We start from the raw sequence: 57671 nt of genomic DNA on the forward strand, positions 1-57671 counted from the left end.
GCGGCGCCCGACACGCCACTTCGCGAGCTGGCACGCATGCAGGCACAGCGCCACTTCATCGAGCGCGCCTTCGAGAATGCGAAAGGTTGCTGTGGGATGGCCGACTACCAGGTACGCAAGTGGCGGGCTTGGTACAACCACATGGCGCTCGTCTGCGTTGCACTACTCTTTCTCGTCAAGGAGCGGCGGCAACACTCACCCTACGCCGAGTTACTGTCCTGTGCCGATGTCGTCGACATGCTCGTGGCGCAGCTCCCGGTGAAGATTCACGGTCGCGAAGACCTCGTGCGAATCATCGCCGAGCGTCATGCACGGCGACAAAGCGCCCGCGACAGCGCCTACCGAAGGCAGCCGCCAGCACCCAAAAATGCCATTAGAATCTGTTAATGTAGAATTACGAACCGTTGCGCCGTGCAGTCCAGCGTGCCCGAATGCCCACGGTCAACCAATACGTGCTCGGTGCAGGAGACGACTGGTGGGGCATCATGAACCGGCGAGCGCGCAGAGACGGCCAAGCGCGCTGTGCCGTTCGACTGGTCTGGAGTGAGGACGGCGGCCGGGTCACCGCGGAAAGGGCCTGGCGCATCGAGAACGGGGCCTGGAACGGCGAGGAGTCCCTGATCGTCGCGACCAGCGCCGAAACGTTCAAGGACGAAGAGGCGCAGGAGTTCCTCGATCGTCGCCTACCACGAGACTATCTGTATTTTTTTCTTTTCGACGGTGAGCAGATTCAGGAATTGGCGGAGGCCAACCGCGACGTTCAGCAGCGACAGATGGAACGGCTTCTCGGGATTGGCGCGATCGATGCCCTTCGGGCCGCCCTGAATAACGCCATCGGGCGCTGGCAGCACAACGACCTTGAACCCCAGGCACGCGCGGACCTTGAGCGTATGGAGGGCGAGGCTCGGGGCCTTGAAGCCGACCGCACAGCGTTGGACGTCAGTCGTGCGAATCTGGGGCACGAAATCGAGAACGACACGGACGCGCTGCGCCGCATCGTTCGTCGTATCGAGGGGCTGAGTGCCTTCGTTCATCGCCACGATGAGGTCCAACTCCGCGAGACTCGCGCACGAATTCAAGCGCAGCGGGCTGAGGCAATGGACCTTCTGTCGACCCGGCTTCCGCGGGATATCGTTCTGTTGGTCAATCCATCACTGGTAACGCGAGCCATGGAACGGCTGAACAAGGTGCTCGGCAGCGATGCCAATGCCCGCGCCCGGGTTCTGGAGTCGCTGCTGGACATTTTGCCTGCACGCCTGTTCGACCAGCCCGACTTCCCTACTCCGGATATTCGCGACAGTCAGCGGGCATATTATCGCTATAAGCTGGTGAGCGTCCTGGAGCAGGAGGCGGACGCAGCCGGCGAAACCATGGACCCAGCCTTCGGTCCGGATCCCCAGGCAGCCAGTGCTGCTCGCGAACAACTCGCTCCATACACCGAAGCGAACGCGCTACGCTCGGTCCGTGCCGAGGAACTGCGGCGCCTGCAAGGGTTCGCCTCCGAGTTACGCCAACTGGAGGCAGACCTGCTCAACGTGGGGTCGCTATCAGACGAGGAGAGAACACGCTATGAACGTTTCGTCGCGGAGCGCGACGAACTTCAACGGAACCTGGACAGGAAAAAGGCGCAGGACAGGGATCTTGCGAGCCAGTCGGCCGGGCTAAAAGGAAAGCTCGACGAGGCCCGTAAACGCATAGAGCAGACCAGGACCAAGCTCGGTAACAACCGGGTCATAGAGGAAAAAATTGCTATCGCCCGTCGTCTCGGTAACCTCTTTGCCGACCTCAAAAGCAGCCGGAAGCAGGCGCAGCGGAAGCAGTTGGAGGCGGCCATCAACCAGCACTTTCGGATACTGATGACATCCCACCACCTGATCGATCGGGTGGAGGTGAACGAGGACTTCGGATTGCATTACCTGGACGCTGAAGGCGATCATGTCGGCATGGGCACCTTGTCCGCCGGCATGAAACAACTCATGGCCACGGCTCTGCTATGGGCCTTGAGCGAGGTGTCCGGGAAGCAGTTTCCTTTGGTTGTCGACACTCCCCTGGCTCGCATCGACCTGGCTCATCAGGAGGCCATTCTGCGCTACTACTACCCCAATGCCGCAGCTCAGGTCATTGTGCTTCCCACGGATGCTGAGTTGGACGCGCGCAAGCTTCGACTCATCGCCCCGCACGTCTATCGTGCCTATCGCCTGACCAATCCGGACGGCGAGCATACGATCCCTGCGCCGGTGGAAGTGTCGGACCTGATCAGGGAGGGCTGAACCATGGCTGATCTGTACACCGACGCTCGGGATGAGCAGACCATTGAAGATGTCCTGCTACATGGACTCAGTACGCAGCGCGCCCCAAAGCTGCGCGTCCTGCGCATCGCCCTTGCTAGATCGTTGCAGATACCTACGCCACCAGCGGAAGAACTCGATGGTGGCAGCATGGGCGGGAGCGAGTATGCCTTGACCCGAGTTACTGGCGCAGGGCTCCCAGCCGATGATGAAGGTCGCCAGGACTATGACTTGGCGGTACGCGCGATGCTCAGCGTCTACCACGGGGAGGATATGTTCCAGGGCGAAGAGTCGGAGCGACGCTATCGCCGCTACCTGCAACGCCACGTCCGCCGCGGCCTTCAGGAAATACGCACCACCTGGCGCCCCGGTCACGATTTTCACGGTTTTCTCTACCACGAGCTATTTGTCGGCCAAGCACCTCGCCCGGCGCGAGCGGAGTTGGGCCAGGAGATTCTTGCGGGACTGCGCGAGATTGGCGTTTCGGCCCAGATTCGCAGCGTGGAGGACGGGCCGCGCATTAGCCGCTACCGGATTTTCCTGGACGACGTGAATCATTACGACAAGGTCAAACGCGGCCTCGACAAGCTCGGTCTGCACCTGGGTCTGTCGACCCGCCAGGGAATACTGCTTCAAGAAGACGAAGACCGTGAGCGGGAAGCTCGGGTGCTGGCCCTTGACGTTCCTCGCCCGCGGGAAACTTGGCACACGGTACCCGGTGCGCGTCTCCGGGATTGGGCGACACAGGCGAAGGACGTCCCAATACTTACGGTCTGGCCCGGGGTGGACGTGCTGGGGGAACCTGTATATTTCGACTTGGCAGCCTCGCCCCATCTTCTGGTTGGCGGGACTACCGGCAGTGGCAAAAGCGTGTGTCTGCACGCTCTGCTCTTGTCCCTCCTCTGGCGGCTGGAGCCGAAAGACCTTCAACTCACTCTGATCGATCCTAAGCGCGTGGAGCTCGCCCACTACGGTGCCTTCCCCCAAGTGACTAACGGACAGATTATTGAGGACATTGGCGACGCACTGGAGACACTGGACGGACTGGTCGATGAGATGGAATGCCGCACCCTGTTGTTACGGCAGCACGGGGTAGCGAACCTGGCAGAAGGGCGTGAGCAGGGTCGGATCGACCTGCCCTACGTAGTGGTGGTCGTAGAAGAACTGGCGGATCTGCTCTTCCAGTCCCGTGAGGCAGAGGCACCTCTGGTGCGCCTGACGCAGAAGGCGCGGGCCGTGGGAATCCATCTGGTGCTCGCTACCCAGCGACCGGACTCCGACACCTTCAGCGGCCTGCTGCGCAGCAACGTGCCAGGACGCATCGCATTGTCAGTCCGCACCGGGGCGGAATCCAAGATCATTCTCGACGAGACCGGCGCCGAGAAGCTGCTCGGTGCAGGCGACATGCTGCTGCGACCCCAGGCCGGAGTCGCGACTCGCCGCGCCCATGGGGTGAGGGTTAGCAGCGATGATATCCGGCTATGTCTGCAAAACGTCCGCGGGAGAATCCAATGAGTGACATGACCGTGTATGAGTTCCAACCACTCTGGTTGACGCTGGACCAGGTCGGTCCCTTCCAGAGCACGCCCTACGAGATCGACTTCACCGACGAGCAGGACAAACCCTGCAATATTTTCCTCCTGATGTCGGAAAATGGGCGTGGCAAGACCACAGTGCTGGAGTGCATGGCTCTGCTGATGCGTCAACTCGGAGAGGAGGAGCCGCAGCGCTTCGGACAGGAGGATCTGGATCATGGTCGGGGCAGGGTCCAGCTTGATGTGCTGACCCGAATTTTCTGGCAGGGGCGTGATCACCGTATCGTGTTGTCCCTATTGGCGGGTGCCATCGGCGATAAGACCTTCCTCAAAGTCTGGGACGACTCGAATCTCAGGCGTTATGGGGCAGAAGAGTGGCACCGGACCGGATTCCGCCAGCAGGCGCGCGGACGCTTGGTTGAGATCGACCGCTACAACGAGTTCGTTCAGGATCTTCGCCACACGTTGATCGACTCAAGCCGAATGGCTCCCGAGAGCTTCGCCAACTCCACCCTAAGCCTGCCCACGGCATTGCTCTTTCCGGCCTACCGGGACATCCCTCCTGTCCTTGATCTTGGCGAGCGTCCGATCATCCAGCCCGAACATTGGGCTTACCGCACGGCGCACGAGTTTGCTTCTCACGGAACCCACTGGACGGCGTCACTGGACAACCTTCTCGTCTGGCTGATGTGGTTGAACAATGGCAGCTACGAGAGTGCGGTGAAGACGGTGAACAACACGGTGTTCGGAAAGCCCTCGGACAAGTTCCTGGCGGCCGAGATTCGCCGCGTTCCGCCCGAGGCGGTCGTCCATAGCGGCGGACAAACCCACCGCCTGGATCGACTATCGAGTGGAGAAAAAAACCTCACGCAGCTCTTTCTCCGCATTGGTGCCACCAGTACCCGTAACACCTGGGTATTGGTGGACGAACTGGATGTCCACCTGCATGTTCGCTGGCAACACAAGGTGCTGAATCTGATGAAGATCCAGGTGCGCGAGCAGCCGGGTACCACGGTCATCGCCACAACGCATTCGATCGAGATTCTCGAGGCATTCCCCATCGACATTTGCGAGGAAGGCCTGGTCAAGGGCGGCTGGATCATCGAGCAGGACCTACGCTAGGCAGTTAAAGGAGGAACATGAGCGGATTCAAGAAGCTGAAGCAGACCGATAAACTCCGTCTCAAGCAGCGTGGCGGGGTTGTTGTCTTCCTGGAGTCGGGAGAAGACTTCGAGATCGTGCATAAGCGCTGGTTCTTCGATGAAGGGCAAGATATCTGGTTCCAACCGGCCGATGGTTATGAACCGGGAACTGGCGGGGGCGGTTGCAAGGCCGTCATTGGCTTGGTGGCCGAGGCCAGGGCCGACGGGATCAAGGCATTCGGCCTGGTTGATCGGGATGTGCTTCTCAGCGATCAGAATTGGCCCCTATGGTGGCAGGAGCAGGACGACCTTTTCCTGTCCGAGCGCCCATATGGTACCCACATTCGCGTTTTTCTGCGCTGGGAATTGGAGAATTACCTGCTCGATCCGGACGCTATGAGGATCGAGGCGAACGATTCGGCGTTGACATCGAGTCACACCGCCGAATCCGTATTGACCTCCTGTTTTGAGTGCGTCAATGAGTTGAAGGATCGGACTTCAGCAACCATCGCAGCGAAGGAAGCTAATCTCCCATCACCTGAACCAGGCTTCGGATGCAATCCAGTGCGACATGGTTCCGATCTAACGACTGCTTTGCAAGACACTTTAAGCAAAAAAGGACATCCCAATGCTGCCAGGGCTATGAGCACGGCACGCCAGAAGATCGACGAGTTCGACTCACCAGAGGCTCCTCCCCGGAAGCGCTGGGAGCATCTGGTGCGAATGCTGGACGGCAAGGCTGCACTCAAGTACATCAGCCACAAGACCGGAATCAGGTTCGATGAGCGGCGCGCAGGGCTTGCCCGTCAAATGTACCAAAGGGGCACCATCCCCGCCGAGATACGCGGGTACATCGAGGATTTCAAGAGTGTCGCGTAGCGCGGCATGGCGTGATGAACACAGCAGCCTGCCCTGCATGCAGTATTCACTGATCGCCACGAGACGATCTACATTTCCGATCGAAATTTCCGTGCGGCGCTGCCAACGATCCATGTCGGCAATGAACGGACTAAACGCCGACATGGATCGGTTCATCATTTTGGTGCGTCGCTCTATCGTCGCCATGAATCGTCCTACGGCAGGTGTGGAGAGGATAGGAAATCCAACGGCACCATCGACAGTATATGAGCCTTCATCAAAGGGCGTGAATCTCGGATTGGGTCCCAGGAACCCATGAAATCGGCATCATGCCGCAGATCGTCACTCGTCCGCCGGACGCCGCTATGCCGCGGGTTCCCGGTTCGCTGGCCGCACACTACGCGCCGACGACACCGCTGCGCCTGCTGCCATCCGCGCGCCTTGTTGAGGTCATCGACCGTCTGCAGAGCACGGGTCGGCGCTGCGCCGTACTCTGTCACAGTCGGTTGCCCGCCACGCCGGCAGCACACGCCTGGCGCTGCTTGCCGGCCAACCCCCGCGCTTACGCCAGTGCGCTCTACGCCGCCTTGCGTGAACTGGATCAGGCCGACGCCGAGCTGATCATCGTCGAGGAGATTCCGGAAACGCCGGCCTGGGCGGCGGTCGCCGACCGGCTGCAGCGCGCGGCAGCCGGTGCCGGCCTGAGCACGGCTGCCGATACGCTCGGCTGACCAGCCGCCGCCGTCGGTACAGCCCTGCGGTCTGACCGTTCATTTGCAGAAGGTCATGCTTGCGCAGGTTTCGTGAGCGGCCGGCTGGACTCTTTCTCGATGAGGACTCTTTGCCATGGTCACAATGCCGTCATCCACACACGGGATGATCACAGCCGTCGGCTGCAAGCCGACCTCGCCCGTTGCTCTTACGCCAAGCCAGGGGAGTACGCCAGCGTGCGTCCCCAAGACCCAGGAGGATAGTTGATATGATGATCAGAAAGCGCTCTCTCGCCATCGCCCTGGTGATGGTCGGCCAGGTCCACGCTGCCGACCTCACCCTGTTCGACAACTTTACGCCCTTGACCGGCAACCCGGCCGCCGGCAGCCTGCCGGAAACCGCGCCGTTCAGGCTGTCATCGCCAGACTTCAGCCAGGTCGTCCTGGCCAACCGCACCAACCAGAACCGCTTGCTGCCGGGTTCGAACTCCGGTAGCTGGGACATGATTACGGCCAACGAGACCGGCGCCAACGCCGGCCGCTATCTGTTCATGCCCTTCGAGACCGGGTCCGCCGGTGTACAGCGGGTCGACCTGCGGGACAGCAATTACGACACCCGCACGGTGACCATCGTCGCTCCCGGGACGCAGGGCTTTGCCTCTGGCGATGCTTCCCGGTGGACCCCCTGGGGCAGCTATCTGACGGCTGAGGAATCCTGGGGCTCCGGCAGCACCAAGGGCCGTCTGTTCGAAGTGACCAACCCGACCACCGCTGGGGTCAATGGCGGCAATCTCGTCCAGCGCCGCATCATTCCACGCGTCTCGCATGAAGGCCTGGCTTTCGACAAGAACAACAACCTGTACTTCATCGACGAGTTGAACGGGGGCTCCCTGTACAAGTACGTTTCCGCCAGGCCCGGTGCCACCAGTGGTGACGACTTCTTCGCCAAAGGCCAGACCTTCGTGCTGAAAGTCGGCGCGGGTGGCCAATCCGAGGGCAACAACGGCCCTGCCATTACTGGCAGTTCACGCTGGGTGGCGATCACCGACGCGAACGGTGCGGCGCTAGCCGGCATCTCCACGGTGCTTGCCGACGGTACCATTGACGGTCGCGCGACTGCCGATCATGCCGATGTCTTGGGCACCGGCTACAACCGACCAGAGGACCTGGAGATTCAGACGGTGTCCAGCGGCAAGCAGATCCTCTACTTCACCACCACCGACTCCGACAACGACGGCAACAGCGCCAATGGGCGCGGTCGCATCTATTCGCTCGATCTGGCCTCGAACGAAGTCAGGCTGGCCGCCGATAGCAGTAGTCGCGACATGGCCACCGGCCTCGCGGTCGGCGCCACCTGGAGCAATCCGGACAATCTCGCCATCGATGCCAACGGCAACATCTACGGCATCGAGGACCAGGACGGAGGCAGAGCTGACATCTGGTTCCTGCAGGACGTCGACAGGGATGGCGTCGCGGAGTCGGTCGGCAAGTGGGCCTCGCTGAGCACCTCCGGCGCCGAGCCGACCGGGCTGTACTTCGACCCCTTCAACGCCAACGTGGCGTACGTGAACGTCCAGCACCCCAGCAGTGGCAACGACGTGCTGGTCCAGATCACTGCCGTTCCGGAGCCGGAGACTTACAGCATGGTGCTGGCGGGGCTGGGCCTGCTGGGTGCCACGGCACGACGCCGCAAGTGTGTCTGATCGACCTGCCGCAAGAAGAAGGACGGCCGCCGGGCGGTGGTCGTCCTCCCGACGGCAGGCACACCAATTTCAACTTGCCGAGCAAAGCCGTTTGCCACTCTCCCTGGCCCTCCCGCGTGTCGCAAGTTGGCGTGCTGGAGACACTCTGGTCAATTCCCACCGCTGCTTGCCCCACCCTCGGTCGACGCGTGTCGATGGTTTGGGGAAGCCGCCCAGGCCAGTGAACGATCAGCATCATTTGCAGGCGCGGCTGGCCAAGGGCTTCGAGGCGGGAGCGCTGGCGCTCGACTTCCTTTCGGCGCAAGGTTTCCGGGTTGTCGCTTCTCAGTCGGGTCATGCCTGGCTCATTGTCCAATAAGAGATTGTCGGAAAACGTACCCTCGCTACAAAATGCAGAGGGTTCCGGTGGAGCAATGCGGCATTTCTGAGTTGCGGCCTGGATTCCATCGTTTTCGTTACGCAAGGTGTGATCAGGTGAGGCCCGGGCATCGCAACGGCTCCTCGGACCGCACCACTTCGATACCCCCCATGCACCGTGAAGGAGCTTGGTCATGGGCTCGGCGCCAGCAACGGCGGGGCTTGGTGGCAGGTCGCGGCAGCGGCTCGACATACCACCGGAGGCCGGTCAGAGGGCAACGACGGCTGGCGCCTGAGCCACATGCGGTGGCCCCGGAGCCGGCGAGGAGGTGGTGGCCCGGCTCGCCGATGCGGCGGCCATCCGCTCGAGCCCCCCGGCACGAGAATTGCTACCGAGGACCGTTGACACTCAAATGGTGGCCGGAGACACTGGCCAAGGAGCCAGTGGATTTCCAGTGCTTCTGTCTGCCGTGCCTGGACGTCGGCGGCAGCCACCGAAACGATTTCGACATTTTTCAAGGAGAAAACCAATGACCTTCAGTTACTCTGCGTTGGCGCCGCCCTGGCGCTCTCTGGCCCGTCGCCTGCTGCTGGCGTTCATTATTGCCATCGGCGTCGCTGCCTTGCCAGTCCTCGCGGCCACGGAGCACGTCTCCGAGGCCAATCTCGTTCTACCCGACCTTGGCGATGTCTCTCTGGTGACTTTCCTCGGTGGGATCTCCGGATGGACCCTGCTCTCCTGGGGACTGCTGGTTTCCCTCGGCGGCCTTGTCTTCGGCGCCGTCATCTACCTGCAGATTCAGCGCCTGCCGGTACATCGTTCGATGGCCGAAGTCAGTGAACTGATCTACGAAACCTGCAAGACCTACATGCTCACGCAGGGCAAGTTCCTGCTGATCCTGGAAGCGTTCACCGCGGTGATCATGATCGGCTACTTCTACTTCGTCCAGGAGCTTCCCGTCCCCGACGTGGCGATGATCCTGGCCTTCTCCCTGGTCGGCATCGCCGGCTCGTTCGGGGTGGCCTGGTTCGGCATCCGCATCAATACCCTGGCCAACAGCCGCACGGCCTTCGCCTCGCTGGCCGCCAAGCCTTATCCGGTCTACGCCATACCGATCAAGTCGGGAATCTCGATCGGCATGCTGTTGATCTCGACCGAACTGCTGATCATGCTCTGCATCATGCTGTTCGTGCCGGCGGCGCTGGCCGGCAAGTGCTTCATCGGCTTTGCCATCGGCGAATCGCTGGGCGCCGCGGCACTGCGCATCGCCGGTGGCATCTTCACGAAGATCGCCGACATCGGTTCCGATCTGATGAAGATCGAATTCGGCATCCAGGAGGACGATGCGCGCAACCCTGGGGTGATCGCCGACTGTGCCGGCGACAACGCCGGCGACTCGGTGGGCCCGACGGCTGACGGCTTCGAGACCTACGGTGTCACCGGCGTGGCGCTGATCAGCTTCATCATGCTGGCGGTACCCGAAGCCGCCGTCCAGGTGCAGTTACTGGTCTGGCTGTTTGTCATGCGGGTGATGATGATCGTCGCCTCGGGCATCTCGTATCTCGGCAATCAGATGGTCGCGCGGCGCCGCTACGGCGACAAGCAGCGCTTCAATTTCGAAGCGCCGCTGACCTCGCTGGTGTGGATCACGTCGGTCGTTTCCCTGGTCATCACCTTCATCGTCTCGTATCTGCTGATGGGGAACTTTGCCCTCGACGGGAAGGCATACGCCAACCTCTGGTGGCAACTTTCGCTGATCATCACCCTCGGCACGCTCGCCGGCGCGATCATTCCCGAGATCGTCAAAGTGTTCACGTCGACCAACTCGCGGCACGTACGCGAAGTGGTCACGGCGTCGGAGGCAGGCGGCGCCAGCCTCAACATCCTATCCGGTATCGTCGCCGGCTACTTCTCCGCGTTCTGGATCGGCGTCATCATCGTCGGGCTGATGTCCGGCGCGTATGTCGTGTCGCAGTTCGACCTGACGGCGGTGATCAATCCGGACGACGCCAAGGCAGCAATGATGGCCGCGGTCTTCTCGTTCGGTCTGGTCGCTTCGGCTTCCTGGGGATGGGTCCGGTAACGATCGCGGTAGACAGCTACGGGCCGGTCACCGACAACGCGCAGTCGGTATACGAACTGTCGATGATCGAACAGATGCCCGGCATCCAGACGGAAGTCAAGAGGGACTTCGGTTTCGATCTCGACTTTCGTTCCGCGAAGTTCCTGCTCGAAGAGAACGACGGCGCCGGCAATACCTTCAAGGCAACCGCCAAGCCGGTGCTGATCGGCACCGCGGTGGTCGGCGCGACGACCATGGTTTTTTCCATCGTCATGCTGCTCACCGCCGGCCTGACCGAGAACCTGGACAAGCTGTCGCTGCTGCACCCGCCCTTCCTGCTCGGACTGATCGCCGGCGGGGCAACCATCTTCTGGTTCTCGGGCGCCAGCACGCAGGCCGTTTCGACGGGCGCCTACCGTGCGGTCGAGTTCATCAGCACACACATCCGCCTCGATGAGGTGGTCAAGGCGTCGCAGAAAGACAGCAAGAAGGTCGTCGAGATCTGCACCATCTACGCGCAGAAAGGCATGTTCAACATCTTCATGGCGGTGTTCTTCGGCACCCTGGCGTGCGCCTTCATCGAACCCTTCTTCTTCATCGGCTACCTGATTTCGCTAGCGATCATCGGTCTTTACCAGGCCGTTTTCATGGCCAACGCCGGTGGCGCATGGGATAATGCGAAGAAGATCGTGGAAACGGAAATGCACGCCAAGGGAACGGATCTGCACAATGCCTCGGTGGTTGGCGATACCGTCGGTGACCCGTTCAAGGACACCGCCTCGGTCGCCATGAACCCGATCATCAAGTTCACGACGCTGTTCGGCTTGCTGGCGGTCGAGATGGCGGTCGGACTGCAGGCGCAGGGCCAGCAGGTAATCGTCTATGCCCTGGCGGCGCTGTTCCTGGCCGTGAACCTGGTCTTCGTGTTCCGCAGCTTTTACGGGATGCGAATCGTCGCCAAGAAGGAGAATGGATAGCGTCAGGCAGGCCGCCGCATCCGCGCGCCGACGGCGCCCAGGGCGTTACAACGCCCTGGGCACGCGCGGCCGCAGCCGCGGCGAACATGACAAATGTCGAACCAAGTCGACTATTTCTAGGGAGATTCAACCATGTCCATGCATCTTTACTTCTCGCTGATTCCCGAAGCACTGATCGCCTCCATGTTGCCGCCGGAGCGGTTCGGGCAATACTACGCGACGGGCCACAAGTTCAAGTCGAAAGGTCAGGCCCTGTTTTTCGAGATCGACCCGTCCTTCCGCCACGAGTACTTCGACATCGACGGGGCTTTTGCGCGTTGTGCGGCGAAGGCCGATGGCACGCCCAAGAACTCCGTTTACATCTCGATGTATCGGGTGATGGAGCACCTGACGATGAATGCCATCGGCCAGCTTTACCTGACCACCGCGATGGGCGCGACGCTGGGTTTGAGCCGCGGCGACACGCTGCCGAAGCCCGAACCCGAACTGCACATGTACCAGGATCTGGCCCCCATCAACAGCCTGGTGGTCAGCATCCTTGACCCGGCAACCTACTACGCCGACGTGACCACCAAGCCATCGAAGTTCTTCCGCTTCCCCGGGATGTGCTTTGTCGAACTCGGACTCGGCCCCCTGGCGCGCGATCCGGCGAACGGCCAGGAGGGTGACCTGCCGTACTCCTTCCTGCAACACCTGCGCGAGGCCTTGCTGGAACTACGGCCCGTGTCGAAGCAGAACAAGCTCGTGCACCGCGTGCACTCGCTCGAATTCCCGTATCGAATGGTCAAGAACGGCTTCTACCTGGGAATCGGCAGCGAACTCGTTTATTACCCGATGCTCTCGCAAGCCGTCTTGCGGAGGGATTACAGCAACTGGTGGCGTTCGGCCAATCTCTAGCCGGGTGCGGCAGCTAGCACCAACCCAGATGCCGTCGTGGAGGGAAAGGCGGGCCGTTCTTTCGGGAACTTCCTGGCGCGCTGCCACGTCTGGATTGACGTGCTCATCGTTCACCAGAAGGGCATCTTCGGGGCACACCACTGCATCAGCCAATCCTTTTCCTGCAGCCGACCTACTTTACTGAGGGGTGAGCCGTGCATGTCTGCTCGCCTGTGCACCTGTATGCCATTTTGGGGGAAGTCCCATGAGCCCAAGCGATCGCGATTCACTCCCGGCACCCTCGCACGTTCCGCACTCCCTCCCGTCCAGCCCGTCGATCGAACGTATCGAGGCGCGCGTCGCCGACCTGGGTGGCGGCATGGTCGTCCGTCGCGCCTTGCCGACTCGGCAGCGCCGCATGGTCGGCGCCTGGTGCTTTCTCGACCATGCCGGCCCGCTCGGCTTTGCCCCTGGGCAGGGGATGCACGTCGGCGCCCACCCGCACACCGGCTTGCAGACCTTCACGTGGATGATCGAGGGCGAGGTTCTGCACCGCGACAGTCTGGGCAACGAGCAGGTCATCCGTCCCGGTCAGGTCAACCTGATGACGGCCGGGCGGGGCATCAGCCATAGCGAGGAGTCGCTGCCCGACGAGCGGCGACTGCATGCCGCGCAACTCTGGATCGCCTTGCCCTCCGGGGTCAGCGACTGCGATCCTGCGTTCGACCACTATCCGGACCTGCCACGCTGGAACGCGGGCGGCTGCGCCTTTACGCTGCTGGCGGGCGCCTATGGCATACATGTGGCCCCTGCGCGACTCCACTCGCGTCTGGTCGGAATGGACGTGTGCAGTGCGCTGGGGGGCGCGGTCGACTTGTCGCTGAATCCGGGATTCGAGTACGGCATCCTGCCTCTCGAAGGCGCGATACGGATCGGCGCCGAGCGCTTCGCAAGCGACGAGTTCGCGTATCTGGGCGACGGCGCGGGCACTGTCAGGCTGGAACTGACGGCAGGCAGCCGCATCCTTCTGCTCGGCGGTGCGCCCTTCGGCGAGCAAATCCTGGTGTGGTGGAACTTCGTCGGCTTCAGCAAGGAGGACATCGCCAGCGCGCAGCGCGACTGGGAGGCCGATGGCCCGCGCTTCGGCCGCGTCGCGGGCCATGCGGGAAGGCGCCTGGCCGCCCCGGCACTGCCCTGGCCCGGTTACTGACGCGGCGGGTCGTTGCGGGTGGCTGCCAGCCAGGCGTCGTAGCCTCCCTGCAGCACCCTTACCGAGAGGTAGCCGTCGTCGAGCAGATGGCGTGCCGCGGCGATGGCTCCCGCGTCTTCCGGACAGGCGCACAGGGTGACGATGGGCCGGCTCCTGGGCCAGTCGCCCACCGCGTCGTCAAGACGGTCGTGCTCGGCCACCTTGGCGCCAGGCACAGCGTCCGTTTCGGCGATCATCGTGGCCCCTCGCAGGTCGAGGATCAGCGGCGGCTGTTGCGAGCGCAAGGCCTCGATCAGTTCGTCGGGGGTGATGTGCGGGACAGTGCTGGATCGTCTGAAGCGATACTTCTGCCACAGTTTCCATCCCAGCCAGGCGCCAATGAGTGGCAACACGACGGCAAGCGCCGTGCCGGTATGCCGGTCGAGCGCGCCGATGGCGGCCTGGACCTCGTCCTTGAGCAGCCAGCCGGCGCCGAGCGCCAGCCCTGCCCACAGGCAGGCGCCCGCGCCGGCGGCCATGAGAAAGCCCGGCAGGTGCATGCGCAGCGCGCCGGCGATGGGGGGCGCGACCGTCGAGAAGCCGGGAACGAACTTCGCGACGACGATCGATGAGAGCCCCCAGCGGATGAAGCGGGCCTCGGTCTGGCTGACGCAGGAAGCGGGGTTGATCGAGAGCTTGCACAGCCCGGCCAGCGCTCGATAGCCGAAGACCCTGCCGGCCCGATACCAGAGCCAGTCGGCGATGACCGAGGCGACGATGGCGGCCGCCAGCACCTGGCCCAGATGCCCCGGGGTTGCCGCCAGGCTACCGGCCAGCAGCAGGGTCGGCACGGCCGGGACCGGCAACCCCAACTGTTGCAGCAGGACATTCACGAAGACGACCGTGACGGCATCCTGCTGAACGGCCTGGATGATCTGGGAGAGTTCCATCGTGATTGGTCAGACGCGGCGTCCGGCCCGGCCGCCAGGTGCGGCGGCGAGTCGCGAACGTCCATCTTCTTCGAGGTCCGGGGCGTGCTTCATGGTTGCATTTTCATCTGGTGGAGCCGGCCCTAGCGCTTGGCCAGCGACTGTACGGGATCGAGGCGCGCCGGCAGGACGCCGAAGACGCTGCCGGTCAGCAGCGCCGTTCCCAGCCCGGCGAGCACCGCCCAGTCGGGGGGAAGGCCGGATACGCCGGATAGAGCTGGCGAAAGTTCGCCGCGCCGGCGTGGCCGAGCGCCTTGCGCAGGCCGATCTCCGCCGTGCGCTGGGCGACCGAGTCGAGGAGGATAGGAAATCCAGCGGTACCATCGAGAGTATATGAGCCTTCATCAAGGGGCGTCAATCTCGACAAATTTCCTGCCCGCGGCTGCCAACCCAGGAGACGACATGAGCCACCGCTTCGAGAACGCCTGTGCGCTGCTGATCGCCGTGGACCAGAACAGGGAAGCCAGCGCCGCCCTGCCGGCCGTGGCCGCCGACGCGCGCGCCCTGCGCGATGTCCTGGTGCATCCGGCGCGCTGCGGCTACGCGCCGGACAAGCTTCGCCTGCTGATCGGCGCCGAGAGCAGCCGGCAAGGGGTGTTCGACGCGCTCGACTGGCTGGCCGACGAACTGGCGGCGATTCCGGGCGGCGACTCGACGGCCATCCTCTACTTCAGCGGCCACGGCCACGTCGAGGGCGACGAACACTATCTGATCCCCTACGACCTCAACCTGCGCCGAATGCGCAGCAGCGCGATCCGCGCGACCGACTTTGCCGACGCCGTCGCGCAACTGACGCCGCGCCGCCTGCTCGTCGTTCTCGATTGCTGTCACGCGGCCGGCATGGCGGTCAAGCAGGCGGCGCCGGCGCCATTCGCCAGCGCGGCGATTCCGCCGGCGCTCTTCCGGACCGAAGCCAAATCGCTGGCTGCCGGTCGCCTCGCCAGTGGCGCCGGGCGTGCCGTGCTCAGTTCGTGCCAGCCCGGCGAAAGCTCCTACCTGCGCGCCGACGGCCGCATGAGCATTTTCACCTTTCACCTGATCGAAGCGCTGACCGGACACGCGCAGCCGTCCGGCGGGGCACCCGAGGTCCTGGTTTCCGACCTGGCGAGCTACCTTCAGCGCTCGGTCCGGCAAAGCGCGCGGGCGCAGCACGGCGCCGAGCAGAACCCCGTCCCGCAGTTGACCGGCAACTTCCCGGTCGCGCTGGTGCTCGGCGGCGACGGGCTCGGCAAGGGGCAGGCGGCGCCCGATCCCCTGGCGCCCCTGCCGCCAGCGGTTTCCTGGCGGGCCAGCGTCAGCGGTTCGGGCGCCATTGCTCAGGCCGGCGGCATCGCCCTCGGCGAAGGTGCGACCCAGGTCGGCGGCGACTGCACCATCGTCAGCGGCACGCAGATCGTCCACAACTACTACCGCGCCGCCGCCGGCAGCGCCCCGAGCAAGGAAGACATCGCCCGGCAGGTCGCCGGCTACCTGCGCTGGCTGCAGGAGCGCACGCAGAGCATCGAGCTGCGCGGCATCGAACGAGCGGGCGGCGCGGCGGTTGTCGTGTTGCCGATCGAGACCGCCTACGTGCCGCTGCGCGCCCGCTCGCTGCCGCGTTTCGGCGACGCACCGCAGCGGATCGGCAAGCCGGGCAAGGCCGGACGCCAGCGCACGGTCGAGCTCGAGGATGGCGCTGCTGCCGACGAGCCTTCCGGCCGCGAAGCCGACATCGCCCTGAACGAGGTCCTCGGCCTCGGCCATCGTCTGGCCATCATCGGCGGACCCGGTTGCGGCAAGACGACGGTCTTGCTGCACATGGCCTGGGCGCTGGCCTCTGCGCTGCTCGAAGGGCAGCCCGAACTGGCGCGCTCGCGCCTCGGCCTGACGATGGCCGCCGACGAACTACCGCTGCCGATCCTCGTTCCGCTGGCCTCGTTCGCGCGCTACCGTCGTCACTTGCCGGCGGCGGCGGAAGCGCGCGAGAAGACCCTGGCGCATTTCATTTCCTGGCATCTGATCAGCAGGGAAGCCCCCTTCGACCTGCCGGCCGACTTCTTCGTGCGCCTGCTCAAAGAAGGACGAAACGTCCTGCTGCTGCTCGATGGACTCGACGAAGTGGCGAACGAGGGCGAGCGCGCCGAGGTCCGCCAGTCGGTGGAGAATCTCGTCGCCGGCCGCGACGCGATGCGCGTCGTCGTCACCTGCCGCACGATCGCCTACCGCAGTGGCAGCACGGCACTCGGGGCCGATTTTCGCGAGATCCGGGTGCAGGCGCTCGAGCACGCGCAGCACATCGCGCCGATGGTCCGTCAGGCCTACGCCTGCATCCACCCGCAGGACCCCGTGCGCCGCCTCGAGCGCGCCGACGACCTGCTGACCGGAATCCGGCGGCTCGAAGCGGATCGCCGCCGGCGCCTGGGCGAGAACGCCGCCGCGCTGGTCGACAGCCCGCTGATGGTGCGCCTGCTGTTGATCGTCCACCTCAACAACCGCGCACTGCCCGAGCAGCGTGCCGACCTCTTCGACAAGGCGATCAACGCGCTGCTGCAGGTCGATTACGGGTACGACGAGAGCGACAAACGCGAACTGTCCGCCGACTGGACGCTGTACCGCGACATGGCGCAGCAGCTCGCTTTCCGGATGCACCAGCAGGGCGCCGACCAGGGGCGCGAGATCGAGGAGCCGGAGCTGCGCGCCATCCTGTGCGCCGAAGCCGAGTTTCGGCCGCGCCTCGACGATTTCGTCCGCCATGCGCGGCAACGCGGCAGCGTGCTCGAAGAGCGCGACGGCGCTTATCGCTTTCTGCATCTCGCCTTGCAGGAGTTCCTCGTCGCCCGCTACCTGAGCGAGGTCATCGGGCGCGACAGCCGCGAAGCGATGCTCTCCTTCCTCGCCGAACGACTCGAGGACCCCTGGTGGCGCGAGCCGATCCTGCTGCTTGCCGGCTATCAGGCAACGCACGCCGCCCGCTCGGCGCGCGAGTTCCTGCGCGCCCTGACCGCAAGCGGCAGCGTCGCCGACGCGCAGTTCTCGGCTGCCGAACTGGCCGCCACGGCGGCGATCGAGTGGCGGGAGAGCGGCGAGCCGCTGCGCGCCGAGTGCGCGGGCCGCATCGTCGGTCTGTTGGGCGACGCCGACGCGTTGGCGACATCGCGACCGACGGTGCGCGCGCGTGCCGGCGACCGGCTGGCGCAGATCGGCGACTCGCGCTTCGACCCGCAGCGTTTCTATCTGCCGGCCGACGAAATGCTGGGTTTTGTGCGCATTGCCGCCGACCCAGCGTTCATGATCGGCACGCGGCGGCAGGACGCGGCGCGCGTAGCCAAGATCATCGGGAGGAAGGTTGACGACGACGAGATCAACGACACGCCAACACCGACCCCTGAGTTCTACATCGCGCGTTACCCGGTCACCGTCGCGCAGTTCCGGGCCTTCATCGAAGCCACAGGATTGGCGATCGGCAATGGTGACGCCCTCGCCGATGTGGACAGCCGACCGGTGCGCCGGGTGAGTTGGCACGAGGCGCTGGCCTGGTGCGACTGGCTCCACGAGATGCTCGAGACTATGCCGGAAGTCGAAGGTAGTCCGATCGCCAAGCTGGTGCGCGAGAACGGTTGGCAAGTTGCCTTGCCAAGCGAACTCGAGTGGGAGAAGGCGGCGCGAGGCAACTTGAGCGGAGCGGTGTTTCCCTGGGGAAACGATGTCGATCCGAATCTGGCGAACTACGCTGATTCTCAGATCCACGATAGCTCAGTCGTCGGCTGCTTCACGGGCAATGCTTTCGGTCTCTTCGACATGGTCGGCAATGTCCGGGAATGGACCCGCAGCCTCTACCTGGACTATCCGTACGATCCTGCCGACCCGAAGCGTGAGAACCTGAACGCCGACGACGGTGCCGAACGGGTCGTGCGGGGCGGCGCGTGGTTCTTTCATCGAGCCGGTGCCCGCTGCACCTCTCGCCACAGGCTTCGCCTTGGCGATCGATTTGTCAATCTCGGTTTTCGGGTGGTGTTGCGTTCCTCCCCTGTTTCTTGACTCCGTCCTCCGTTCCCTTTGGCCTCTGTCACTCCGGGATATCCGACTCTGGAGGGGGTGCGGGGGAAACTTCCCCCGCCGCGCGCAGCGCGGCACGCGATTTTTTTTGCTATCCTTCGCCTGCCGGGTGGTGACACTCGGTCAGGCAGTCTGGAGAGGTCGTGCGGGGCGGCTCGTGGAACAATCATCGAGACAACGCCCGCTGCGCCTACCGCAACAGGAATCACCCGGGCAATCGGAATGACAATAGCGGTTTTCGGGTGGTGTTACGTTCTTCCCACGTTCGTCCGCCCCTTCTTCTGGTTCCGCCGCAGGGCGGGACGGCGCGCCGGCACCCCCGTGCCGGTCGTGCTCCGGAAATGCCGGTCGATTCGCGCGAGCGGCTTGGCCGGCCGAGGCGAAGGAAGAAGAACAGCGCCAGACCGGTCTGGTCCGCGCGCAGGCCGCAAGGCAGGGCGACAGCGGGGCAATCGCCCGCGCCGGGCGCATAGCGAAGCACGGGAACGGCCAGGCCGAAGCGCCCGCCGTTCCCGCCCCGGCTCCCGCCACCGGGATGGCATCGGGTCAGGAGAACTCCTCGGCCTCGCGACCCGAGACACCGGGCCTGCCGGACGCCGTTTGCCGAATCCAGCCGCCGAGCAGCCGTCCGACCTGGGCGACGAGGCGGCTGACGTGCTCGTATTGGCCGCTGCTCAGCCAATCCCATTGCCGGGCCAGCCGCAAGTACAGTCGCAGCTTGTCTTCATTCACGAGCCGAAGCGCCGCAAGATCAGTGCCGCGCCGTTTCGCGACCGCGTCGTCCATCACGCCCTGTGCCAAGTGATCGAGCCGCTGTTCGAGGCGAGCTTCATCGCCGACAGCTACGCCAATCGCCGCGGCAAGGGAACGCACCGGGCGCTGGACCGGCTGCAGCACCATGCGGGACGTTATCGCTACGTGCTGCGCGCCGATGTCGTGCAGCATTTCCCGTCGCTCGACCACGATCTCCTGCGCGGCAAGCTGGCGCGCGTGGTCGACGATTCGGATCTGCTGTGGCTGGCCGGCCTCATCCTCGACAGCGGCGCCGGCGTGCTGACGGACGAGTACCGGCCGGTGTACTTCCCCGGCGACGACCTGCTCGCCGCCTGCCGCCCACGCGGCCTGCCGATCGGCAATCTGACTTCGCAGTTCTGGTCGAACGTCTATCTCAACGACTTCGACTGGTTCGTGCAGCGCCAACTGGGCTGCGGCGCCTACCTGCGCTACGTCGACGACTTCGCGCTGTTCGGCGACGACCGGAAAACGCTGTGGCAATGGAAGGAGGCGCTGATCGCCCGCCTGGCACAGGAGCGGCTGACGATCCACGCCAGCGAGGCGCAGGTGCTGCCGACGCGCTGCGGCATCCCCTGGCTCGGCTTCGTCGTGTACCCGACGCATCGTCTGCTCAAGCGGCGCAACGCGGTCAACTTCACGCGCCGGCTGAGCGGCAATCTCGACGCATATCGCGCGGGGTCGATCTCCTTCGCCGAACTCGACGCCAGCGTGCGCGGCTGGATCAATCACGTCCGCTACGCCGACACCTGGGGCTTGCGCAAGCATCTCTTCGCGGCGCATCCGATCCCGGGACGCCGCGCCAAATAGCCGCCCGGCGCGGCGGGGGAAGTTTCCCCCGCACCCCCTCCAGAGTCGGAGTACCCGGAGTGACAGAGGCCGGAGGGAGCAGAGGACAGAGTCAAGGAACAGGGGGAGAACGCAACACCACCCGAAAACCGCCCGCGGCATCCCGAGTGCCCGGGACAAGCCTGAGACGGAAGGCGCAGCGGGCGCCGTCTCGAGGAAGGTTCCACGAGCCGCCCCGCACGACCCGGAAGACATCGTCCGAGGTATCACGGTCTTCACGTTTCAGATCCCTGGCATCGTAGGGGTAGACGAAAGCGGGCTGCCGCCAATCGGTGCCCCACAGACTGCGCGTCCACTCCCAGACGTTGCCCGCCATGTCCAGGCAGCCGATAGGGCTGCGCCCGGCCTCGAAGCAGCCCGGCGTGCTGGTCGCACCGACGCTCATGTCGGCATTCACCCATTCGGGCTCCCAGTCGTCACCCCAGGGCCAGGCGCGCTGTGGTTGCGGGTTCTTCCGCCGTGCCGGGTCGGCAAGGGCAAGGCCCTGGCCAACCGTGGTGTACTGCGCACTGACGGGAAGCTCGACGCCGCCACGCGCCGCTTTCTCCCACTCGGCTTCCGACGGCAGGGCGACCGACCAGCCGGCCGGCAGCCGCTCGCGCCAGCGCTCGCCTAGCCAGGCACAGAAGGCCAGGGCGTCGTGCCAGCTCACCGTTGCCACCGGCCGGTTTGGCGGATCGCGCAAGGCCTGTGGATCGGGCGCTTCGCCGCCGGTGCTGGCGACGAACTGCGCGAACTGCGCCACCGTGACCGGCGATTCGGCGATCCAGTAGTCGTAGTCCAGCGTTTCGTTGCGGTGCAGCGGCGCTTTGCTGTCTCCTTCGTCGCCCATCCAGAAAGCGCCGCGCGGCACGAAGGCGAAGCGCAGGTGGTCGACGTCGAGCAGTTCGTGCCGCGGGTCGCCGAGTGCGGCGAGCAGGTCGCCGGCCAGCGCGCGTTCGCGCGCCGGCAGACGGCGGCTGCGCAACAGCCGGCGCTGCCAGTCGCGCACGCGCCGGCGCTTGCTTTCGTGGCGCGGCTGCAGGTCGGGGTCGGCGGCCGACAGGCCGGTTTCGTGCAGCGCCTGGCCGGCGAGAAGCGCGCCCCACTGCGTTTCGCTGTCGGGTTCGGGCGCTTCGGGGTCCGAATCGACCCCCTCGCCGCACAGCGCCTCGACCAAATCCCAGATGGCACTCGGGGTGTTCCTGGCGCTCGCCGCGGCGAGCAGAAGAACCTCGCGCCAGCGGTCGGGGTCGGTTGTCGCCAGTCGGCTCAATTCGTCGGGGAACTTGAAGCGCGCCAGGTGGCAGGCGGCCAGATACTCCTGGAAGGAACGGTGCGGGAACTGGTACCAGCCCTCACCGTGCGCACTGAGCAGCCCGGCGCGGTCGCGCAGGTACTCCTCGAGGCGCATGAGCCGGGCGTCCGGCCGGTCGCGCGAGGCGGCACGCAGCGCCGCCGTCAGCGCGTCGGCGTGGATGTCGGCCGTGCCGGTCAGCGAGGGCTGCGCCAGGTGTACCTCGTAGGCCAGGCGGTCGATTTCGCGCCGAATGCTCTCGCGGCTGGCGCCCAGCCACTCGCCGAGGCAGGGTTCGTCCACCCGCTGGCCGCGGCGGTCGAAGCGCGGCTTGTGACGTTCCCACTCGTCGAGCAGCATATCGACCGACTCGGCGTACAGCTTCTCGCGGCTTTCCGGCAGCGCGCCGCCGCCGCGCGTCTGCAGCCGCGCCATCAGGGTCAGCAGCAGCGGGCGGGCAGCGAGTTCGCTCAATTGCTTGCCCATGGTGGCGCGCTTGAGCCTCGCCGCGCCGTCGGCCGCCTGCGACGCGCTCAGGCGCGCCAGGTCGTTCGCCATGTGCGCGTACCAGGAGTCGATGAAGCGCTCGATCTGGCCGCGCGTGAAGGGCAGCAGTTCGCGTGCAGCGAATCCTTCGAGTTTCCAGTCCTGGCGCTGGTAGGCGTAGGTACGGCTAGTGACGAGGAAGCGGCACTTGCCGTACATCCCGGCGAAGGCCTGAACGGCCTGCTTGACCTGGGCGCGCCGGCTTTCGGCGTCGGGAACTTCGTCGAGTCCGTCGAGCAGGACCAGCCCGCCGCGGCCGAGCAGTTCGCGATGCAGGGGGTCGTCGTAGGGCCGCAGTTGCTCGGGCCACTGGCCGACGATGAAGCGCCACAGCGTGCCGGCGTCGACCACGGCGTCGGCCGGCAGGCTGGCGGCGAAATCGCGCAGCACGACGCACACCGGCAACAGGGCGCCGTGCGTCCAGCGTTGCCGCTGCGGCTTGAAGTCGGGTTCACGCGGAATCGGCTGGCGGAGAAGCTTCAGATTGGCGGTGGCCGAATGCTGCAGTTCGCCAGCCAGGCACAAGGCGACGAAGTTGAGGAAGGTCGTCTTGCCGCTCCCCGGTCCGCCCATCAGCACCAGCGAACGCTCGCGGTCGAGCGCTTCGAGCGCCGACAGGCGTTCGCTCTGGCGCGGCTCGCCGTCGCCGGGCTGGCGGGCCGCGCCCGCGGCGGCCGGCAGGAAGCGGCTGTCGTCGCTTGCCGTGGTGAGCAGCGCAGTGTAGACCGCCGGCAGTTGCACCATCTTGTCGTCGCTGACGAAGAGCGGCAGCCGGTTGGCCTGCGTGACCAGCCAGCCCAGATAAGCCTGGCGCAGTTCGGCGGCGGCGGCGTCTGACGGCGCTACTTGGTAGAAATTGTTGTGGATGTCGCCTCGGACGAGTTGGCCACCCTTGCCCACAGCTGTGGCTCCGTTCCCTTGCGCGATGGCGCCGCCTCCGTCGACTGCGGCTTGCGCTCGACGGCGCGGCTTTTTCGCTGGGGGAAGGTGTTCGCTGTTCATCGCCGTGGTGCTCGCCGGATTATCGTTGGAGTAGGATACGAGGATGCCTGTCGGCGCGCGCGGCTGTCAATAGCGTAGGCCGGGGAACGACCGGATGCGGGGAGGAAAAAGATGAGCCGTCGTTTCAAAAATGCCTACGCGCTGCTGATTGCCGTCGACCGGAACCGGGAAGCCGCGGCGGCGCTGCCCGCCGTCGCCGCCGACGCGCGCGCGCTGTACGACGTGCTGGTGCACCCGCAGCGCTGCGCCTACCGGCCCGACAAGGTCCGCCTGCTGACCGGCGCCGAGAGCAGCCGGCAAGGGGTGTTCGACGGGCTCGACTGGCTTGCCGAGTGCGTGGCCGCCGACGACGACGCGACGGCGATCGTCTATTTCAGCGGCCACGGCCACGAGCAGGACGGCGAGTATTTCCTGATTCCTTACGATCTCGACCTGAAACAGGTCGGCCAAAGCGCGGTGGCGGCCACCACCTTCGCGACCAGGATTGCCAAGCTGGCGCCGCGCCGCCTGCTGGTGCTGCTCGATTGTTGCCACGCCGGCGGGATGGCGGTCAAGGACACGCTGGCCGCCACGGCACTGCACAGCGCGGCGATTCCGCCGACGCTCTTCCCGCCCGCCGGGAAGTCGCTCGCGACGCCGCTCGCCCAGGGCGAGGGCCGCGCCGTGCTCAGTTCGTGCCGGCCGGGGCAGCTCTCGTATCTGCGCGCCGATGGCCGCATGAGCATCTTCACCTATCACCTGATCGAGGCGCTGAGTGGGCACGCGCGGCCGGCCGGCGGCGCAACCGAGGTGCTGGTTTCCGACCTGATCAGTCACCTCGAGCGCCGCGTGCCGGCCAGCGCCCGCGCCGACCATGGGGCCGAGCAAACGCCGTGGCCGGAGTTGCGCGGCAATTTTCCGGTGGCGCTGCTGCTCGGCGGAGAGGGACTCGCCACCGGACAGCGGCCGCCCGACCCGCTGGCGCTGCCGGCCTCCGGGTCTGTTTCCTATCGCGCCAAACTGCGCGGCAGCGGCGCCATCGCCCAGGGCGACGGAGCCACCGCGCTCGGCAAGGGCGCCATCCTCACCGGCGGCCAGCCGCGCCGCCGGGGCGACACGGAGACGATGCACCAGGCGCCGGCCACGGTGGACGACCCCGGCCCGGCGCGCGAGCAGTCGTCGTCCAGGAGATTCCGCGCCCTCTTTGCCGAGCGTGGTTTCGCTTTTCTCGACGATGGCGACGGGCGCGATGTCTTTCGACTGCGCGGCGCGACCGGGCGGGCCGGCAAAGGCATCGCCGACGGGTCGCCCGACGAGGCGCCGCGGGAGAAGGCACAGCCGAGCGCGGCGGCCGGCAAGCTGGGTTTCGTCCTAGAAGGTCCGGCGGCCAGGGGCCTGACGCTGCGCGCCGAAGGAATCGCCTTGCTGGTCTTCAAGCAGTTCGCGGCGGACGACGTGGCCGGGGCGATCGTCGAAGGCGAGAAACTCAAGCCGCTGCTGGCCGGCGAACAGACGCTGGCGATCAGCGTGACGCCCGAAGACGGGCTGGCGATCGACGGCCCGCATGCAGGCCAGGCACAGTTCAAGGATGGCCAGCTGCGGCAGGCGCAGCCCTTTGCCCTGCGGGCGCTGGCCGGCTCGGCCGGCGAATACGGCGTGCATGTCGAGTTCCACCACGCCGGCGCGCGGCTCTACGAGTTCCGCCTGCCGATCATCGTGCTGCCGCCCGGCAAGGCCTTGCCGGCGGTGGTTTCGCCGACGATCATCGACCTGGACGGATTGCGGGCGGTGCAGGACTGCGCCGAGGTCGGCAAGCCGCCGCTGCGTCGCTTGCGGCTGAAAGCCTGCTTTGAAAACAACCTCCTGTACCTCGACCTGGAGGACTACGTCGACGGAGAATTCAGCAACTCGGTCGGGGGTTTCACGTCATCGATCGACCGCGCCCGGCTGGACGCGCTGCGCGCGCAACTCGCGACGACCCTGGATGCCAATCTCTACGAGACTTCCTCCGTGTGGTACGCCTTCGACGGCTCGGACACCACGGCGCCAGGCTGCCGGCGCGCGCTGACGAGCGTCGCCAGGCAGTTCGCACAGGCCGGTGGCGTGCTCTATCGGGCCCTGCGCGAGGATGCGACATTTCGCAGCGTCCTCGACTACATCGAACGTCAGGCCGAACCGGGAACGCGGCTGACCATCGTCACCCGCGACGTATCGCTGCCGTGGGAATTGCTGTACCCGCAGCGCTTCGACGCGGACGCGCCCGACGACTGGCCACTGCAGCCGGAGCTGTTCTGGGGCACGCGCTTCGCGCTCGAAACGCAATTCCTCGGCGAAGGCGACTACGCTTCGCTGCTGAAGGCCCGGCGGCAGGCGAAGGCCACAGCCAGCCTCAACCTCAACCCGACGATCACCGTCGACGCCGATCAGCCGCGCCAGGTGCACGACGCCCTGGCCGCCGCGTTGCGGGCGCAGGGCCCGACAGTCGAGGTCAACGCCGATTGCCGGAATATTCGCGATGTCGTTGTCCGGGCAAGAACCGACGCGACGCTGATCTATCTCTTCTGCCACGGCAGCCCGCCGTCCTCACCCGCGGCGCCGCGGCCGGAAACGCTCGAACTCGACCATGGCTGCTCGGTCTCGGTCGATCAGATCGACGAGCAACGCGTCTACCGGAATGCGCCGGTGATTTTTCTCAATGCCTGTAGTGCCGGCGCCTTCTCGCCCTTGTCCTTCACCGGCTTCCTGCGCGCCTTCCGCCGGAAGAAGGCACTCGGCCTGATTGCCCCGAGTTTTCCGGTGCCGACCTGTTTCGCGGCCCGTTTCGGCGCCGATGTCGTCGACGCCTGCTTCCACAGCCCGGGCAGCAGTCTCGCCGCTCTGCTGCAAGGGTTCCGGCAGCAGCACATGCGGCGCGGCAATCCGCTGCCGCTGCTCTATGCCGTGCAGTGTCAGCTCGATCTGTAGGAAGGGAGCCATGCGATGTCGGAAAGACGGCAAACGCTGATCGTCAGCGACCTCCATCTGGGCGGCGGCGCGGCCGATCCGGGCGACGACCACGTCTATCAGAACCGGCAGCTCGAACGCTTCGTCCGCCAGAGCCTGGCTTCGCCGGCCGGCCAGGAGGGGCAGATCGAACTGTTCTTCAACGGCGATTTCCTGGAGTTCGCGCAGGTGAGGCAGGAGGCCTATCGCAGCCCGTCGACCGACTACTGGTGTTCGGAGCCGGAATCGCTGGAAAAGCTCGAGGCCATCCTCGCCGGGCACGACAACAGCTTTGCGGCGCTGCAGGCCTTTCAGGAAGCTGGCAACCGGGTCACCCTGGCGGCCGGCAACCACGACGTCGACCTGTGCTGGCCGGCTGTGCGCAAGCGCCTGCGCGCGCGCATCGGCCCCGGCCTGCGTTTCGAAACCGGCGTCGATTGGGTCGAGCGCCACGACGGCCGGCTGCACATCGGCCACGGCCACCTCGAGGACCCGGCCAACCGCTTCAAACACTGGTCGGCACCGATCCTGCAAGCGCCGGACGGAGCGCGACTCGAAATGTGCCCCGGCACCTTGTTCATGGTCCGCTTCGTCAATGGTCTGGAAGCGCGCTACCCGTTTGCCGACAACCTGCACCCGGTGCAGAACCTGGCGACGGTGCTGCTGCGCGAGGATACCGGCGGCTTCGCCAGCGCCGGCTGGATGCTGCTGAAGTTCATCGCCCGCCATGCCAAGACGCTAGGCGCGTCAGAGGCTTCCGATGTCGGCCGGCGGCTGTTGGCGCGCCTGCGCGAGGACGACGATTTCGCGCAGCGTCTGGCGGCGGCGTGCCGGCTCCTGGGCGCAGAGCGAAGCCCGGAAAGCGTGCGCCGCGACGTGTCGGACGAGGATAGCCTGGCCGAATTGATGCGCCAACTGTTCGCCGTCGTGCCCCCGGACGACTGGCAGGCGCTGTTCGCGCTGCGGCCGGCGGCGGTGCTCGGCGCGGCGGGTTCGAAGACGCTGGGCACGATCGTCGGGGCACGCCACTTCGGCAGGAAGGCGCTGCGCGATCTGGCGCAGCGCCGATTCGACGCCTGTCCCGCGGCGCAGGTGGTCGTCATGGGCCACACCCATCTGCCGGACGACCAGCCTTTCGACAACGGACGCTACCTGAATCCCGGTAGCTGGACACGCTACCTCGACCTCGAAAAACATCCGCCGCTCAGGCTCGACGACCTGCGCGACGAATCCCGTTTCCCGTACGAGCTGAACTACGTCGTCGTCGAAGCCACGGAGACGGACTCCAGACTGGTCGCCAGACGAGAGTGCTTCGAGAAGAGCGGCTGAACGGAAGCGCTGCGCGGTCTTGCCACCTACACCACCAGACGCAAGTACGCTAGCGCCCGAACCGGTAATTCCAGAGCAGATCCAGTCCGGTCGTGGAACCGGCGTAGCCGACGAAAGAAAAATTCCGGCTCAGGTTGACGGTCAGTTTGACAATGCTGCCAGCCGTGGCAAGCGATTGCTCGTAGCTGATCAGCATGTTCGACGACAAGCGCTTGCCGACGCTGACGATCTGTCCGGTGGTGGTATCGCTGGCGCCAAAGCCGGTGGTACTGGCAATCCGACTGGTCTGCCGCTGTCCCGATCCGTCGAGCTTGCCGCTGCTGATGCCGAACTCGTCGATTCCCAGACCCCGCTGCACGGCCTTCAGCGGCCCGCCATCCTGACCGCCGAGAATGCTTTGCGCGGCGGCCAGCAACACCGACGTGTCCTGCCCGCGCTGTTGATCGGGGGCATGCCCAAGGACCAGCCAGGAAAGTTTTTCGGCATCCGGTACCTCGGGGTCGGAAACCAGCCGCACGACTGGCCGCCTGGCCGTTCCGGTCACCTCGACGCCGGCCTCGACCGGCAGGTTGCTGCGCATGGCGCGGATGTTGAGGCCGGGGTTGTCGATCAGGCCCTGGAAGTTGAGAATGCCGCGCTCGATGTCGAGCTTCTGGCCATAGGCATCGAAACGGCCATCCTCGGTACGGATCGAACCGGTGGCGCGCGGCAATCCGCTGCCCTCGGAGCGGACCTTCAGGGCGCCCACCAGACGGCTTTCAACGCCGGCGCCACGGAAGTGAAAGTGGCGGCCGAGGTCGGCATCGAGGTTCAGCGACAACAGCCGCGCCGGCACCGAAGCCTTCGCCTGGCCGGTACCCGGACGCTTGATCAGCACATCATCCGACAGTTGCGGCGTGCCGCTCCTGGCCTGCTCCCAGTAAGCGGCGTCGATCTGCAAGCGCCCGAGTACGTCGAGCATCCGCTCGCCGAGCTTCAGTTCCGCTTCTCCGGAGACGAGCACCCACTGGTCCGGGCGCTGCAGCACACCCAGACGTTCCGCGCGCAGCTGCAACACTCCATCCGAACGTCCGGTACGCAACTCGCCGCTGGCCTCGATGCGACCGGGTCCGGCGCGCAGGCTGCCGGCATTGATCCGGGAATCGAGCAGCAAGGTGCGCGGCAGCGGTTGCAGCTCACTCTCAAAGGATAGCTCCTTGAGCAGCAGGCGAAGCTCTGTGGCGGCCTCACTGCGCAATTGCAGCAGCAGCTTGCCGCGCTCCAGGCGCATCCCCTGGTCGAGTGCGCGCACGGCCAGGTCGTCGCCGCGCCATTCGCCGTTGAGGTGCGGCTGCGCCGGACTCCCGGTGAGCAGCAGACTGCCCGACAGACGACCACCGAGTTGCCAGCCGTCGCCAATCAGCGGGCCGGCCCAGGTCAGATCCGGGGCATTCAGCCGCAACTCCCCACGCCACGGCGCTTGCCGGTTGAGCAAGGCATCGGGCGAACTGGCGGCGCTGAAGTCGCCGGCAATTTCGCCAAGCCGATTGCCGCGCAGCTTGAGCTTGCCTTCAATACGACCGCCACTGGCCAGCAGGCTCAGCGTGCCCTCTTCGAGACCCAGCGGCAAGTTGCCGATCGTCAGATCGCCACGCTCTCGCCATAGCCGGATGCGCGTCGCCGGCAGGGTCGTTGGTGAGGCCTGTGGCGGGCTGCCGACGACATTGGCAACACCGATCTCCCATTCGCCGTTGAGGCGCAGCGACTCGCCGTTGCCCTGCACGGCCAGCGCCTCGGACCATGCCGGGAACTCGGCCAGCACCGCGCCCACCGGCAAGTTGCGCAGCCTGCCGACGCTCTGCCAGTGCGGCTGCTGGTAATGCAGGCGATCGAGTTGCAAGGACCAGCCTGCGCCGATGAACTCGCCTGGGCCGGCACGGTAGCTGCCCCCGGCCAACTGCAGCGGCAGCGCGGCAGCCAGACGGAGGAAGGGCTTTTGCTTGTCGACCAGAGAAGAAAGCGTCAACTCGTTGAGCGTACCAGTCCAGGTCATGCCGACAGGCGGCGCGGCAAAACCACCGCCCAGCAACAGGCGCAATTCGCGTCGATGGCCTTGCGCCAGCAGGCTGAGCTGTGCGTGCAGGCGGTGCTGGCTGCGCACGCCCTCGGCGTCGATCGTCACGTCGCGCAAGGCGGTTTCCCCGTTCGGCAGGTCCAGTCCCGCCAGGCGCAGCGTGCCCGACAGTTGGCCCTGACTGCCTTCGCCGAGGCGTGCTGCGAGCGTCAGCCCGCGTAGCTGTCCGAAGCCCGGCAGCAGCAGACGCGCCGATTGCAGATCGGCGGACACTACCGGTACCTGGATGTTGCCGCCCAGAACGAAGCGGCCGTTGAGCTCGCCAGCGACGCCCAGCGGGTCGAGCCGGGGTGCAGCCAGCAGCACGCTGAGCTGATCGCCGACGGCGCCGAAAGCGCCTTTCGCCGTCAGTCGGTTACCGGCTGCGGTCAGCTCGATATCGGCCTTGCGCAGGCGTTGCCCGACGAGATCGATTTCACCCTTGCCGGCCAGTACTTCACCGCCGAGACGGCTGTTCTTCAATTGAAAGCGCAGCGCCAGCGCAAGCTGCGGACTGCTGCTGCCCTGCGCAGCGAGCTCGGCATTGAGGCGCGCCGCCGGTAGTCTGGCGAAACGGCTGGGGTCGAAATTCTGCAGCGCGCCCTGCAGGGCAAACTTGCCGCTCCCCAGCAGCGCCAACTTGCCGCTGGCGTCCAGGCGGGCGTCGCCAGCGAGCAGTCGTAGCGTCTCTACGGTGATTTCGTCGGGATGAATCGCCAGTTTGCTGTGGATCGAGAAATGCGCATCTTGCAGCTCGGTTTCGAGTCGCTGGCTGTTCAAAGCCAGCGTGGCGCGCAGCGGGCCGGCGAGCTGCGTGCGGCGCAGGCTGCTGTACAGCGCACTCGCGTCCAGCGAAGTTACCGCCAGGCGCAGCGCGAGTTCGGCAGCACGCAGGCGGCCGCTGCCCTGCAGACGCCCGCCACCCGACAAACGGACGTCGAGATTCGCCAGCTGCAACTCGTCGTTCTGGAGAGCGAGGTCGGTCTGCAGCGAGGCCACCGGCAGGCGCTGCTGGTCTACGGGTCCCGGACGTCGATTGACCACCGTCAGTCGCCCGCCCAGACCGGCCAAGGCATCACCCAGCGGCTGCAGGTCGGCGCGCAGATCGAGCGCGGCCTGCAAAGCACCGTCGCTCCAGGCCGCCGGGTCGACGGCCGAAAGCTGGATCACTGCATCACGCAAGGGCTGTGACGAAAATGGGGTGATCCGGGCGGTGATTTCGCCGGCAAAGTGATCTCCCGCTTTGGCCTCGATTGCTCGCGCGCTGCCTTGCAGGACAAAGTCCTCGAGCCGACCCTCGGCAGCCAGATCGAAAGCGAGTGCTCGCCCGGCCGCATCGCCTTCGATGCCGGCTTTGGCGGTCAGTGCAAACGGTTTCTCGGCAGCCAGAGAGGCTTCGGCGACGACCTTCAGGCCGCCAAGACGCAGCCGCAAGTCGGGCAGGCGGTGCAGTAGGCCATCGCTCGACAGTTGCGCTTCAACCGCTTCCGCAATCGTCGCCGCCTTGCCGTCCGGGTGGGAATACTCGCCGACTTCGATACGCCCGATGCTCAATTGCTCGACTTCAACCGCCAGCGGCAATGTCAGCCTGTCGGGCAGCCGCATGGCTTCGCTGCTGCTGACATTGGCTACCCGCAGGCTTGTCACCTGGAGAAGACCCACCGCCAGGCGGCCGCGCAACAGCTCGGCCGGGTGCCAATCGACCTGCAGGTCCTGCACTTGGATATCCAGCTTCTCATCCCGCCAGCGCAGCGACTGCAGGGAAAGCGTCCCACGCAGCGTGCCTGCCGGTTCGGCCAGAGTGAGCTGGTCAGCGGCAAGCGTTTCGATCAGCCGGCAGAAGATGCGCAAGCCACTCTCGCTGCCGAGCAGCCAGGCGGCACCGGCCAGCAGCGCCAGCCAGGCCGACAGGGCGGCCAGCCAGCGCCAGGAGCGGCGTGACTTCGGCGTCGGCTGTTGCGGCGGCAAAGCCGGCGGCGAAGCGGGCGGTGGGGCAGTCGTTTCCTGGGACATCTGTTCAAAAAGGAATTGCCAGCGAGAAATCCAGCCGCAGCTTGCCCTCGCGCTGGCCATAGGCGAGGTCTATGCCGAGCGGTCCGGCCGGACTTCGCCAGCGCGCACCGACGCCGTAACCGACCGCGAGGTCGATGGCCTGGCGATCGTCGACTGCGTTGCCGGCATCGACAAAGACCGCCGCGCCCCAGGTCGGGTTGATCCAGTGCGTGTATTCGCCACTGATCGTCGCCAGGTAACGTCCGCCGACGGTCGCTTCGCCCTGTTTGACGCCAAGGCTCTGATAGGCGTAGCCACGTACCGAGTTGCTGCCACCGGCACGAAACAGGAAATCCTGCGGGATGCCCTGTGCGGACGGGGCGAAAGTGACCCCCAGCTCACCGCGAAAGAGCAGTGCGTCGCTGGCGCCAAGCGGAATCCCCTGGCTGTAGCGCAGATAGGTCCGGAAAAAGTCCTGATCGGAAAGTAGTGCCTTGCTCCCTCCTCCCAACTGCAACTGCAGGGAGATGCCCTCGGCGGGATCGAGCGGATCCCTGGCATGCCGCCAGATCCAGCCGAGCTGTGCGGTCAGGGCACGCGCGGTAGTGGACGGCGAACCCTGTGGCGACTGTTGTTCCTCCTGCCAGTTGATTCCCAGACGCTGCTCGATGCTGCCGAACTGTTGCAGGCGCGTCGCCCCGATGGCGAAACGGCGGATGCCCAGGTTCTCGATGTCGGAGTGCTCGACTGCCGTGCCGACACCGTCGCGACGCTGTTCGTCATCCGGCGGAAAGAAAACGTCGGCGTAGGCCGTCTGACGCAATTGTTCGAAACGGACACCGGTGTGCAACTCCCAGGCGCGGCCGAAAAGATCGCTGCTCCGGTAAGCGGCTTCGACACGGGCGCCGGTGTTGGTGCTGTAACCAGCACCAAAGCTGAGTTGGTACGGGGAGCGCTCGCGCAGTTGCACACGCACTGGTGCGCTTACCCAGCCATCCGCGGACGCTGCCGTGCTGTTGTCGTCATGTTCGAGCATGACGCTGACCGACGAAAAGTAGGCGGTGCCCTGCAAGGCCACCTGCAAGGCCAGCAGCTTTTCCTCGCGGTAGGGTTCGCCGGGCTTGACGCTGCGATTGAAACGTCCGACCAGATCTTCAGAATAGCGCTTGAGGCCGCTGATCTGCAGCTCGCCGAAGCGGTAGCGCGGACCGCTTGTGGCCACGACCGTCAGGTCGACCCGGCGCGCTTCGGGATCGACTTCGGCGCGGCTCTCCTGCAGGCGCGCAGCTGCGTAATCAACTGCCAGCAGCTCGGCCAGCAAAGCTTGCTTGGCCTCGTCCCAGTCGGCTTGCCGGAAGGGCTGGCCGGCGGGCAGTTTCCAGGCACGCAACAGCGACTCCCGTCGCTCGGGGTCGAGATCGCCGACGATTTCGATGTGTACGCTGCCGATCCGCGAGCGCGGGCCGGGAAGCACCGCCAGCAGCAGTTCGTCGCCGTGCTGGCGCAGCACGACGTGCGGTGAAAAATAGCCTTCGGTCGCCAGCAGCTTTGCGACCTCGCGCTGCATCCGGCGCTCGAACGCCGCCTGAGCCGGGGCGTCGGCAACCTCGCCGAATTCCAGGTAGCGGCTCAACATTTCGCGCACTTCTTCGGGCGCCTGCAACTGTGGCACCGCAGCGGCGGCAGGCAGAGCGAGCAGCAAAGCGGCGAGGACAGGGGATTTGTGCATTCGGTTATCAGATGCCGATCCGGCAAGCGGCGAATTCTGGCTTTCGTCAGCGCGCCGGCAAGAATCGGCGACGCTGGCAGCCGGCCACAAGGACTTGCCGCAGGCAGTATAGGATAAACCCTTAGGAAGCGTCGCGTGCCATCGACCGCGTGAGAATTCCAATATTTGACCACTTGCCAGAAACGCGATACATTCGCATCATCGGGGCGGTTTCGTTTGATTTTTAACTTATCTTTCCCCTCGTTGACTCGATCTGCAAACAAGCATGTCCAACCCTGAGAGAAGGAGTTTTCCCCCATGTCCGTTCATCTTTACCTGTCGCTGATCCCCGAGGCCCTGATTGCCTCGATGCTTCCCCCGGAAGAATTTGGCCAGTATTACGCCACCGGGCACCAATACAAGTCCAAGGGCCAGGCAATGTTCTTTGAGGTCGACCCTAGCTTTCGGCATGAGTTTTTCGACATTGACGGCGCCATCGCTCGTTGCGTTCCGTCCCCCGACGGCAAGCCCAAGAACTCGGTCTACGTGTCTTCCTACCGGGTTCTCGAGCACATCCCGGTGAGTGCCATCGGCAAGCTCTATCTGAGTACTGCCTACGGCCAGACGCTGGGTTTGTCGCGCAAGGAAGCGATTCCTGTCGACCGGGCAGGCTTGCACTTGTATCAGGATCTGGCGCCAGTGAATAGTCTGATCGTCAGCACACTCGATCCTGCCGCCCACTATGCCAGCGTCACCGCCAAGCCCGCCAAGTTCATCCGTTTTCCTGCCTTGTGCTTTGTCGAACTCGCGCTGGGGCAGTTGGCATCTGATCCTGAAAACGGCAGCGTGAACGATCTGCCGTACTCGTTCATCAACCATCTGCGTGAAGCGCTGATTGTTCTGAATCCGCAAACCAAGCAGAGCAAGCTGGTGCATCGGGTACACTCTCTGGAGTTCCCGTACCGCATGGTCAAGAATGGTTTCTATGTCGGTAATGGCCCGGATTTTGCGTATTACGCGATGCCATCGCACGAGGTCATGCGCCAGGAACACAGCACCTGGTGGCGCCTGGCCAACATCTAGGAAGGAAGCCAGTCGAGCAGAGGGCAGACCTGCCGCCTGCCCTCCTCGTCAAACTCGATGGGTGAGTACGCGAAAGCTTGCATCTCGATGCAGATCGCGGAAAATTGCGGAGTCGCCACCGGCAAAGTTCGGCAGGCTTCCCAGCAGTGAGGTGGCAGATCTTGCCTGCAACAAATCCATCCGGCAGTGTCCAGGAACAACCGCTGCCGCTGCCTGAACAGGCTTCCGGCATCCTGACCCAGGCCGCTGAAACGCTGATCAGCGTCATCATTCCGACCTACAACTATGCGCACCTGCTACCGCGCGCGCTCGCTTCGGTGCTCTCGCAGATGGCCGCCGACGTCGAACTGATCGTCGTCGATGATGGATCGACCGACGCGACCGCCGAAGTTCTGGCGGTTTACGCCGCTCGCCATCCGCAGTTGCGGCTGCTCGATCAGGCCAATGCGGGGGCAGCGGCGGCACGTAATCACGGGATTCGCAAGGCACGCGGGCGTTTTGCACTGCTCCTCGACGCGGACGACGAGTTGCTGCCGGGTGCGTTGGCGAATCTGCGCACGCTGCTGACAGAACATCCGGAGGCGGGAATGCTTCTCGGAGCGCAGGTTTCGGTCTACCCGGATGGTCGCGAGCGCCTGCGCCTGCCGACGCCGGTGCCCGGCGCTTCGCCGCGGCAACTGGCGAGTCGCTACCTGCTTGAAAAGCGTGTGTCGATTTCGCATGGCTGTTCGCTGTTCCGCCGTGATCTGCTCCTGCAAAGACCCTATCCCGAGCATCTGCGCGGCGGTGAAGACGTCGCGGTTTTTGCGCACCTGTTGGTCAGCGCCCCGGTCGCCGTCACTCGTGCGCCGCTGGCGCGCATCCACAAACATGCCGACAGCTTGCGGCATAACCGCGACAATGAAGAAGCGCGTGCGCTCGCGATGGTCTGCGAAGTCTTTGCCGGCTTGCCCCCGGAATGTCATTCGCTGCGCCGACGCTACCAGGCGCAACGCTATCTGTCCTTGTTCCGCACCGCCCTGCTGGCTGGCGAATGCTCGACGGCCAGGCACTTTTATCGTTGCGCCTTTCGCTTGAGCCCCTGGCAGGCCTTGCGCGCTCGCCACTTGCGCAAGGCCATTCGCTTGCTGGCATGCTGGTAAGGGATTGGATCGATGCGTTAATGAAGTCGCGTACGCGACTCAGGAATCTCCCTCCCCCTCCGCCGGGGGAGGGGTCGGGGGGGAGGAGGGAAACGGGTCAGTGACTTTCATGAGTGGGGGGCCTGCTATAGCCATGACCGATGGGAGAGTTTTTTGATGGTTGATGTGCTTGCCGCGCTACGGCGGATTTCACCGGTACAGATCGCCTTTCTCGGCAGCTTGCTGCTTTCGCTGATCGCCATCGCCGGCACGTTGACCCTTGCCAAGGACGCTGCACGTTACCTGTACGTCAGCCAGCAGATTGTCGAGCAAGGCCCGCGAGTGGCGTTCGATCTGTTCAGCTGGCCCTGGTTTTCGCTGTTGCTGGCGGCAACACAGCGGCTTTCCGGCCTTCCGCTGGAACTTACGGCCTACCTGTGGTGTGCTTTCCTGATGGCGGGAACCTGCGCCCTGCTGGTCGCGATCACGCAACGCTACGTGATCGACAGCGGTTATTGGGCTTGCCTGGTGGTGCTGTCGATTCCCGCCTTCAACCACCTGCGCTACGACATCATCCGGGAGTTCGGCTTCTGGTTTTTCTGCACCCTGGCGCTGTGGCTGATGCTGCGCTGGCTGGAACGTGCCGGCTGGCTGCGCGCGCTACTGCTGCAACTGGCCATTGCCGCTGCGGTGCTGTTTCGCATCGAGGCGGTTCTCCTGTTTCCGGTGCTGGCGTTGTGCCTGCTGGCCAATCTGAAGACACGCCAGGGCTGGCTGCGGCTGCTGCAGATCAATCTCCTGCCGCTGGCCGGAATCGCCGCCGCGGTGGTCTGGCTGCTTTCCGGGCATGCGCTCTCGCAGGAACGCGTCGACTACGTCCTGTCACTGGTGAATCCGCAGAATTTCCTGGCGCGCTTCAATCTGATGGCCAGCAAGTTTGCCGAAGTCGCGTTGGCGAAGTACTCCGCGGATGATGCCCGACGAATCGTCTTCTTTGGTTTGTTCTGCACCTTGATCAGCAAGTTTGTCGCGCTATGCGGGCCTTTCGCCCTGCCCCTGCTGTATCGTCCCGGCTGGTGTGGCGTCGCTGAGTACTGGCGAAAGTTCAGACCGATGGCCTGGGCCTGGCTGGTGTATTTTTGCCTGTTGCTGATTTTCTTCGTGCAGGAGCGTTTCATCAACTCACGTTACGTCAGCTTCCTGAATTTGCTGGCAGTCCCGTTGTTGACCCTGTTCGTGGTTTCTTTTGCCAGGGACTTTCCAAGGCTTGCGAAAATCCTCGTCACCCTGTCCCTGTTGGTGATGTTGCAGAATGTCGTCTCGTTCAGCCCGAAGAAAACCCATTACCTCGAAGCGGGCGCCTGGTTGGCACAACACACTCGTCCTGCAGACGCAATATTTTATGAGGACTCGCGGCTCGCCTATTACGCTGGCAGGGGTTACCCCTACATGCCGGTCGACCGCGAACAGGCGATGAGTGCCGAGCAGGCGCAGAATTTTCGCTATTTCGTACTCATCGCCAAGCCTGGCGACGCCGCACTGCAGATCTGGATGACGCAGCAACACAAGCAGGTGCTGAGTCGGTTCGCGAATCGCAAGGGCGATACTGTCCTGGTGATTGGCGATTGATGGCTGTCTGGCGGACGACGGTTTCTGAGAGTTTCTGAGAATCCGTCGCCCACTCAGCGCTCACTGAGCGCTGCTTCCTCCTGCTGGGTCGGGTAGTCGATGTAGCCCCGCGCACCGCCCTTGTATATCGTCGACGAGTTCCAGGGTGCCAGCGGTGCGCCGACGCGCAAGCGCTCGACCAGATCAGGATTGGCGATGAAGTGCTTGCCGAAGGCGATCAGGTCGCCGTTGTCGTTGCGCAGCGCGGCTTGCGCGCGCGCGCGGTCAAAGCCACCGCAGAGAATCATGGTGCCGGAATAGCAGGCGCGCAGATGCTGGAGAAGATCGCTTTGCGGATCGTGCATCCAGTTTCCCGACTGATCATAGACGTGCAGGTAGCTGATGCCCAACTGGTCCAGCTGACAGGCCAGATAGCCATAGGTGAACAATGGCGCCGGATCCGGTTGCATTTCATGCGCGGTCCCCAGCGGCGAGATACGTACCCCGACGCGCTCGCTACCGACTGCTTCGGCGACTGCGGCGGCGGTTTCCAGGAGGAAGCGCCAACGCTTGTGGGTTGCGCCGCCATACGCGTCAGCACGATCGTTCAGATAAGGGCAGCGAAACTGATCGAACAGATAGCCGTTCGCGGCATGGATCTCGACGCCGTCGAAGCCCGCTGCCATGGCATTCCGCGCCGCGCCGGCGAAATCAAGGACGATCTCCCTGACTTCCTCGGTGCGCAGCGCGCGCGGCGGATCGCAGGGCAGCAGCACCGGATCCTTGCCGCCAACGAGCACCGGCACCCGGTCGTTCTGCAGGCCGATCGTGCTCGGGCCAACGGGTGGCGAAGCGTCGGCGCGCAGACTGCAGTGACCGACGCGTCCGACATGCCAGAGCTGCAGGTAGATACGCCCGCCCTGGCGATGCACTGTCGTGGTGACTTGTCTCCAGCCGGCGATCTGGGCAGCGCTGTAAATCCCCGGTGTGCGGGCGCAACCGCGAGCCTGCGGCGAAACCGGCGTCCCTTCGGCAATGATCAGGCCAGCCGAAGCGCGCTGCGCGTAGTACGTGGCAGTCATTGCGGACGCTGCAAGTTGTGAGTCGGTGGCGCGGTTGCGATTCATGGGCGCCATCACGACACGGTTCGGCAGCGCCAGGCCGCCGAGCGAATAGCGAGAGAACAGTTTCCTGGACATGGTTTTTACCTCCAATGGTGCCTCTGCACGGTACAGAGCAAGTTGCGTGCCAGCAGATCCGCCCAGCGCAAAGCGCGGGAGATTCCATAACGCACTGCGCAGGAATCATGCCTCCCCGAGGTTTCGGATTGGTGACTGTGGCGGGACACGGAAGGCGATGCTCGGAGAGCAAGGCACAGGCACCAGATCTACGACAATGATGGTGCTTCAGAAACCCCAGATCTGGTTGGCACGCACAAAGCCTGCCGGCCCGTCGCGATGGCGCACCTTGACCCAGCCGCCGGGTGAGGTTTCGAGATACTCCAGAGAAACGTTCTTTTCCGCTTCGAAGACGAGCGCTGCGGCCTCGTCGGCGCTTTGCCGGATCTGGGCGCGCGCAACGGTGACGATCACCGAACGCCGCTTGACGAGAGACGCAGCCTCGATCCACGCCAGGCCGCCATCGGCATCGCGTACCTTCGACCATCCCTCGAGGTTGACCACCAACTCGACCGGCGTGCCCCGCTTGATGACGAACAGCTTGCTGCCTCTTTGCGACGGCGCATCGTAGAGCACCGTCGCCACGTTGACGGTGCGATACTCGATCGCCAGCGCAGGCACGGCCAGGCCTGCAGCCAGCAACAGGCTCAACAGCCGCTTCATCGACAGGCCCTTACTGGATCGTCGCGGCGCCCGATGCATCCTTCGCCGCTTCCTGCAGTCGAGACATGTACAGGGCCTCGAAATTGACCGGCTGCAACAGAACCGGCGGGAATCCGGCACGGATCACGGCATCGGAAACGACTTCGCGAGCGTAGGGGAAAAGAATGTTGGGACAGGCAATCGACAGCAAGGGCTCCATATTCTCGCTTGGAACGTTCTGGATACGGAAGATGCCAGCCTGACCGACCTCGACGAGAAAGACTGTTTTCTCTTCGATCTTGGAAGTCACGGTGGTCGTCAAGGTAACTTCGAAGACACCCTCGCCGATACCCTGGGCATTGGTCTGCAACTGAATGCTGACCTTGGGAGCCTCTCGCTCGAGAAAAATCTGCGGTGCATTGGGTACTTCAACCGACAAATCCTTGATGTAGAGTTTCTCGATCGCAAATACGGGGTTGTCCTGCGTGGGGATTTCTTGTTCGCTCATGGTAATTCTTTGACCTTTGCTGTGAAATGGTGGGTAAAGCTCGGGAAGTGGGTGAGAGTGGGTGTCAAACGCTTTCACCCGCAAGCAAGGGCATCAGTTTGCCCGCACGATCGAGCGCAAGAAGCTCGTCGGAACCACCGACATGCGTCTCGCCGATGTAGATCTGAGGAACGGTGCGCCTGGCAGTTCTTTCGAGCATCTCGGCACGGCGCGCGGGATCCAGATCGATACGCACTTTCTCGATGTCCACGACGCCACGGGCGCGCAACAGTTGCTCGGCGCGAACACAGAAGGGACAGACAGCAGTCGAGTACATCAGCACACGCGGCATGGCGGTCATCTGCGTGCGCCTTTCTTGAGCGGCAGACCGGCTTCGACCCAGGCTACCGTACCACCGTCGAGCGTGTGCACCTTGGAGAAACCGAGCTTGGCCAGTGTCGAGCAGGCAGCGGACGAACGTGCGCCCGACTGGCAGACCAGGATCACCGGAGTGTCCTTGAACTGCTCCAGCTCGCCAACACGTTCCGCGAGCGATCCCGCAGGAATGTTGCGTGAATCGCAGAGGTGCCCGGAAACGTACTCATTGGGCTCGCGAATGTCGATCAGCTGCGCATTCTCGCGGTTGATCAGCAGTGTTGCCTGCGTCGGTGTGAGCGAATTGCCCCCCCCCCGGACGACGCACCGAGAGCCCCAGCAGCATCGCGCCACTCACCACGGCGACGGCTACCAGAAGAATGTTCTGTTGTATGAATTCCAATTGAAGCTCCAGAAACTGACACGGCTACGAACCCGGGCAACCCTCAAGACTCCGGCAAGACAAGCGTATGCCGGACGCAGGAGGTGCCCTAATCGCCGCAGAAAACCTCGCGCATCATGCCAATCAACTGCAGCGTGCGGGCGTCACCAACACGATAGTAGACCCGATTGGCGTCCTTGCGCGCGAGCAGAACGCCCTTTTCGCGAAGGATTGCAAGGTGCTGGGAAATATTGCTTTGCGAAGTGCCTACGGCCTCGACAATCTCTTGTACACAAGCATCCTGATCACCAATCACGCACAGAATCTTGAGGCGCAAGGGATGCGATATCGATTTCAGCGCACGTGCCGCCTGCTCGATATGTTCCTGCTTGTCGATGACACTGGTCCGGATAGGCACGATATGACCGAATCTCTGATTATCCTATAATCGCCGATTATAGAGCAATACTCTGACCGTGGGAGAAGCTCCCGCACCGTGACGAAAGTCACACCCCTGGACAGGTTCTCGCAAGCCGACCCAGGTTTCAGCAAGGCGTGTGTTACTCATCAACGAGAAACGACTCTTTTCCCTTCCGTACCGCCAGACGCGGCGGAACCAGGTCGACCATGGCCCGGCCAGTGCAAAGCGGCTCGACAGCGCCCCCGACGCGGCGGCGGCCCTTGTCGATCGGATCGTGATGCATCCGGATGATCTGCCGGCAGAGGTAGGTCGGAAGAGCTGGCGATGGCTGATCGACGTGCTGCTGCTTGCGGCGGCACTGCTGGCGGCCGGCAGCGCCGCCAGCGCAAGCCAGAACGCCATGGAAAAGGCAGCGGCCTCGCCGGGCCAAGTCGCCGAACGTCAGGACGACCTGAAATCTCTGCGTTCCCAGATCGATACGCTGCGCAAGGAAATCGCCAGCGCCGAAGGGTCGCGCAGAGATGCCATGGATCAGTTGCAGGATGCCGAGCGTGCCATCTCGTCCACCCAGCGTGGACTGCACGAGCTGACGACACAGATCGACAAGCTGAAGGTAAAGCTCAAGGATCTCGGCAGCCAGTCGCGCGAACTCGAACAGGAACTGAACGCACAACAGGCGCAACTGGAAAAGCTGCTCTACCGACAGTACCTGCGCGGCACCCCGGATCCGCTGCGACTGTTCCTCAACGGAGACGATCCCAATCAGCTGGCTCGCGATCTCCACTATCTCGAGGCGATTGGCCGGGCGCGGGGACAGATCCTGCGCGAAGTCGAGGCCACCCTGCAGCGCAAGCAGACGCTCGTCGCCGACACCCGCCAGCAGGCCGCACTATTATCCGCCAGCGAGGCCCGGCAGAAGGAAGAGCATGCCAAGCTGCTTGCCCAGCGCCAGCAGCGCCAGGCGATGCTCGACAGGCTATCGGATCAGATCATGGCGCAGCGGCGCGAGATCGGCAATCTGCAACGCGACGAAAAACGTCTGACCGAACTCGTTGATCGTCTATCGAAAATCATCGCCACCAGAGCAACCGAAGCGCGGGAGAGTCGCCGGGAGGCGCAACGGGCGGCGCCACGGGAAGCGCATCGACGTGAGGTGCCGCAGCCAGAAACATCCCAGGTGAAGCCCTTGCGAACACCGCCCGCCGACCGGGAGAAGCCGGAGCGCGTCATTGCGCCGCCCGCCGATGAAGATCCGGCAGGCAGTGCAGCGGCGCCGGATGCACGTGCAGAGAATCCACCGCCGGTCGCTGGCAAGCTTGCCAGAATGAAAGGGCAACTGCGCCTGCCGACTCACGGCTCGATCAGCAATCGCTTTGGTGCCCCGCGCCAGGAAGGCAGCACCTGGAAGGGTCTGTTCATCCTCGCCAGTACCGGCAGCGAGGTACGGAGCATCGCTGCCGGTCGGGTGGTTTTTGCCGAATGGATGCGCGGCTTCGGCAATCTGCTGATCGTTGACCATGGTGGCAGCTACCTGTCGATCTATGCCAACAACGATTCGCTGCGCAAACAGGTCGGCGACGAGGTGCATGCTGGCGAAGCAATCGCCACGGTGGGCAACAGCGGTGGGAATCCTGAATCCGGTTTATACTTTGAGCTTCGTCACCAAGGGAAACCGCTCGATCCGCTGGCTTGGGTTGGCCCGAAATGAGGTGCACACAGGAGTGAGACAAATGGGTAAGTTGAAACAGGCCGGACTGCTTTGCGCCGGGGTGGTTGGTGGCGTTCTGATCAGCCTGCAGTTTTCGGCGATCGCCGACAAGGAAACGCGCGCCAGTCTGCCTGTTGAGGAACTGCGCACCTTTGCCGAGGTGTTCAATGCCATCAAGACCGGCTACGTCGAGCCGGTCGACGACAAGAAGCTGATTACACATGCCATCAGTGGCATGCTCTCCAACCTCGACCCGCACTCGAGTTACCTCGACGCCGATGCTTTCAAGGATCTGCAGGTCGGCACGCAAGGCGAGTTCGGCGGCATCGGCATCGAAGTCGGCATGGAAGACGGACTGGTGAAGGTGGTTTCGCCGATCGAGGACACGCCTGCCTACCGTGCCGGAGTGAAACCCGGCGACATGATTTTCAAGATCGACGACACGCTGGTCAAGGGACTGACCCTGAGCGAAGCAGTCAAGCGCATGCGCGGCAAGCCGAAGTCCCAGATCCGGTTGTCGATCATCCGCAAGGGCGAAGCCAAACCGCTGGACATCACGCTGATGCGCGAAGTGATCAAGGTGCAAAGTGTCAAGTCGAAACTCCTCGACGACGGCTATGCTTATCTGCGCATCACCTCTTTCCAGGAAAATACCGGCGCTGCGGTGGTCAGGCATCTGACCGAACTCTTCAAGCCTGGTCCGCTCAAGGGCCTGGTACTCGATCTGCGCAACGATCCAGGGGGTCTGCTCAACAGCGCCGTCGGCGTCTCGGCGGCCTTCCTGCCGTCGGACATCCTGGTTACCTCGACCGATGGACGCACCCCCGATGCCAAGCACCGCTTTTCCGCATCGCCCGCAGACTATCTGCGCGGCAGTCGTGATGATTACATGAAGGCGCTGCCGCCCGAGGCACGCAAGGTGCCGATGGTGGTACTGGTCAATGGCGGCTCTGCTTCGGCGTCCGAAATCGTCGCCGGTGCGCTGCAGGACCACAAACGTGCGATCATCCTCGGCACCACGACCTTCGGCAAGGGCTCCGTGCAAACCGTCCTGCCATTGCCCGGGAACACCGCAATCAAACTGACGACCGCACGCTACTTCACACCGTCGGGCCGTTCGATCCAGGCCAAAGGCATCGTGCCGGACATCGTCGTCGAAGAGAATGCCAATGGCAGCTCGGCCGAGCGTTTGCGCGAAGCCAACCTTGATCACCACCTGGACAACAACAAGGATCCCACCCCTGCGGTCAAGGAGGCTCCCGCCAAACCGCCCAGCAAGGCTGCGCCGGTCAAGCCGAAAAGCGGCGCGACGAAGGAAGAGCCGGAAGAGACCTCCGAGATCCCGAGCCGCGAAATCGCTTCGAAAAAGGATTACCAGTTGAACCAGGCGCTGAATCTTCTGAAGGGTATGCAGATCATGCAGAGCCAGCGCTAAACTGGTCTTGCGGAGTGAAGAAAGTGAAACGACCCGAGGTGACAGCGCACAAGGCGGTTCCGATCCGCAAACAGAGGAACATCCTGTTTGCCAAGTTCCCGCCGGGCCAGGTACCTGAAGCCTGCGATTTCCTCGGCAGGCTTGAGGATCTGCAACTTGAACGGCGTGCGCAGCCGCGTGCTCTCGGCGTCGCCTACGATCTCCGCCGCCACTGCCTGCAGGAACTCGAAGGCACGCTCGAAGACCAGGGCTACCACCTCGACAACACGCTGATGAGCAAGATGATGCGGGCACTGATCTACTATGTCGAGGAAACGCAACTGCACAATCTCGAAGCCCCTGAACGGCCGCTCAAACGCTCGCAGTCGGAAGCCTACACGCACGCCTGGGAGCGCCATCTGCACGGCGACCACGACGACACCCCGCCGGAGTGGCGCGAATACAAGTAAGGCCCGGCCGATGAACGACGGACAGTTGCTGCGCTACAGCCGACACATCCTGCTGGAAGAAATCGGTGTCGAAGGGCAGCAACGGATACTCGAAGCGAAGGTGCTGATCGTCGGCGCCGGCGGCCTGGGCTCGCCGGCCGCACTCTATCTCGCGGCTGCCGGCGTTGGACGAATCACCCTCGCCGACGGGGATACGGTGGACCTCACCAACCTGCAGCGCCAGATTCTCCACACGCAGGAGCGCATCGGCCAGCCGAAAGCCCTGTCCGGGCAGGCCGCACTACGTGGAGTCAATCCCGAGGTGGTGGTCGAAGCGATCACCACCCGCCTGGCTGGCGCAGCACTGCAGGCCTTGATCGCCGATGCGGACGTGGTTCTCGATTGCTGCGACAACTTTGCCACCCGACACGCGGTTAACCGGGCCTGCGTCAGGCACCGTACGGCACTGGTTTCCGGCGCAGCGATCCGCTTTGCCGGACAGCTCGCGGTATTCGATAGCAGTCGCGATCACACTCCCTGTTACCACTGTCTGTTTCCCGAAGCCGATGCGGTCGAAGAGGAACGCTGCGCGGTGATGGGGGTATTCGCACCGCTCACCGGCATCATCGGCACGATGCAGGCAGCCGAAGCCCTCAAGCTGATCACCGGATGCGGCGAGGTGGTGCTTGGCCGTCTCTGGTTACTCGATGGGCTGTCGATGGAATGGCGCAGCATCAAGTTCGGACGGGACCCGGAGTGTCCGGTATGCGCCGGGCTCAACTGAAGCGGGCGAGCAGACGCAGGTCGGGACCCAGCGAACGGACGTCGCGAATCGCCAGCATGTGCCGGGCAGCCAGCGATTCCAGCGCCGGCAGGTCGAACATGCCGCGCGCCGCATCACCGATCAGACAGGGAGCGAGATAGAGCAGCAGTTCATCGACCAGAGCTGCGCGCAGCAGCGAACCACTGAGTCCGAAACCGGCCTCGGCATGCACTTCGTTGATGCCACGCCGGGCGAGTTCGTTGAGCAGGGCCGGCAGATCCACCTGTCCAGCGGGCCCGGGCAGAAGCACGACTTCGGCGCCGCGCTGCCGCAGAGCAGCGATCCTGGCGCGGGCATCGACAGCGGCGGCGACCAGCACCGTGCCATCGTCGAGCACTCTGGCGTCGAGCGGCAGTTCGAGGCGGCTGTCTACGACCACCTTCAAGGGCTGACGCAATTCTCCGGACAGGTCTTCCACAGCACGCACATTGAGTTGCGGATTATCGTGGCGAACCGTGCCGATGCCGGTCAGGATCGCACAGGCACGCGCTCGCCAGCGATGGCCATCCTGCCGTGCCGCCGGGCCGGTCAGCCACTGGCTGGCACCATTCTGCAGCGCCGTCTTGCCATCGAGGCTAGCCGCCAGCTTCAGCCGCAGCCATGGCCGGGAACGAGTCATGCGTGCGACGAAGCCGATATTGATTTCGTGCGCCTCGGCAGCCAGCAAGCCACACTCGGCCAGCAGTCCGGCCGCGCGCAGGCTGGCCAGCCCCTGCCCGGCGACCAGTGGATTGGGATCCTGCATCGCGGCGACCACCCTTGTCACCCCGGCGGCCAGCAGCGCTGCGGCGCAGGGAGGCGTTCGGCCATGGTGACTGCAGGGTTCGAGGGTGACATACACGGTAGCCCCACGCGCTTTCTCGCCAGCGGCCTGCAAGGCGTGAACTTCGGCATGCTCCGCCCCGGCACGCACATGCCAGCCTTCACCGACGACCTGTCCGGCGTTGACGATGACACAGCCGACGCGCGGATTGGGCGTCGTGGTGTACAGGCCGCGCTCGGCAAGGCGAAGCGCAAGCGCCATGAATTGGTGATCCGCCGCGCTGAACGCCGGCGCCATCAACGGCCGAGTGGCTGCGTAGGATGCGGCACTTCTGGGGAAACTTCGCGAATGACCTTGGAGAACTCGTCTACGTCCTCGAAATTCCGATACACCGAAGCGAAGCGGACGTAAGCCACCTTGTCGAGTTTCTTCAACTCGCGCATGACCATTTCACCCAGCTTCTCCGAAGCCAGTTCGCGCTCGCCCAGCGCCAGCAGTTTTTCCTCGATACGGGCAATCGCCGCCTCGACGGCCTCGACGCTGACCGGTCGCTTGCGCAGCGCCAGCCAGAGACTGGCGGCAAGTTTTTCGCGGTCGAAATCGACCCGCGAGCCGTTCTTCTTGATGACTTGCGGGAGGCGCAAGCCAGCCCGCTCATAAGTCGTGAAGCGCTTGTCGCAGGTCAGACAGCGTCGCCGCCGCCGCACGATGTCGCCGTCGTCGTTGATGCGGGTGTCGGCGACGGCGGTTTCGTCAGCGCCGCAGAACGGGCATTTCATCTCGCCGAGCCGCCATAGACCGGGAATTTCCGGCACAGCTTCGAGACATCGGCGCGCACTCGCGCCAGCACATCGGCGTCGGTGGGCGCATCGAGCACATCGGCGATCAGGTGGGCAACCTGCTCGGATTCGATCTCGGTGAAACCGCGCGTGGTCATCGCCGGCGAACCGAGGCGGATACCCGAAGTCACGAAGGGCTTCTGCGGATCGTTCGGGATGGCATTCTTGTTGACCGTCATGTGTGCGGCGCCGAGCAGCGCCTCGGCATCCTTGCCGGTAATGTTCTTGGCGCGCAGATCGACCAGGAAGACGTGCGATTCGGTGCGACCCGAGACGATGCGCAGTCCCCGTTCATCTGCCAACACCCTTGACAGTACGCGGGCGTTGGCGACCACCTGCTCCTGGTAATCACGGAAAGCAGGCGTCAGGGCCTCCTTGAAGGCCACCGCCTTGGCCGCGATCACATGCATCAGGGGGCCGCCCTGCAGACCGGGGAAAATCGCCGAATTGATCGCTTTTTCGTGCTCGGCCTTCATCAGGATGACGCCGCCGCGCGGGCCGCGCAGCGTCTTGTGCGTCGTCGAGGTAACGACATCAGCATAGGGTACCGGGTTGGGATAGCAACCGGCAGCGATCAGGCCTGCGTAGTGCGCCATGTCGACCATGAAAATCGCGCCGATTTCCTTGGCAACCTTGGCAAAACGCTCGAAGTCGATATGCAGCGAGTATGCCGACGCACCGGCGATCAGGATGCGCGGCTTGTGCTCGCGCGCCAGCGCTTCCATCTGCGCGTAGTCGATCGCTTCGTTCCGGTCGAGACCATAGGCCACGACCCTGAACCACTTGCCGGACATATTGAGCGGCATGCCGTGTGTGAGATGGCCACCTTCGGCAAGACTCATTCCCATGATGGTGTCGCCCGGTTTGGCAAAAGCCATCAGCACTGCCTGATTGGCCTGCGACCCGGAATTGGGCTGAACGTTGGCGGCTTCGGCAGCAAACAGTTTCTTGAGGCGGTCGATAGCCAGTTGCTCGGCGACGTCGACATGTTCACAGCCGCCGTAATAGCGCTTGCCGGGATAACCTTCGGCATACTTGTTGGTCAGTTGCGAACCCTGCGCGGCCATCACCGCGCGGCTCACATAGTTCTCGGAGGCGATCAGCTCGATATGCTCTTCCTGACGCCGATTTTCGTTCTCGATGACCTTCCAGATCTCGGGATCCACTTTCGCCAGGGTGTCTTTATCGGAAAACATGATGCGCCTCTCAAGCCTTGAAAAGGCCCGAATTGTAGCACGCGTGGCGGTTCCCGGATTTGGCAGCCGGGAAGCCCTCAATAAGCAGCAGGTTTTTGCCAGGCTGCTGGTTTACCAGCGGGAGCGGCATTACCGTTCAACCAGAGCATGCCTGCCTACGGCTGGCTCGCATTGACGGCAGCCGCCTCAGCGCAGGTTTCGCTGACCGGGGTGACGGTGACGGCAACGTCGAGTTCGTGCGCGTCACCACCGAGAATGACGCCGCGCAGCGGGGAGACGTCGGAAAAATCGCGCCCCCAGGCGAGCGTGATGTGCTGCGTGTCGGGCAACAGGTTGTTGGTCGGATCGAAGTCCACCCAGCGCCCGCCTTCGAGTCCCGGGCAATACACCGAAACCCAGGCGTGCGAAGCGTCGGCGCCGACCATGCGCGGCTTCCCTGGTGGCGGATGGGTGAGCAGGTAGCCGCTGACGTAACGCGCGGCGAGGCCCTGCGAACGCAGGCAGGACAGCATCAGGTGCGCGAAGTCCTGACAAACGCCACGCTTTTCGGCCAGCACCTCGAGAACCGGGGTAGCGACGGTCGTTGCCTCGGGGTCGAACTCGAACTCGTTGTAGATGCGGCTCATCAGCGCCTGCACCGCTTCCAGTACCGGCCGGCCAGGGGTGAAGCAGGGTCTGGCATAAGCGGCAAACTCGCGCTTGACGCGCACATAGGGCGATTCGAACTGGAAACAGCTGGCGTCGAGCAGGACGGGACGAGAACCGTAGGCAAGTGCGTCTCGCACCGTTTCCCACGCCGGCGAAGCGCGCAGGTAGCGGGGTGATGATGCTGGTTGCGGCGGCCTGGCTTCGCCAGCATTCGTGGTCGCGCCGCCCATCAGGACAGTGAGTGCGTCAACCGGCAAGTGCGGCAATACCTCGATGGTGCTCTCGGCGCGGACGCTGAGGCTGTCGTGCGGAAATTCGATCGTCAGCTCCCGCACCGGATTGCCGAAGCAATCATGGCGCTCACGCGCAGTGGTTACTTCCGGAGCCACGCTGATCTGATGCGCCAGACAGCGCTGCCAGGCACATTCGCGCGGCGTCAGATGCAGGAGCTGGCGCGACAGCGACACCGGGCTGTCGTAGCTGTAGATCGTCTCGTGAACAATGTGATAGCGGGCGGCGCTCGGGTTCACGGCGATCACGAGGTGAGGGTGGGCCGACTGACGTCGCTGACATGACTGAAATAGCGCATCGCCAGGCGGTCCGAAAGCGTTGCCGCGGCGAGTGAAACCTCGCCGAGGATCGCTGCCAGCGCGAGGCAGGGATCGCAGGCACGACACTCGCTGAAGCTCTGCCCCTCGAAACGCCCGAGGTCGAAGCCTTGCAGGCGCGCCAGCTCTTGGCGCAGGGCCTGGTCACGCGGACCGCCGAGCAGGCGCGTCAGGTTGTCGAGGTAACGGACGAGGATTTGCAATTGGAAGGCCACCGAATGCGGGTTGCCTTCGTCGAAGACGATCAGGTCGAGCGTCGGCAGGACCTGTGGCTGGGTCATGTAGCGCGAACGGTAGGTGATGATGCTGTCGGTCAGTTCGAGCAGCCATTCCAGGCTGCCGGCAGCACGTGTCGAGTCCAGGAGCAGGAACTGCGCGACGGTGTTGGCGAGGAAAACGAGTCTTTCGATCCGCCTGCCGATGATCAGAAAACGCCAGCCGTCGTCACGGGTCATGTTGTCCATCGCAAAACCGGCCAGCGAGGAGGAAACGAGCAGAACCTGGTCGAGGAAGGCGAGCACCTCGCTGAGCTCGGGTTGGCCGACTTCGGCCACGGTCTTGGCGTAGCGTTGCAACTGTTGTTGCAGACGATTGATCGCATGCCAGTTGTCGAGCGAGAAACGCTCGCGTACCTGCGTGGCGACCCACAGCAGGCGGCGAATGTCGCCCGCGAGGCCCTCGCCCGATTCCTTGCCACAAACTGCGGCAAGCAGTTGCGCTTCGAGTGACAGCTCGGGCGCTGGCGGGCCGATCTTTGTAGGACTGCCCGTCTCGGCTTCGCTGACGGCCGGCAACAACTGCAGGGCACGGCAGAGGTCGAAAGCCGAGGTCAGTGCCGGCAGAATGTCGGCGCCGGTATCCACCAGACGTGACAGCGCGACGCGCAGGAGGCGCGAGGTCTTGTCGGTTCGTTCGGCGTAACGGCCGAACCAGTACAGGTTCTCGACCACTCGCGACGACAGGTTGCGACCGCCGCGCACCAGGTCGGCTTTGCCGACCGAGTGCTTGAGCAGGCTGAAGGTATTGACCGCCTGGTCGGTCAATACCCAGGTGTCCTTGCTCGAGCCGCCGCGCTGCATCGAGATGACCCGCGCATTGGAAGCCGCAGAGACGCGCGTCAGGCCACCCGGCATCACCACGTAGCCGCTCGGGGTGGCGGCGACAAAGACGCGCAGGCCCACACCGCGCGGCAGCAGATGACGGTCATGGCGGGTACTCCAGGTCGGCGCCTCGGAAAAATTGACCAGTTCCTGGGCGACATAGGCCTGTGGCCGCGTCTTCAGGCGGGCGATCATTTCTTCGCGCGGGCTGCCGATCAGTTCGTTACCAAAGACCGGATCGAAACGCTGTGAGGGATACGAGCCCTTGATCACCAGTTTGTCGAGGTGCTCGATGGTGAACTCGAGCGCCGCCTGCTCGCCGCACCACCAGGTGGCTACGGAAGGCATTGCCAGCGGCTCACCGAGCAGCTTTTCGCAGGCGCCGGGCAGAAATCCCGGCAGTGCCGCGGATTCGAGCAGGCCGCTGCCAAGGGCATTGGCGACCAGCACCTTGCCGGCACGCACGGCCTGCAAGAGTCCCGGCACGCCGAGTGCCGAATTGCCGCGCAGTTCGAGTGGATCGCAGTAGTCATCGTCAAGCCGGCGCAGAATCGCATGCACGCGGCGCAGGCCACTGAGCGTGCGCATGTAGACGCAGTCACCGCGCACCGTCAGATCATGTCCCTCGACCAGCGGGAAACCGAGATAGCGCGCCAGATAGGCGTGTTCAAAGTAGGTTTCGTTGTAGGGCCCCGGGGTCAGGAGAACGATCAGCGGCGCCTCGCTGGCCGGCGCTGCCCAGTAGGCGAGACTGTCCTGGAGTTGGCGGAAGAAGGAAGCGAGATGCTGGACATGCAGGTCGCGGAACTGTTCGGGAAAGACGCGGCCAATGATGGTCCGGTTTTCGAGCGCGTAACCCGCACCCGAAGGCGCCTGCGTGCGGTCGGCGATTACCCACCAGCGGCCGTCAGGCGAACGTGCGAGGTCAACGGCGCAAAGATGCAGGTAGATATCACCAGCCGGTCTGACCCCCTGGCATGGCCAGAGAAAATTGTTGTGGCCAAAGACCAGTGCCGGCGGCAGGCTGCCGTTCTTCAGCAACTCCTGCGGACCATACAGATCCTTGAGCACGGCGTTGAGCAGGCGCGCGCGCTGCGTCACGGCGCTGGTCAGTTCCTGCCACTCGCCGGTTGACAGGATCAACGGCAAAGGATCGAGCTCCCATGGCCGATCGGCGCCCTTCAGGTCGGCATAGACATTATAGGTGACGCCATTTTCGAGAATGCGCCGGCGTACGTAATCGACCCGGTGGCGCATCTGCTCGGGTGTTGCCGCATCGAGGTGGGCAAGGAACGGTTGCCACGCCGGGCGAACACTACCGTCCTCGGCGAGCATTTCGTCGAAACGGTCGGTTTTCTTCTGGTAACTGGAAAGCAGGGATTGCGGCATGAAAAAAAGCGCAGGAGTGCTTGCTCCTGCGCCGAGTAGTTTCAGGATCGCCGCAAGTCTAACGTAAACGGGAAGCCGGTATTGATTGGTGCGGGCTGTATATCGATTTCACCAGGCGTGTGGCCAAATGGCGTGAAGCGCGCCAGACGGCGACCTTCCGCCTCGTTGGCGTTGACCGGGTAGCGGTCGGGGTTGCGTCCACCGGGGTGTTCGACGTGATACTGGCAACCCCCGAGCGAGCGCTTCATCCAGGTATCGACGAGGTCGAAAACCAGTGGCGCGTGCACACCAATCGTCGGATGCAGCGCCGATGGCGGATGCCAGGCCCGGTAACGCACGCCGGCCACAAACTCACCCGGCTTGCCGGTCGAGCGCATCGGCAAGGCGCGGCCGTTGCAGCCGATCACATAACGATCACTGGCCATGCCGGTCACCTTGAGCTGCACCCGTTCCAGCGAGGAGTCGACGTAGCGCACGGTGGCACCGACTGCCCCCTGCTCGCCCATCACATGCCAGGGTTCGAGGGCATGCCGCAGTTCCAGCTCGATGCCCAGCGCCGTGATGCGGCCGTGCAACGGAAAACGGAACTCGAAATGCGGCGCAAACCACGCGCTTTCAAGTGCATAACCGGCGCCGCGCAATTCACTGAGCACGTCTTCGAAATCCTGTTGCACGAAGTGCGGCAGCATGAAGCGGTCGTGCAGTTCGGTTCCCCAGCGCACCAGGCGCTCCGGCGCGTAGGGGGTACGCCAGAAGCGGGCGATCAGCGCCCGCAGCAGTAGCTGCTGGGCCAGCGACATGCGCGCGTGCGGTGGCATTTCGAAAGCGCGCATTTCCAGCAGACCGAGGCGACCGGTGGGGCCATCGGGAGAGTACAGCTTGTCGATGCAGAACTCCGCGCGGTGCGTATTGCCCGTCGAGTCGATCAACAGATTGCGCAGCACGCGGTCGATGATCCAGGGGGCGATGCACTCCGCCCCTTCGGCAGTCGGTTGCGGGAACTGGCTGAAGGCGATCTCCAGTTCATAGACCGAATCGTTGCGCGCCTCGTCGACTCGCGGCGACTGACTGGTCGGGCCGATGAACAGGCCCGAGAAAAGATAGGACAGCGATGGGTGGTTATGCCAGTAACTGATCAGGCTGCGCAACAGGTCCGGGCGGCGCAGGAAAGGCGAGTCGAGGACGCTGGCACCACCGAAGACGAAGTGGTTGCCACCGCCGGTGCCGGTGTGGCGACCGTCGAGCATGAACTTTTCCGTACAGAGACGCGACAGATGCGCAGCTTCATAGAGATGTGTCGTCCTTTCGACGAGTTCATCCCAGTTTGCTGACGGCTGAATGTTGACTTCGATCACCCCGGGATCGGGCGTCACCCGGAAGTTGGTCAGGCGCGGATCCGACGGCGGCTCGTACCCTTCGACGATGACCGGTGTGGCCAGTGCCGCGGCCGTGGCCTCGACCGCGGTCACCAGTTCGAGGTAGTCATCGAGCGTCTCGGTCGGCGGCATGAAGATATACAACACGCCATTGCGTGCCTGCGTCGACAAGGAGGTGCGCGTGACCAATGCCGGCGACAGGCTTCCTGGCTCGCCAGCATCCCCGGCAGCATGCGCCAGCGACTCGGCGGCACGGTCGAGCGCCTGCTCGGAAAAGTGTTCGCTGGTGACCGCGGCGGCTTCGGCGCTCAGGCTCTCACTGTGGCTGACCGCATAGCGTGCCTGCATATCTGCATGGTCGGGTAGCGGTGAAAAGCGTTGCGTAGGATCGGGAGAATGAATGTACGGATAGTCGGATTTGGCCACCCAGGGTTGCGAGTCCAGCGGCAGGCGGTAGCCGATTGGCGAATCGCCCGGCACCAGATAGCAACGACCCGCGCGCAGGAACCATGGCCCGCTTTGCCAGCCACCCTGCGGCCGGCGCTTGAGCGGCAGGACATAGCCGACCACCTTGTCGAGCCCCTGACGAAAAACCTTCGCCAGACGGTCGCGTTCAATCGGGTCGTCGAGGCGGGCATTGAAGGGATCGACGTTGACCGGCAGGCGATGTTCGCGCCAGAGGTAATAGTACACATCTTCGAAGGCCGGGAATACATGCTTCGGGTCGAGCGTTAGCAACTCGGCGAGTTTGATCAGGAAGCGCCCGGCAAGAACTTCGTCGGCACCGTAGTCGCGGGTTTCGTCGGCATACAGCGCCGGATTGTTCCACACCGGCTGGCCATCACGCCGCCAGAAGCAGTTCAGCGACCAGCGCGGCAACTGTTCGCCAGGATACCATTTGCCTTGCCCGAAATGCTGCAAACCCTGCGGCGCGTACCGCGCACGCAGGCGCTGAAAGATTTCCGCGGCGCGCAGGCGTTTGGTCGGCCCGAGCGCGTCGATGTTCCATTCGGCGCCGTCGTGGTCGTCAATCGAGACGAAAGTCGGTTCGCCGCCCATCGTCAGGCGCACGTCGGCACTGACCAGATCCGCGTCGATCTGATGGCCGAGCGCTTCGATCGCCGACCATTGTGCTTCGTCATAGGGCTTGGTGACCCTGGGCGCTTCCCAGACGCGCTCGATTTTCATGTGGTGCTCGAACTCGCATTCACAGGCCTCGGTGAAGCCCGTGATCGGTGCCGCCGAAGACGGTTGCGGCGAACACGCCAGCGGAATGTGCCCTTCCCCGGCGAACAGGCCCGAGGTCGGATCGAGGCCGATCCAGCCGGCGCCCGGCAGGTACACCTCGCACCAGGCGTGCAGGTCGGTGAAGTCATGGTCGGTTCCCGATGGACCATCCAGCGATTTGACGTCGGGCACCAGCTGAATCAGGTAACCCGAAACGAAGCGCGCCGCCAGGCCGAGATGGCGCAGCACCTGCACCAGTAACCAGGCGGAGTCACGGCAAGAGCCACGCGCCAGTTCGAGGGTTTCCTCGGGCGTCTGCACGCCGGGCTCGAGACGGATGACGTAACCCACTGCTCGCTGCACCTGCCGGTTCAGGTCGACCAGAAAATCGACGCTGGCGCGCGGCTCGGAGGGAACCGTCTCCAGGAAACTACGCAGCAGCGGCGTCAGCGGCAAACGGTGCAGATAGGGTTCGAGTTCTTCCTGTTGCCACGCTTCGTATTTGAAAGGAAAGGTCGTCGCATAGGGTTCAGGAAAGAAATCGAACGGATTGATCACCGACATGTTGACCACCAGATCGACTTCAACGCAAAACTCGCGCGTCTTCTCCGGGAATACCAGGCGCGCCAGGTAATTCGCCTGCGGATCCTGCTGCCAGTTGATGAAATGCTGTGCGGGACTGACCTTCAGCGAGTAGCTGAGGACCGGGGTGCGCGAATGCGGTGCCGGGCGCAGCCGAACGACCTGCGGAGACAGATCGATCAGGCGGTCGTAGCGATAGTGTGTAAGATGATTCAGGGCAACATGTATGGACACGGTCAGCTCCGGGACAAAAGATCAGAATTTACAAGCAAGAATCGCACCATTTATTGGCATCCTCCAGGCGCGCTACGGCGCAAGCTTGCGCGCAGTCGCGATGCCTCTGGCCAACTCAGCCCTGCAGGTGCTGCAGCAAGTCGGTTTCCAATTTAACACGGCCGGCGCTTTCCTCGAGATGTCCGCCGCTGATCAGGAAAGTATCCTCGACCCGCTCGCCAAGTGTGGCGATCTTGGCGGTGTGCAGATTGGCCCGATGTCTGGCCAGTTCGCTGGCAATGACGAACAGCAGGCCGGGACGATCGGCGGCAACGACGGTGAGCACGAACAATTTGCCGGTTTCGTCGGCTTCGAGGCTGACCAGCGGCTGGATACTCACCAGCGTTTGAATCGGGAAATGTTTCACCTGCCGCGAGATGCGTCCGTTGGCGGGGACGTCCAGTGGCGCCTGGTGAGCCAGCCGATCTCCGAGTTCGTGCTCGATATAACTGATCATCGCGCGGTCACTGTCGCGATCGGAAACGTCGAGCAGTATGAAAGTGTCGAGCGCGTAGCCATGCTGCGTGGTGTGGATCTTGGCGTCGACGATGCTGTAACCGGCGCGACTGAAGAAGCCAACCATACGCACGAAGAGGTCTGCCTGATCGTGCGTGTAGACCATCACTTCCAGCCCCTCGCCAAACGGATTCAGGCGGGCCACGACCACCGGTCGGTCGGCCTCGATACGTTCGTGCAGCGCGCGCGCGTGCCAGGCGATTTCCTCGGCCGATTGACGCAGAAAATACACCGTATCGAGTTGTTTCCACAGGCGCTCATGCGCAGCCTCGGGAAGCGCGAGATAGCGCATCAGACGCAATGCCTCCTGCTGACGCTGCGCGATGACGCCCTGCGTCATCAGCGTTTCGTCACCCGAGAGCAGGAAGCGCCGGGTGGCCTGGAACAGTTGCTCGAGTAATTGTCCCTTCCAGGCATTCCAGACCTTCGGACTGGTTCCGCGGATGTCGGCGACGGTCAACAGGTAGAGTGCGATCAAGTGCCGTTCGTCACCGACGATGCTGGCGAATTGGGCAACTACGCCAGGGTCGGAGATGTCCTGCTTCTGCGCGATCCTGGACATCAGCAGGTGCTGGCGAACCAGCCAGACAATGAGTTCGGTATCTTCTGCAGCCAGGCCGTGCTGTTCGCAGAATTCCCGCGCATCGACCGCGCCGAGTTCCGAGTGATCGCCGCCGCGCCCCTTGGCGATGTCGTGAAACAGAGCCGCAATGTAGAGGATCCAGGGATTGCCGAGGTCGCTGATCAGACGGCTGCAGAAAGGATACTCGTGCGCGAACTCCTCCATCGAGAAGCGGCGCAAGCGGCGCACGACCTGCAGGATATGCTGATCGACGGTGTAGACGTGGAACAGGTCATGCTGCATCTGCCCGACGATGCGTCCGAAACTGGGCAGATAGCGACCGAGGATGCCCAGTTGGTTCATGCGCCGGAACTCCTGGACCAGATGGCGTTCCTGCTTGAAGATCTGCAGAAAAAGTGCACGGTTGTCCAGGTTGCTGCGGAAATCATCGTCGATCAGTTTGCGTGCTCGCCACAGGGCGCGCTGCGTGCGCGCGCTCATTCCCTTCAACTCGGCATGTTTCTGGAGCAGCAGAAAGGCTTCGAGGATGGCACCGGGGGTTTGCTTGAACACGTCCTCGTGCACCACGTCGAGAAACTCGTGCGCATTCTGGAAGCGTTCGTTGATCCTTTGCGGCGGCTCTTCCGGCGGGGGGAACAAAGCTGCGCCGATATTCTGCAGGACGATCGCATTGATCTGGGTCACCGTTTTGGCGGTCCGGTAGTATTTCTGCATCAGGCGCTCGCTGGAGCGAAGGTTGGCTGTGGCGGCGAACCCGAGCTGTTCGGCCAGGGCGGTCTGGTACTCGAAGAGCAGGCGATCTTCTCGGCGTCCGGCGTGCAGGTGCAAGTGAATGCGCAGGCGGCACAGAAAGGCCTCGCAGGCGCTGAGAAGCTCTTCCTCTTCTTCGGTGATGAAGCCGCGTTGTTCGAGGTCCTTCCAGCACTTGCCAAAGCCTGCTGCCTGTGCAATCCACAGGATGAGTTGCAGATCGCGCAACCCGCCTGGCCCTTCCTTGCAGTTCGCCTCGAGACTGTAAGGAGTGTCGCTGAAGCGCTGATGCCGGTCCTCCTGCTGGATGCGCTTGCTCTGGAAGAAGGCCTGTGCGTCCAGACTGCCCCGGATGAGTGATGACAAGCCCTGAAACAGGCTGCCACTGCCAACCAACAGGCGAGCTTCGATCATCGCCGTCTGCACCGTGATGTCGCCGGCAGCTTCCTCCAGACACTGCTCGATGGTGCGCACGCTGTGGCCGGTTTCCAGCCCGACATCCCAGAATACGCAGATCAGTTGTTCGATCCGAGTGGTCAGCACGTCGTCCGCTTGCTCCGGCAGCAGGATCAGCAGATCGACATCGGAGGCCGGGTAAAGTTCGCCGCGTCCGTAGCCGCCCACCGCAATCAACGCCAGCGAAGCCGGCAATGCAAGATCGCTCCAGAGTTCGCACAGCACTTCGTCGACCAGCTGGCAGCGTTCGTGCAGCAGGCGAGTGGCGTCGCCCCCGGCAAGGAATCGCTCGCGGATCAGCCGCTGCCCATCCCGCAGGCGGGTTTTCAGGCGCGAGATCAAGGCGCTGCGCGCCACCGTCTCTACTTTCATCGCGGCCGGCCCGATTGCAGAGGCCGGCAAGCA

General features: G+C 64.0%; 38 protein-coding genes and 3 pseudogenes (1 of these 41 running past the window's edge). 23 read left to right on the forward strand and 18 right to left on the reverse strand.

Annotation, left to right across the window (positions count from 1 at the left end; all coding sequences use genetic code 11):
• The 11 genes and pseudogenes from E4Q08_RS15025 to E4Q08_RS15075 form a co-directional block, all read left to right on the forward strand.
• A pseudogene (locus E4Q08_RS15025) lies at window positions 1–387 on the forward strand (IS701 family transposase); the annotation flags it as partial.
• Window positions 388–431: 44 nt separating this feature from the next.
• A complete protein-coding gene (locus tag E4Q08_RS15030; protein ID WP_169070985.1) occupies window positions 432–2270 on the forward strand; it encodes a hypothetical protein in 1839 nt (612 codons plus the stop codon).
• Between the two features lie 3 nt (window positions 2271–2273).
• On the forward strand, window positions 2274–3803 hold the full coding sequence (locus E4Q08_RS15035; RefSeq protein WP_169070986.1) for an FtsK/SpoIIIE domain-containing protein: 1530 nt from the start codon (window positions 2274–2276) through the stop codon (window positions 3801–3803).
• Window positions 3800–4945 carry an AAA family ATPase gene (locus tag E4Q08_RS15040; RefSeq protein WP_169070987.1) on the forward strand — a complete coding sequence of 382 codons (1146 nt, stop codon included), beginning with the start codon at window positions 3800–3802 and terminating at the stop codon, window positions 4943–4945. The genes E4Q08_RS15035 and E4Q08_RS15040 overlap by 4 nt, the downstream gene beginning before the upstream one ends.
• 17 nt (window positions 4946–4962) lie before the next feature.
• Window positions 4963–5844, forward strand: coding sequence for a hypothetical protein (locus E4Q08_RS15045; RefSeq protein ID WP_169070988.1), 882 nt, complete (start codon window positions 4963–4965; stop codon window positions 5842–5844).
• 308 nt (window positions 5845–6152) lie between these two features.
• Window positions 6153–6554, forward strand: a complete 402-nt coding sequence (locus tag E4Q08_RS15050) for a Sua5 family C-terminal domain-containing protein (protein ID WP_169070989.1) — start codon at window positions 6153–6155, stop codon at window positions 6552–6554.
• Window positions 6555–6802: 248 nt separating this feature from the next.
• Entirely contained in the window at window positions 6803–8236 is a 1434-nt protein-coding gene (locus E4Q08_RS15055; RefSeq protein ID WP_169070990.1) for an alkaline phosphatase PhoX, read from the forward strand.
• Window positions 8237–8456: 220 nt separating this feature from the next.
• Window positions 8457–8594: a hypothetical protein gene (locus E4Q08_RS15060; protein WP_169070991.1), complete on the forward strand. Its 138-nt coding sequence runs from the start codon at window positions 8457–8459 to the stop codon at window positions 8592–8594.
• A 529-nt stretch (window positions 8595–9123) separates the two neighbouring features.
• A pseudogene (locus E4Q08_RS15065) lies at window positions 9124–11633 on the forward strand (sodium-translocating pyrophosphatase).
• A 132-nt stretch (window positions 11634–11765) separates the two neighbouring features.
• Entirely contained in the window at window positions 11766–12530 is a 765-nt protein-coding gene (locus E4Q08_RS15070) for a hypothetical protein (RefSeq protein ID WP_169070992.1), read from the forward strand.
• 358 nt (window positions 12531–12888) lie between these two features.
• Window positions 12889–13719, forward strand: a complete 831-nt coding sequence (locus tag E4Q08_RS15075; RefSeq protein WP_248594940.1) for a pirin family protein — start codon at window positions 12889–12891, stop codon at window positions 13717–13719.
• Here the strand turns inward: E4Q08_RS15075 and E4Q08_RS15080 are convergent.
• Entirely contained in the window at window positions 13713–14648 is a 936-nt protein-coding gene (locus E4Q08_RS15080) for a VTT domain-containing protein (RefSeq protein ID WP_034909163.1), read from the reverse strand. The two genes, E4Q08_RS15075 and E4Q08_RS15080, sit on opposite strands and share 7 nt — an antisense overlap.
• Window positions 14649–15089: 441 nt before the next feature.
• On the opposite strand from E4Q08_RS15080, the gene E4Q08_RS15090 reads away from it, so the two are divergent.
• From E4Q08_RS15090 to E4Q08_RS15100, 3 genes and pseudogenes are all read left to right on the forward strand, one after another.
• Window positions 15090–18704 carry an SUMF1/EgtB/PvdO family nonheme iron enzyme gene (locus tag E4Q08_RS15090; protein ID WP_169070994.1) on the forward strand — a complete coding sequence of 1205 codons (3615 nt, stop codon included), beginning with the start codon at window positions 15090–15092 and terminating at the stop codon, window positions 18702–18704.
• 158 nt (window positions 18705–18862) lie between these two features.
• Window positions 18863–19195 (forward strand): annotated as a pseudogene (locus E4Q08_RS15095) (SUMF1/EgtB/PvdO family nonheme iron enzyme); the annotation flags it as partial.
• A gap of 127 nt (window positions 19196–19322) precedes the next feature.
• Window positions 19323–20324, forward strand: coding sequence for a reverse transcriptase/maturase family protein (locus E4Q08_RS15100; RefSeq protein WP_169070984.1), 1002 nt, complete (start codon window positions 19323–19325; stop codon window positions 20322–20324).
• A gap of 91 nt (window positions 20325–20415) precedes the next feature.
• Here E4Q08_RS15100 and E4Q08_RS15105 read toward each other — a convergent pair whose 3' ends face one another.
• Window positions 20416–23187, reverse strand: coding sequence for an SUMF1/EgtB/PvdO family nonheme iron enzyme (locus E4Q08_RS15105; protein WP_169070996.1), 2772 nt, complete (start codon window positions 23185–23187; stop codon window positions 20416–20418).
• A 111-nt stretch (window positions 23188–23298) separates the two neighbouring features.
• On the opposite strand from E4Q08_RS15105, the gene E4Q08_RS15110 reads away from it, so the two are divergent.
• Both E4Q08_RS15110 and E4Q08_RS15115 read left to right on the forward strand, forming a co-directional pair.
• Window positions 23299–26130, forward strand: a complete 2832-nt coding sequence (locus E4Q08_RS15110) for a caspase family protein (RefSeq protein WP_169070997.1) — start codon at window positions 23299–23301, stop codon at window positions 26128–26130.
• A gap of 15 nt (window positions 26131–26145) precedes the next feature.
• A complete protein-coding gene (locus E4Q08_RS15115) occupies window positions 26146–27477 on the forward strand; it encodes a metallophosphoesterase family protein (protein WP_169070998.1) in 1332 nt (443 codons plus the stop codon).
• A 49-nt stretch (window positions 27478–27526) separates the two neighbouring features.
• On the opposite strand, the gene E4Q08_RS15120 is transcribed toward E4Q08_RS15115, so the two are convergent.
• On the reverse strand, window positions 27527–31582 hold the full coding sequence (locus E4Q08_RS15120; protein WP_169070999.1) for a translocation/assembly module TamB domain-containing protein: 4056 nt from the start codon (window positions 31580–31582) through the stop codon (window positions 27527–27529).
• A 4-nt stretch (window positions 31583–31586) separates the two neighbouring features.
• A complete protein-coding gene (locus tag E4Q08_RS15125) occupies window positions 31587–33290 on the reverse strand; it encodes an autotransporter assembly complex protein TamA (protein ID WP_169071000.1) in 1704 nt (567 codons plus the stop codon).
• 297 nt (window positions 33291–33587) lie between these two features.
• Between E4Q08_RS15125 and E4Q08_RS15130 the strand changes: the two genes are divergently transcribed.
• The 3 genes from E4Q08_RS15130 to E4Q08_RS15140 all read left to right on the forward strand — a co-directional run bounded on the left by E4Q08_RS15130 (window position 33588) and on the right by E4Q08_RS15140 (window position 37102).
• Window positions 33588–34352, forward strand: coding sequence for a hypothetical protein (locus E4Q08_RS15130; RefSeq protein ID WP_034912704.1), 765 nt, complete (start codon window positions 33588–33590; stop codon window positions 34350–34352).
• A gap of 161 nt (window positions 34353–34513) precedes the next feature.
• Window positions 34514–35494, forward strand: coding sequence for a glycosyltransferase family 2 protein (locus tag E4Q08_RS15135; protein WP_248594939.1), 981 nt, complete (start codon window positions 34514–34516; stop codon window positions 35492–35494).
• Window positions 35495–35650: 156 nt separating this feature from the next.
• Window positions 35651–37102, forward strand: coding sequence for a glycosyltransferase family protein (locus E4Q08_RS15140; RefSeq protein WP_169071001.1), 1452 nt, complete (start codon window positions 35651–35653; stop codon window positions 37100–37102).
• 53 nt (window positions 37103–37155) lie between these two features.
• Here the strand turns inward: E4Q08_RS15140 and E4Q08_RS15145 are convergent, their stop codons facing one another.
• The 6 genes from E4Q08_RS15145 to E4Q08_RS15170 all read right to left on the reverse strand — a co-directional run bounded on the left by E4Q08_RS15145 (window position 37156) and on the right by E4Q08_RS15170 (window position 40563).
• The gene (locus tag E4Q08_RS15145) at window positions 37156–38280 is read right to left on the reverse strand and encodes an alkene reductase (protein WP_169071002.1); all 1125 of its coding nucleotides are present in this window, start codon (window positions 38278–38280) and stop codon (window positions 37156–37158) included.
• A gap of 207 nt (window positions 38281–38487) precedes the next feature.
• Complete coding sequence (locus E4Q08_RS15150; RefSeq protein ID WP_169071003.1) at window positions 38488–38922, reverse strand: SH3 domain-containing protein; 435 nt, start codon at window positions 38920–38922, stop codon at window positions 38488–38490.
• Between the two features lie 10 nt (window positions 38923–38932).
• Window positions 38933–39409 (reverse strand): protein-export chaperone SecB, encoded by a 477-nt coding sequence (gene secB / locus E4Q08_RS15155; RefSeq protein WP_034911511.1) that lies wholly within the window; start codon window positions 39407–39409, stop codon window positions 38933–38935.
• A gap of 64 nt (window positions 39410–39473) precedes the next feature.
• Window positions 39474–39749 carry a glutaredoxin 3 gene (gene grxC / locus E4Q08_RS15160; protein WP_211203445.1) on the reverse strand — a complete coding sequence of 92 codons (276 nt, stop codon included), beginning with the start codon at window positions 39747–39749 and terminating at the stop codon, window positions 39474–39476.
• Window positions 39746–40117, reverse strand: a complete 372-nt coding sequence (locus E4Q08_RS15165; protein ID WP_308240145.1) for a rhodanese-like domain-containing protein — start codon at window positions 40115–40117, stop codon at window positions 39746–39748. The genes grxC and E4Q08_RS15165 overlap by 4 nt, the downstream gene beginning before the upstream one ends.
• Before the next feature lie 137 nt (window positions 40118–40254).
• Complete coding sequence (locus E4Q08_RS15170; protein WP_169071004.1) at window positions 40255–40563, reverse strand: ArsR/SmtB family transcription factor; 309 nt, start codon at window positions 40561–40563, stop codon at window positions 40255–40257.
• 139 nt (window positions 40564–40702) lie between these two features.
• Here E4Q08_RS15170 and E4Q08_RS15175 point away from each other — a divergent pair, with 139 nt between their 5' ends.
• The 4 genes from E4Q08_RS15175 to E4Q08_RS15190 are packed head-to-tail and all read left to right on the forward strand — an operon-like array spanning window position 40703 to window position 44921.
• On the forward strand, window positions 40703–42274 hold the full coding sequence (locus E4Q08_RS15175) for a murein hydrolase activator EnvC family protein (protein ID WP_288130999.1): 1572 nt from the start codon (window positions 40703–40705) through the stop codon (window positions 42272–42274).
• 22 nt (window positions 42275–42296) lie between these two features.
• The gene (locus E4Q08_RS15180) at window positions 42297–43709 is read left to right on the forward strand and encodes a S41 family peptidase (protein ID WP_034913208.1); all 1413 of its coding nucleotides are present in this window, start codon (window positions 42297–42299) and stop codon (window positions 43707–43709) included.
• A gap of 23 nt (window positions 43710–43732) precedes the next feature.
• Window positions 43733–44158, forward strand: coding sequence for a hypothetical protein (locus E4Q08_RS15185; RefSeq protein ID WP_169071005.1), 426 nt, complete (start codon window positions 43733–43735; stop codon window positions 44156–44158).
• A gap of 10 nt (window positions 44159–44168) precedes the next feature.
• Window positions 44169–44921: a HesA/MoeB/ThiF family protein gene (locus E4Q08_RS15190; RefSeq protein WP_034909497.1), complete on the forward strand. Its 753-nt coding sequence runs from the start codon at window positions 44169–44171 to the stop codon at window positions 44919–44921.
• On the opposite strand, the gene ribD is transcribed toward E4Q08_RS15190, so the two are convergent.
• The 8 genes from ribD to E4Q08_RS15230 form a co-directional block, all read right to left on the reverse strand.
• Window positions 44914–46020 (reverse strand): bifunctional diaminohydroxyphosphoribosylaminopyrimidine deaminase/5-amino-6-(5-phosphoribosylamino)uracil reductase RibD, encoded by a 1107-nt coding sequence (ribD, locus tag E4Q08_RS15195; protein ID WP_034909499.1) that lies wholly within the window; start codon window positions 46018–46020, stop codon window positions 44914–44916. The two genes, E4Q08_RS15190 and ribD, sit on opposite strands and share 8 nt — an antisense overlap.
• Entirely contained in the window at window positions 46020–46502 is a 483-nt protein-coding gene (nrdR, locus tag E4Q08_RS15200) for a transcriptional regulator NrdR (protein ID WP_169071006.1), read from the reverse strand. Before nrdR ends, ribD begins: the two co-directional genes overlap by 1 nt.
• Window positions 46499–47758, reverse strand: a complete 1260-nt coding sequence (gene glyA / locus E4Q08_RS15205; protein ID WP_169071007.1) for a serine hydroxymethyltransferase — start codon at window positions 47756–47758, stop codon at window positions 46499–46501. The genes nrdR and glyA overlap by 4 nt, the downstream gene beginning before the upstream one ends.
• Window positions 47759–47913: 155 nt before the next feature.
• Window positions 47914–48936: a transglutaminase family protein gene (locus E4Q08_RS15210; protein ID WP_034909505.1), complete on the reverse strand. Its 1023-nt coding sequence runs from the start codon at window positions 48934–48936 to the stop codon at window positions 47914–47916.
• Between the two features lie 5 nt (window positions 48937–48941).
• Window positions 48942–51503 carry a circularly permuted type 2 ATP-grasp protein gene (locus E4Q08_RS15215; protein WP_169071008.1) on the reverse strand — a complete coding sequence of 854 codons (2562 nt, stop codon included), beginning with the start codon at window positions 51501–51503 and terminating at the stop codon, window positions 48942–48944.
• Window positions 51504–51544: 41 nt separating this feature from the next.
• Window positions 51545–54922, reverse strand: a complete 3378-nt coding sequence (locus tag E4Q08_RS15220; protein ID WP_169071009.1) for a transglutaminase family protein — start codon at window positions 54920–54922, stop codon at window positions 51545–51547.
• Between the two features lie 115 nt (window positions 54923–55037).
• Window positions 55038–57638 (reverse strand): [protein-PII] uridylyltransferase, encoded by a 2601-nt coding sequence (locus E4Q08_RS15225; protein ID WP_169071010.1) that lies wholly within the window; start codon window positions 57636–57638, stop codon window positions 55038–55040.
• Window positions 57635–57671 carry the 3' portion of a hypothetical protein gene (locus E4Q08_RS15230; RefSeq protein ID WP_169071011.1) on the reverse strand. The gene runs 281 nt beyond the window's last position, so 37 of the gene's 318 nt are visible here — the last part of the coding sequence; its start codon lies beyond the right edge, outside the window; its stop codon occupies window positions 57635–57637. Before E4Q08_RS15230 ends, E4Q08_RS15225 begins: the two co-directional genes overlap by 4 nt.

This window comes from Candidatus Accumulibacter contiguus, from assembly GCF_012940005.1.
In the GTDB taxonomy this organism is placed as follows: Bacteria; Pseudomonadota; Gammaproteobacteria; order Burkholderiales; family Rhodocyclaceae; genus Accumulibacter; species Accumulibacter contiguus.

What these genes read in the sequence shown, in the direction of transcription:
- E4Q08_RS15030 (WP_169070985.1), top strand. Translation starts at nt 432, where the DNA reads ATGCCCACGGTCAACCAATACGTGCTCGGTGCAGGAGACGACTGGTGG.
- E4Q08_RS15035 (WP_169070986.1), top strand. Translation starts at nt 2,274, where the DNA reads ATGGCTGATCTGTACACCGACGCTCGGGATGAGCAGACCATTGAAGAT.
- E4Q08_RS15040 (WP_169070987.1), top strand. Translation starts at nt 3,800, where the DNA reads ATGAGTGACATGACCGTGTATGAGTTCCAACCACTCTGGTTGACGCTG.
- E4Q08_RS15045 (WP_169070988.1), top strand. Translation starts at nt 4,963, where the DNA reads ATGAGCGGATTCAAGAAGCTGAAGCAGACCGATAAACTCCGTCTCAAG.
- E4Q08_RS15050 (WP_169070989.1), top strand. Translation starts at nt 6,153, where the DNA reads ATGCCGCAGATCGTCACTCGTCCGCCGGACGCCGCTATGCCGCGGGTT.
- E4Q08_RS15055 (WP_169070990.1), top strand. Translation starts at nt 6,803, where the DNA reads ATGATGATCAGAAAGCGCTCTCTCGCCATCGCCCTGGTGATGGTCGGC.
- E4Q08_RS15070 (WP_169070992.1), top strand. Translation starts at nt 11,766, where the DNA reads ATGTCCATGCATCTTTACTTCTCGCTGATTCCCGAAGCACTGATCGCC.
- E4Q08_RS15075 (WP_248594940.1), top strand. Translation starts at nt 12,889, where the DNA reads ATGGTCGTCCGTCGCGCCTTGCCGACTCGGCAGCGCCGCATGGTCGGC.
- E4Q08_RS15080 (WP_034909163.1), bottom strand. Translation starts at nt 14,648, where the DNA reads ATGGAACTCTCCCAGATCATCCAGGCCGTTCAGCAGGATGCCGTCACG.
- E4Q08_RS15090 (WP_169070994.1), top strand. Translation starts at nt 15,090, where the DNA reads ATGAGCCACCGCTTCGAGAACGCCTGTGCGCTGCTGATCGCCGTGGAC.
- E4Q08_RS15105 (WP_169070996.1), bottom strand. Translation starts at nt 23,187, where the DNA reads ATGAACAGCGAACACCTTCCCCCAGCGAAAAAGCCGCGCCGTCGAGCG.
- E4Q08_RS15110 (WP_169070997.1), top strand. Translation starts at nt 23,299, where the DNA reads ATGAGCCGTCGTTTCAAAAATGCCTACGCGCTGCTGATTGCCGTCGAC.
- E4Q08_RS15115 (WP_169070998.1), top strand. Translation starts at nt 26,146, where the DNA reads ATGTCGGAAAGACGGCAAACGCTGATCGTCAGCGACCTCCATCTGGGC.
- E4Q08_RS15120 (WP_169070999.1), bottom strand. Translation starts at nt 31,582, where the DNA reads ATGTCCCAGGAAACGACTGCCCCACCGCCCGCTTCGCCGCCGGCTTTG.
- E4Q08_RS15125 (WP_169071000.1), bottom strand. Translation starts at nt 33,290, where the DNA reads ATGCACAAATCCCCTGTCCTCGCCGCTTTGCTGCTCGCTCTGCCTGCC.
- E4Q08_RS15130 (WP_034912704.1), top strand. Translation starts at nt 33,588, where the DNA reads ATGTCCGTTCATCTTTACCTGTCGCTGATCCCCGAGGCCCTGATTGCC.
- E4Q08_RS15140 (WP_169071001.1), top strand. Translation starts at nt 35,651, where the DNA reads ATGGTTGATGTGCTTGCCGCGCTACGGCGGATTTCACCGGTACAGATC.
- E4Q08_RS15145 (WP_169071002.1), bottom strand. Translation starts at nt 38,280, where the DNA reads ATGTCCAGGAAACTGTTCTCTCGCTATTCGCTCGGCGGCCTGGCGCTG.
- E4Q08_RS15150 (WP_169071003.1), bottom strand. Translation starts at nt 38,922, where the DNA reads ATGAAGCGGCTGTTGAGCCTGTTGCTGGCTGCAGGCCTGGCCGTGCCT.
- secB (WP_034911511.1), bottom strand. Translation starts at nt 39,409, where the DNA reads ATGAGCGAACAAGAAATCCCCACGCAGGACAACCCCGTATTTGCGATC.
- grxC (WP_211203445.1), bottom strand. Translation starts at nt 39,749, where the DNA reads ATGACCGCCATGCCGCGTGTGCTGATGTACTCGACTGCTGTCTGTCCC.
- E4Q08_RS15180 (WP_034913208.1), top strand. Translation starts at nt 42,297, where the DNA reads ATGGGTAAGTTGAAACAGGCCGGACTGCTTTGCGCCGGGGTGGTTGGT.
- E4Q08_RS15190 (WP_034909497.1), top strand. Translation starts at nt 44,169, where the DNA reads ATGAACGACGGACAGTTGCTGCGCTACAGCCGACACATCCTGCTGGAA.
- ribD (WP_034909499.1), bottom strand. Translation starts at nt 46,020, where the DNA reads ATGGCGCCGGCGTTCAGCGCGGCGGATCACCAATTCATGGCGCTTGCG.
- nrdR (WP_169071006.1), bottom strand. Translation starts at nt 46,502, where the DNA reads ATGAAATGCCCGTTCTGCGGCGCTGACGAAACCGCCGTCGCCGACACC.
- glyA (WP_169071007.1), bottom strand. Translation starts at nt 47,758, where the DNA reads ATGTTTTCCGATAAAGACACCCTGGCGAAAGTGGATCCCGAGATCTGG.
- E4Q08_RS15215 (WP_169071008.1), bottom strand. Translation starts at nt 51,503, where the DNA reads ATGCCGCAATCCCTGCTTTCCAGTTACCAGAAGAAAACCGACCGTTTC.
- E4Q08_RS15225 (WP_169071010.1), bottom strand. Translation starts at nt 57,638, where the DNA reads ATGAAAGTAGAGACGGTGGCGCGCAGCGCCTTGATCTCGCGCCTGAAA.